This is a genomic window from Streptomyces resistomycificus, from assembly GCF_001514265.1.
Classification (GTDB): domain Bacteria; phylum Actinomycetota; class Actinomycetes; order Streptomycetales; family Streptomycetaceae; genus Streptomyces; species Streptomyces resistomycificus.
This window is the reverse complement of sequence record NZ_KQ948991.1, coordinates 317016-367889: the sequence shown is the minus strand read 5'-3', so window position 1 is coordinate 367889 and position 50874 is coordinate 317016. Positions and strand designations below refer to the sequence as shown.

At 71.9% G+C, this 50874-nt stretch carries 50 protein-coding genes and 1 pseudogene; 26 read left to right on the top strand and 25 right to left on the bottom strand.

From position 1 onward, the window contains the following. The first annotated feature begins 246 nt into the window (after positions 1-246). From AQJ84_RS16165 to AQJ84_RS16145, 5 genes are all read left to right on the top strand, one after another. Positions 247-603, top strand: a complete 357-nt coding sequence (locus tag AQJ84_RS16165) for a MerR family transcriptional regulator (RefSeq protein ID WP_030045893.1) — start codon at positions 247-249, stop codon at positions 601-603. 261 nt (positions 604-864) lie between these two features. Further along, entirely contained in the window at positions 865-1068 is a 204-nt protein-coding gene (locus AQJ84_RS16160; protein WP_010986199.1) for a cold-shock protein, read from the top strand. Between the two features lie 88 nt (positions 1069-1156). Continuing rightward, the gene (locus AQJ84_RS16155; protein WP_030044538.1) at positions 1157-1417 is read left to right on the top strand and encodes an SCO5918 family protein; all 261 of its coding nucleotides are present in this window, start codon (positions 1157-1159) and stop codon (positions 1415-1417) included. A gap of 74 nt (positions 1418-1491) precedes the next feature. Further along, positions 1492-1869: a DinB family protein gene (locus tag AQJ84_RS16150; RefSeq protein ID WP_051870235.1), complete on the top strand. Its 378-nt coding sequence runs from the start codon at positions 1492-1494 to the stop codon at positions 1867-1869. 78 nt (positions 1870-1947) lie between these two features. Further along, the gene (locus tag AQJ84_RS16145) at positions 1948-2559 is read left to right on the top strand and encodes a phosphoribosylanthranilate isomerase (protein WP_037804469.1); all 612 of its coding nucleotides are present in this window, start codon (positions 1948-1950) and stop codon (positions 2557-2559) included. 46 nt (positions 2560-2605) lie between these two features. On the opposite strand, the gene AQJ84_RS16140 is transcribed toward AQJ84_RS16145, so the two are convergent. The 5 genes and pseudogenes from AQJ84_RS16140 to AQJ84_RS16125 form a co-directional block, all read right to left on the bottom strand. Next, the gene (locus AQJ84_RS16140; RefSeq protein WP_030044540.1) at positions 2606-4180 is read right to left on the bottom strand and encodes a DEAD/DEAH box helicase; all 1575 of its coding nucleotides are present in this window, start codon (positions 4178-4180) and stop codon (positions 2606-2608) included. A gap of 213 nt (positions 4181-4393) precedes the next feature. Next, positions 4394-4597, bottom strand: a complete 204-nt coding sequence (locus AQJ84_RS16135; RefSeq protein ID WP_037570240.1) for a cold-shock protein — start codon at positions 4595-4597, stop codon at positions 4394-4396. 227 nt (positions 4598-4824) lie between these two features. After that, on the bottom strand, positions 4825-5874 hold the full coding sequence (locus tag AQJ84_RS44180; protein ID WP_225877445.1) for a glycoside hydrolase family 97 catalytic domain-containing protein: 1050 nt from the start codon (positions 5872-5874) through the stop codon (positions 4825-4827). Next, positions 5872-6633 (bottom strand): annotated as a pseudogene (locus AQJ84_RS44175) (glycoside hydrolase family 97 N-terminal domain-containing protein); the annotation flags it as partial. The pseudogene AQJ84_RS44175 and the gene AQJ84_RS44180, both read right to left, overlap by 3 nt. Before the next feature lie 288 nt (positions 6634-6921). Further along, positions 6922-8463: an alpha/beta hydrolase gene (locus AQJ84_RS16125; RefSeq protein WP_225877446.1), complete on the bottom strand. Its 1542-nt coding sequence runs from the start codon at positions 8461-8463 to the stop codon at positions 6922-6924. A 404-nt stretch (positions 8464-8867) separates the two neighbouring features. On the opposite strand from AQJ84_RS16125, the gene AQJ84_RS16120 reads away from it, so the two are divergent. After that, positions 8868-9341 (top strand): carboxymuconolactone decarboxylase family protein, encoded by a 474-nt coding sequence (locus tag AQJ84_RS16120; RefSeq protein WP_030044543.1) that lies wholly within the window; start codon positions 8868-8870, stop codon positions 9339-9341. A gap of 173 nt (positions 9342-9514) precedes the next feature. On the opposite strand, the gene AQJ84_RS16115 is transcribed toward AQJ84_RS16120, so the two are convergent. Both AQJ84_RS16115 and AQJ84_RS16110 read right to left on the bottom strand, forming a co-directional pair. After that, entirely contained in the window at positions 9515-10594 is a 1080-nt protein-coding gene (locus AQJ84_RS16115; protein ID WP_030044544.1) for an MBL fold metallo-hydrolase, read from the bottom strand. Positions 10595-10677: 83 nt separating this feature from the next. Continuing rightward, positions 10678-11601: a serine hydrolase gene (locus tag AQJ84_RS16110; protein WP_030044545.1), complete on the bottom strand. Its 924-nt coding sequence runs from the start codon at positions 11599-11601 to the stop codon at positions 10678-10680. Positions 11602-11648: 47 nt separating this feature from the next. Between AQJ84_RS16110 and AQJ84_RS16105 the strand changes: the two genes are divergently transcribed. The 4 genes from AQJ84_RS16105 (at position 11649) to AQJ84_RS16090 (ending at position 17047) form a co-directional block, all read left to right on the top strand. Beyond that, positions 11649-12617, top strand: a complete 969-nt coding sequence (locus AQJ84_RS16105; RefSeq protein ID WP_225877440.1) for a LysR family transcriptional regulator — start codon at positions 11649-11651, stop codon at positions 12615-12617. Between the two features lie 405 nt (positions 12618-13022). Then, on the top strand, positions 13023-13787 hold the full coding sequence (locus AQJ84_RS16100; RefSeq protein ID WP_053192876.1) for a hypothetical protein: 765 nt from the start codon (positions 13023-13025) through the stop codon (positions 13785-13787). 246 nt (positions 13788-14033) lie between these two features. After that, entirely contained in the window at positions 14034-15608 is a 1575-nt protein-coding gene (locus tag AQJ84_RS16095; protein ID WP_053192874.1) for a carbohydrate-binding protein, read from the top strand. Positions 15609-15823: 215 nt separating this feature from the next. Beyond that, positions 15824-17047: a TolB family protein gene (locus AQJ84_RS16090; RefSeq protein ID WP_030044549.1), complete on the top strand. Its 1224-nt coding sequence runs from the start codon at positions 15824-15826 to the stop codon at positions 17045-17047. A gap of 337 nt (positions 17048-17384) precedes the next feature. Here the strand turns inward: AQJ84_RS16090 and AQJ84_RS16085 are convergent, their stop codons facing one another. Beyond that, on the bottom strand, positions 17385-18701 hold the full coding sequence (locus AQJ84_RS16085; protein WP_053192872.1) for a transcriptional regulator: 1317 nt from the start codon (positions 18699-18701) through the stop codon (positions 17385-17387). Positions 18702-18913: 212 nt separating this feature from the next. Between AQJ84_RS16085 and AQJ84_RS16080 the strand changes: the two genes are divergently transcribed. Next, the gene (locus AQJ84_RS16080; RefSeq protein ID WP_053192870.1) at positions 18914-19666 is read left to right on the top strand and encodes a DUF4232 domain-containing protein; all 753 of its coding nucleotides are present in this window, start codon (positions 18914-18916) and stop codon (positions 19664-19666) included. Between the two features lie 43 nt (positions 19667-19709). On the opposite strand, the gene AQJ84_RS16075 is transcribed toward AQJ84_RS16080, so the two are convergent. The 3 genes from AQJ84_RS16075 to AQJ84_RS16065 are packed head-to-tail and all read right to left on the bottom strand — an operon-like array spanning position 19710 to position 22906. Continuing rightward, complete coding sequence (locus AQJ84_RS16075; protein WP_030044551.1) at positions 19710-20978, bottom strand: sugar ABC transporter permease; 1269 nt, start codon at positions 20976-20978, stop codon at positions 19710-19712. Continuing rightward, entirely contained in the window at positions 20969-21745 is a 777-nt protein-coding gene (locus AQJ84_RS16070; RefSeq protein ID WP_225877443.1) for an ATP-binding cassette domain-containing protein, read from the bottom strand. Before AQJ84_RS16070 ends, AQJ84_RS16075 begins: the two co-directional genes overlap by 10 nt. Before the next feature lie 42 nt (positions 21746-21787). Next, positions 21788-22906, bottom strand: coding sequence for a sugar ABC transporter substrate-binding protein (locus AQJ84_RS16065; RefSeq protein ID WP_053192868.1), 1119 nt, complete (start codon positions 22904-22906; stop codon positions 21788-21790). Positions 22907-23326: 420 nt separating this feature from the next. Here AQJ84_RS16065 and AQJ84_RS16060 point away from each other — a divergent pair, with 420 nt between their 5' ends. Further along, positions 23327-24388, top strand: coding sequence for a right-handed parallel beta-helix repeat-containing protein (locus AQJ84_RS16060; RefSeq protein WP_030044553.1), 1062 nt, complete (start codon positions 23327-23329; stop codon positions 24386-24388). A gap of 109 nt (positions 24389-24497) precedes the next feature. After that, on the top strand, positions 24498-25493 hold the full coding sequence (locus AQJ84_RS16055; RefSeq protein ID WP_030044554.1) for a methyltransferase: 996 nt from the start codon (positions 24498-24500) through the stop codon (positions 25491-25493). A gap of 89 nt (positions 25494-25582) precedes the next feature. On the opposite strand, the gene AQJ84_RS16050 is transcribed toward AQJ84_RS16055, so the two are convergent. From AQJ84_RS16050 to AQJ84_RS16005, 10 genes are all read right to left on the bottom strand, one after another. Further along, positions 25583-25915 (bottom strand): TcmI family type II polyketide cyclase, encoded by a 333-nt coding sequence (locus AQJ84_RS16050; protein WP_030044555.1) that lies wholly within the window; start codon positions 25913-25915, stop codon positions 25583-25585. 19 nt (positions 25916-25934) lie between these two features. Beyond that, positions 25935-26414, bottom strand: coding sequence for an SRPBCC family protein (locus tag AQJ84_RS16045; protein WP_030044556.1), 480 nt, complete (start codon positions 26412-26414; stop codon positions 25935-25937). Between the two features lies 1 nt (position 26415). After that, entirely contained in the window at positions 26416-26673 is a 258-nt protein-coding gene (locus tag AQJ84_RS16040; RefSeq protein ID WP_030044557.1) for an acyl carrier protein, read from the bottom strand. 41 nt (positions 26674-26714) lie between these two features. Further along, complete coding sequence (locus AQJ84_RS16035) at positions 26715-27965, bottom strand: ketosynthase chain-length factor (RefSeq protein WP_030044558.1); 1251 nt, start codon at positions 27963-27965, stop codon at positions 26715-26717. Further along, positions 27962-29230, bottom strand: a complete 1269-nt coding sequence (locus tag AQJ84_RS16030) for a beta-ketoacyl-[acyl-carrier-protein] synthase family protein (protein WP_030044559.1) — start codon at positions 29228-29230, stop codon at positions 27962-27964. Before AQJ84_RS16030 ends, AQJ84_RS16035 begins: the two co-directional genes overlap by 4 nt. Further along, positions 29227-29688, bottom strand: a complete 462-nt coding sequence (locus AQJ84_RS16025; protein ID WP_030044560.1) for a cupin domain-containing protein — start codon at positions 29686-29688, stop codon at positions 29227-29229. Before AQJ84_RS16025 ends, AQJ84_RS16030 begins: the two co-directional genes overlap by 4 nt. A 67-nt stretch (positions 29689-29755) precedes the next feature. After that, positions 29756-30913 carry a SchA/CurD-like domain-containing protein gene (locus AQJ84_RS16020; RefSeq protein ID WP_030044561.1) on the bottom strand — a complete coding sequence of 386 codons (1158 nt, stop codon included), beginning with the start codon at positions 30911-30913 and terminating at the stop codon, positions 29756-29758. Positions 30914-31068: 155 nt separating this feature from the next. Further along, positions 31069-31761 carry a class F sortase gene (locus AQJ84_RS16015; RefSeq protein ID WP_053192866.1) on the bottom strand — a complete coding sequence of 231 codons (693 nt, stop codon included), beginning with the start codon at positions 31759-31761 and terminating at the stop codon, positions 31069-31071. Positions 31762-31901: 140 nt separating this feature from the next. After that, positions 31902-32384 carry a hypothetical protein gene (locus AQJ84_RS16010; protein ID WP_078632385.1) on the bottom strand — a complete coding sequence of 161 codons (483 nt, stop codon included), beginning with the start codon at positions 32382-32384 and terminating at the stop codon, positions 31902-31904. Positions 32385-32532: 148 nt separating this feature from the next. Next, the gene (locus tag AQJ84_RS16005) at positions 32533-34194 is read right to left on the bottom strand and encodes an FAD-dependent oxidoreductase (protein WP_030044564.1); all 1662 of its coding nucleotides are present in this window, start codon (positions 34192-34194) and stop codon (positions 32533-32535) included. 184 nt (positions 34195-34378) lie between these two features. On the opposite strand from AQJ84_RS16005, the gene AQJ84_RS16000 reads away from it, so the two are divergent. Beyond that, entirely contained in the window at positions 34379-35323 is a 945-nt protein-coding gene (locus AQJ84_RS16000; RefSeq protein WP_030044565.1) for an RNA polymerase sigma-70 factor, read from the top strand. Between the two features lie 119 nt (positions 35324-35442). Then, positions 35443-36663: an NAD(P)/FAD-dependent oxidoreductase gene (locus AQJ84_RS15995; protein WP_030044566.1), complete on the top strand. Its 1221-nt coding sequence runs from the start codon at positions 35443-35445 to the stop codon at positions 36661-36663. A 79-nt stretch (positions 36664-36742) separates the two neighbouring features. Here the strand turns inward: AQJ84_RS15995 and AQJ84_RS15990 are convergent, their stop codons facing one another. Continuing rightward, the gene (locus AQJ84_RS15990) at positions 36743-36967 is read right to left on the bottom strand and encodes a hypervirulence associated TUDOR domain-containing protein (RefSeq protein WP_107082837.1); all 225 of its coding nucleotides are present in this window, start codon (positions 36965-36967) and stop codon (positions 36743-36745) included. 76 nt (positions 36968-37043) lie between these two features. Continuing rightward, on the bottom strand, positions 37044-37745 hold the full coding sequence (locus AQJ84_RS15985; protein ID WP_030044568.1) for an SDR family NAD(P)-dependent oxidoreductase: 702 nt from the start codon (positions 37743-37745) through the stop codon (positions 37044-37046). A gap of 136 nt (positions 37746-37881) precedes the next feature. Between AQJ84_RS15985 and AQJ84_RS15980 the strand changes: the two genes are divergently transcribed. The 5 genes from AQJ84_RS15980 to AQJ84_RS15960 all read left to right on the top strand — a co-directional run bounded on the left by AQJ84_RS15980 (position 37882) and on the right by AQJ84_RS15960 (position 44529). Next, on the top strand, positions 37882-38589 hold the full coding sequence (locus tag AQJ84_RS15980; protein WP_030044569.1) for a TetR/AcrR family transcriptional regulator: 708 nt from the start codon (positions 37882-37884) through the stop codon (positions 38587-38589). Further along, on the top strand, positions 38586-39491 hold the full coding sequence (locus AQJ84_RS15975) for an amidohydrolase family protein (RefSeq protein ID WP_209442787.1): 906 nt from the start codon (positions 38586-38588) through the stop codon (positions 39489-39491). Before AQJ84_RS15980 ends, AQJ84_RS15975 begins: the two co-directional genes overlap by 4 nt. Positions 39492-39609: 118 nt before the next feature. Further along, on the top strand, positions 39610-41127 hold the full coding sequence (locus tag AQJ84_RS15970) for an ABC transporter substrate-binding protein (protein WP_030044571.1): 1518 nt from the start codon (positions 39610-39612) through the stop codon (positions 41125-41127). A 14-nt stretch (positions 41128-41141) separates the two neighbouring features. Next, complete coding sequence (locus AQJ84_RS15965) at positions 41142-42917, top strand: ABC transporter permease subunit (protein WP_030044572.1); 1776 nt, start codon at positions 41142-41144, stop codon at positions 42915-42917. 226 nt (positions 42918-43143) lie between these two features. After that, complete coding sequence (locus tag AQJ84_RS15960; RefSeq protein ID WP_030044573.1) at positions 43144-44529, top strand: phosphatase PAP2 family protein; 1386 nt, start codon at positions 43144-43146, stop codon at positions 44527-44529. 205 nt (positions 44530-44734) lie between these two features. Here AQJ84_RS15960 and AQJ84_RS15955 read toward each other — a convergent pair whose 3' ends face one another. Together AQJ84_RS15955 and AQJ84_RS15950 are read right to left on the bottom strand one after the other, a co-directional pair. Beyond that, the gene (locus AQJ84_RS15955; protein WP_053192864.1) at positions 44735-45187 is read right to left on the bottom strand and encodes a DUF5994 family protein; all 453 of its coding nucleotides are present in this window, start codon (positions 45185-45187) and stop codon (positions 44735-44737) included. A gap of 215 nt (positions 45188-45402) precedes the next feature. After that, positions 45403-45687 (bottom strand): ACT domain-containing protein, encoded by a 285-nt coding sequence (locus AQJ84_RS15950; RefSeq protein ID WP_030044575.1) that lies wholly within the window; start codon positions 45685-45687, stop codon positions 45403-45405. 187 nt (positions 45688-45874) lie between these two features. Here AQJ84_RS15950 and AQJ84_RS15945 point away from each other — a divergent pair, with 187 nt between their 5' ends. The 6 genes from AQJ84_RS15945 to AQJ84_RS15920 form a co-directional block, all read left to right on the top strand. Continuing rightward, positions 45875-46405, top strand: a complete 531-nt coding sequence (locus AQJ84_RS15945; RefSeq protein ID WP_030044576.1) for a DUF5994 family protein — start codon at positions 45875-45877, stop codon at positions 46403-46405. A 298-nt stretch (positions 46406-46703) separates the two neighbouring features. Continuing rightward, a complete protein-coding gene (locus AQJ84_RS15940; protein ID WP_053192862.1) occupies positions 46704-47297 on the top strand; it encodes a DUF5994 family protein in 594 nt (197 codons plus the stop codon). A 5-nt stretch (positions 47298-47302) separates the two neighbouring features. Continuing rightward, entirely contained in the window at positions 47303-47662 is a 360-nt protein-coding gene (locus AQJ84_RS43735; RefSeq protein ID WP_037804477.1) for a hypothetical protein, read from the top strand. 369 nt (positions 47663-48031) lie between these two features. Further along, a complete protein-coding gene (locus tag AQJ84_RS15930) occupies positions 48032-48409 on the top strand; it encodes an STAS domain-containing protein (protein WP_037804480.1) in 378 nt (125 codons plus the stop codon). Then, positions 48406-49131: a hypothetical protein gene (locus AQJ84_RS44165; RefSeq protein WP_225877444.1), complete on the top strand. Its 726-nt coding sequence runs from the start codon at positions 48406-48408 to the stop codon at positions 49129-49131. Before AQJ84_RS15930 ends, AQJ84_RS44165 begins: the two co-directional genes overlap by 4 nt. 615 nt (positions 49132-49746) lie before the next feature. After that, positions 49747-50874 (top strand): ice-binding family protein (locus AQJ84_RS15920; RefSeq protein ID WP_059198830.1); only part of this gene is annotated, 1128 nt, incomplete at its 3' end.

Sequence of the window (50874 nt, the reverse complement as noted above, 5' to 3'; positions counted from 1 at the left end):
GGGCCTCCGGGCCCTGCCGCCCCGCCTCCCCGCCGCCCAGCGCACACCCGACACCCACCGGCTCGCCGAGGCGATCCTGCGCGCCGGCACGGCCCCGTGGGACGCGGACGGAGGACCGGCTCGCCGGAAAGACCGCACATCTGTGTCCGCCGCGACAGGGATTCCACTCGGGCGACTAGAGTTCGGGTGCGGGGACAAGAGGCCCTTGTGGCGGGCCGCGTTCCGAAGACCCGCGGGAAGGCGTCCATGCCCTCGGAAGACCAGTCGCAGGCCGTCGGTCGGCTCGACGACGACAACTACCCGGCGTACACCATGGGCCGCGCCGCCGAGATGATCGGCGCCACGCCCGGCTTCCTCCGGTCCCTCGGCGAGGCGCGGCTGGTCTCCCCGACCCGGTCGGACGGCGGTCACCGCCGCTACTCGCGCCACCAGCTGCGCCTGGCCGCCCGCGCCCGTGAGCTGGTCGACCAGGGGACTCCCATCGAGGCCGCCTGCCGGATCATCGGCCTCGAGGACCAGCTGGAGGAGGCCCTGCGCGACAACGAGGAGCTGCGCCGCCCCGGAGAGGACGCCGCGCCGGGCCCCTACAAGATCGGCGAGTGAATATCTGGCACGGCCGGACAAGAAACCCGAGCCGGTCCGGGAAAAAGATTCTCGAACGGTCCGAGGGATTTCCACACGTCCTTTCCGGGCGTACGGCACGCGGAACTCTTTCCCGTTTCCGCAATTGTTTCCGTGCTACGCTCGACGCCAGTTGCAGTTGTGGTTGCCATTTTGCTGCCGGTTTTTCCGGGCAGGTGATCATCACGGCGATGAGGAGACTCGCGAGGTGCGGGTCCCCAGCACTGCCTCAGGAGATATGACATGGCCACCGGTACCGTGAAGTGGTTCAACGCGGAAAAGGGCTTCGGCTTCATCGAGCAGGACGGCGGCGGCGCCGACGTCTTCGCCCACTACTCGAACATCGCCACCCAGGGCTTCCGCGAGCTGCAGGAAGGCCAGAAGGTGACGTTCGACGTCACCCAGGGCCAGAAGGGCCCGCAGGCGGAGAACATCGTTCCCGCCTAGTCTCGCGCTCGAACGGGGCCCGCACCATGGGTGCGGGCCCTGTTTGTTTCCCTTCGCTCCTCAGATTTCCTACCTCTGGTGAGGCACTATGCGCTGCGTGATCGCCCGTTACCCGTTCGACCTCGAAAAATCCGAGGTCGAGAACAAGATGGCCGGCGTCCGCCCCGAGGACCTCACCGGGGCCTGCGTGACCATCGGCCGCAAGGTCTTCCCGGTCAAGCAGGTCGGCGAGATCATCACCCGCCAGGACCGCCGCGACTTCACCGCGTTCGAGGTGACCAGGGCCCTGACCCGGCTCGGCTTCACCTGCCACGCGACGCCCCCCGGCGCGACGACGCTCTCCTCCTGACCGCTGTCGCGTTTCTTCAACAGCTGTCGCGTCCCTCCTGTCTACCGTGGGTCACACGGGAAGCGGGGAAAGGGATGACCGCGGAACCGGACCGGGCCGAGGCGTATGCCGCCCGGTCGGCCGAGACCGCCGCCGTCCGGAGCGATCCCCGGGCCTGGGACGGCGAGACCACACTGACCGGAAGCCGCCCGACGCCGGCCCGTTTCGTCGGCGGCATCCTGCTGGGCGAGTGGCTGCTGCGCGGCTGGGACCTGGCGGTCGCCACCGGTCAAAAGCCGCGGACGGACGACGAACTCGCCGCCGTCCTGTACGACGACGTCGCCGCCAAGGCGGAGACGGCCAGGCAGTACGGGGTCTTCGGCCCCGAGGTGCCGGTGCCCGCGAGCGCCCCCCTGTTCGGGCGCGTCCTGGGACTGGCGGGCCGCGACCCCTCCTGGAAGCGCGGGGCCTGACCACCGCCGGGCCCAGGCCACGCCGGTACGGTTGTCCCAGCCGAACGCCTCCCGTCGCACGCCCCATGGAGCACCAGCGTGAGCAACTCCCTGTTCGTCAAGATCTGCGGTCTGAAGACCGAGAGGGACGTCGACACGGCCGTGGAGGCGGGAGCGGACGCCATCGGGTTCGTGTTCTCGCACAGCCCGCGCCGTGTCGACGCCGCCACGGCCGCACGACTGTGCCGTCGCGTGCCCGAGAACGTGCTGACGGTCGGCGTCTTCCGCGAGGAACCCCTGCGGGACGTGCGCGCGGTGGCCACCGAGGCGGGCATCCGTGCCGTACAGCTGCACGGGCCGGAGGATCGCGGCTACTACGCCGACCTGGCCACGGGCGGATGGACGCTGATCCGGGCCGCCGCCTTCGGCGACACCGAGCCGCGCTTCGGCGAACTGGGCGAGGACATGCTGCTCCTCGACGCGCCCGTGCCCGGCTCCGGCGTGGCCTGGGACTGGACCCGTGGGCCGCTCGCCGACTCCGGCGAGAAGTGGCTGCTCGCCGGCGGCCTCAGCCCGGACAACGTGCGCGACGCCGTCGCCGCCACCCGCCCGTGGGGCGTCGACGTGTCCAGCGGCGTGGAACAGAGCCGGGGCGTCAAGGACCCGGCCCTGATCACGGCCTTCGTCAAGGCCGCGCGCGCCGGGGCCTGACGGTCACGCCGTCGGGCCGGCCGGCCCGACGGCGGTCGAGGCGTTTCTAGGCGGCCGAGCCGAAGGAGGGCCTGCGGCGCGGTGTCCGGCGACCCGACTCGCCGGCCCCACGGGACTGGCCGCCCTGGCCGCGGCCCTGTCCACCCTGGCCGCCCTGTGCGCTCTGTCCACCCTGGCCGCCACGGCCACGGCGGCCCCGGGACGAGGAGGTCGCGGCGCGGCGGGGGCGTTCGACGACCGGCGCGGTGATGACCACGGGGACACCGGAAGGAGCCTGGGCACCCGTGATGCGGGTCAGCTCCTCCTCGCCCGACCGGACCTGGGTCACCTGCGGGGTGATGCCGGCCGACGTCATCAGCCGGCTCATGTCGCGACGCTGGTCCGGCGTCACCAGGGTGACGACGCTGCCGGACTCGCCGGCCCGGGCCGTACGGCCGCCGCGGTGCAGGTAGTCCTTGGGGTCGGTGGGCGGATCCACGTTCACGACCAGGTCGAGGTTGTCGACGTGGATGCCGCGGGCGGCGACGTTGGTGGCCACCAGGACCGTCACGTCCCCGCTCTTGAACTGGGCCAGGGTCCGGGTGCGCTGCGGCTGGGACTTGCCGCCGTGCAGGCCCGCGGCGCGGACACCGCTGCTCAGCAGGTGCTTGGTCAGCCGGTCCACCGCGTGCTTGGTGTCCAGGAACATGATCACCCGGCCGTCGCGTGCCGCGATCTCGGTGGTGGTCCGCTGCTTGTCCGTGCCGTGGACGTGCAGCACGTGGTGCTCCATGGTGGTGACAGCGCCCGCGGACGGGTCGACCGAGTGGACCACCGGGTCGCTCAGGTAACGGCGGACCAGCAGGTCCACGTTGCGGTCCAGGGTGGCCGAGAAGAGCAGCCGCTGGCCGTCGGCGCGCACCTGCGCGAGCAGGGCGGTGACCTGCGGCATGAAGCCCATGTCCGTCATCTGGTCGGCCTCGTCGAGCACGGTGATCTCGACCTGGTCCAGCCGGCAGTCGCCCCGGTCGATGAGGTCCTTGAGGCGACCGGGCGTCGCGACGACGACCTCCGCTCCGGAGCGCAGCGCGCCGGCCTGCTTGCCGATCGACATCCCGCCGACCACCGTGGCCAGCCGAAGCCGCACGGCGCGGGCGTACGGGGTGAGCGCGTCGGTGACCTGCTGGGCGAGCTCGCGGGTGGGCACCAGGACCAGGGCGAGCGGCTGCCGGGGCTCGGCGACGCGACCCGTCGTACGGGCCAGCAGCGCGAGGCCGAAGGCGAGGGTCTTGCCGGAGCCGGTGCGGCCACGGCCCAGGACGTCACGGCCGGCCAGGGAGTTCGGCAGGGTGGCCGCCTGGATCGGGAACGGCTCGGTCACGCCCTCACGGTGGAGCGCGGTCAACAGCCGGGCCGGCATGTCGAGTTCGGAGAACGACTCGACGGCGGGCAGCGCCGGTGTGACGGTCTTCGGCAGGGCGAACTCGCCCTGTGGCGCGACCGGTCGGCCACTGCGCCCCGCGCTGCCGCGCTTCCTGGCCCCGGAGGAGCCCGAGTAGCCCGCGGAGCCTGAGCCTCCGGAGCGGCTGCGGCCGGTGCGGTCGTTCGGGTTGGAGCGGGTGCGCGTACGTGCGCGGTCCATGCGGAACCTTCCTTGGATGCGGCGCGTACCAAGGAATTCCCGCAGCAGATGAACGGCGCAGAGAATTGCAAGAACGAGCCGGAAAAGAATGACAAGACGAAACTGCCGGGTATCACATCTAGGGATACCGGGCAGGGAAAAGTGCCGGAACGCAGCGAGCTGGGGCCCGCACCGTGGTGCGGGCCCCAGCTGCGAAGCAAGCGCCGGAGAGGATCAGGCGGGAACGATGTTCTCCGCCTGCGGGCCCTTCTGGCCCTGGGTGACGTCGAACGTCACCTTCTGGCCCTCCTGCAGCTCGCGGAAGCCCTGGGTGGCGATGTTCGAGTAGTGGGCGAAGACGTCGGGGCCGCCGCCGTCCTGCTCGATGAAGCCGAAGCCCTTTTCAGAGTTGAACCACTTCACGGTACCGGTAGCCATGTGTATCTCCTTCGGGTTGTGTGATCGGCCCGTCGGAAAAAACCTTCTGGCAACCACAACTGCAACTGAGGTCGACAGTAGCACGGGGCGACCGGTCGTGCACAATAAATGATTCTGGCTGATCTGTCGAATGAGGAAATGCTCATCGCGCGTTGCATCGATTTCTCACCTCACGGTCACAGATATCGCCCCACAGCCCCGGCGCCGGGCGGCCGACCGCCCCCGGGTCAGCTCGGCGTCAGAACGACCGCCTGACCACCCGCGGCGGCCATGGCCACCTCCAGCGTGGTCGCCGAGGTGACGGTCCGGGTGCTGACCACGACCGGCGTCCGGAACGGGCTGGTGCCCGGTGTCCCGTCGGCGTAGACGGTCGCCGTGTAGGTCCCGTCGCCCAGGAACGACAGGGGGAGGGACAGCGTCCGGGCCGTCTCGTCGGTCATCGCCCCGAGGTACCAGGTGGAGCCGTCGCGCCGGGCGACCGCCACGTACTCGCCGATCGACCCGGCCAGCGTCCTGCTCTCGTCCCAGGTCGTGGGGACGGCGTCGAACCAGGGCAGCCCCGGCCAGTTGGCGGTGGCGGCGTACTTGGACGGCTTGTCGTACCAGTAGAGGAAGTTGAGGGGCTGGTAGTACACCGCGGCCATCGCCATCTGGTGCGCGTTGGTCGTCTTGTTGCGCGACTGCCCGTAGCAGATCGTGTAGTCCATCGGGCCGCCGATGTTGCGGGCGAAGGGCAGCGTCACGTTGTGGGTGGCGGTGGGGAACTGCTCGTTGCCCCGCACGCCCTCCAGGCTGATGTAGTTCGGGTACGCGCGCTCGTAGCCGAACGGCCGGACGTCGTCGTGCATGTCGATCAGCAGCTCGTACCGGGCGGCCGTCTCGGCCCAGTCGGTGATCTGGTCGGTCATCGCCTGGGTGCCGTCGTTGATGAAGCCGAGCTTGATGCCCGCGACACCCCAGCTCTTGTAGAGGGCGAACAGCGCGTCCGCGTCGGTCAGCGCGAGCCGGTTGACATAGAGGAAGACACCGATGCCCTGGCCGGTGGCGTGCGCGATGACCGAGGGCAGGTCGATGGCCGCGATCGGGGTCGTGGCGTCCGTGGTGGTGAACTCGGGCCCGTACCAGCCGGCGTCGTACTCGACGTACTGGAGGCCGCGGGCCACCGCGAAGTCGACGCCCGCCAGTCCCGCGGCGGTGCTGAGCTCGCAGCGGAAGACCTTGCCCGGCCTGATCCACGAGGTGTCGGCGAGGGCGCCGGCCGGCGCCAGGTTGAGCACCAGCTCGGCGTTGTCGACCAGCTCGGCGTGCGTGGACCCGATCACGACCGCGCGCCACGGGGTCGCGAACGGCGTGGCGACCGTGGTCCGGGGCGCGACCGGCCCGGAGCCGCGGGCGGTGTGCTCCATCAGGAACGCGGCCAGGGCGCCCGGCTGCCCGGGCACCGAACCGAGCATCAGCCGGGGGAAGTGCAGTCGCGAGGACTCGCAGACGCAGGCGATGAGCCCGTCGGCCAGGGTGGCGGTCAGCGGCAGGTCGGTCAGAGGGCCCTGGTCCGTGCTCGACGTACCACTGGAGGGGATCGCCTCGGGGGCGACGGGGAGGTACGCGTCCTCGTCGCGGGCGCTGTAGACGGTGGTGCCGTCCGGGAAGGCGAACGTCGTCAGCTCGTCGGTGACGGTGGTGGTGCCGGCGCCGGAGGTGTCGTCGCCTTCGAGCAGGACGTAGCGGACGGCGACTCCTGTCCGGTAGGCGCGGACCTGGACGCCGAAGCGCAGCCCCGACGCGGTGTCCCGGAGGGTTCAGCGCTGCTCCTGGTAGTGGTCGGTGACGGTCGCGTTGCGTCCGTACACCGGGGACCACTTGCTGTGGACGGTCCGGCGGCGGCTGCGGATCACCGTCACGTCACTGCCGAGGACGGTCCCGTCGCTCAGGACGAGGCCCAGAGCCGAGGTGTCGATCACCGTTCTGCCGCCCCGGGTGGCGGACCACCGGAGCGCGCCGTCCACCACCGACAGCGTGACGGCCGTGCCGCCCATCCGCGCGGTCGCGCGCAGCGGGGCGGCCGCCGCGTGGGCAGGCCCCGCGGCGCCGAGTCCCGCCACCGCCATGCCGGTGGCGGCGGCGCCCTTGAGCATCCCCCGGCGGGACAGTGGCGCCTCGTGTGAGGTTCTCATCGGTGAAGGCCCTCTCCGTTGACGAGGAAATCAGGTAGTAAACGCTTTCCGTCGGGGGGAAAGTACGTGCCTCCTCAGCAACGGGTCAAGAGGTGAGGCGCCGGTCCCGTCGCGGGGACCGGCGCCTCGGATGGGGCGTGGAGGGGTGGGTCAGCGCAGGGAGCCGAGGCGGTCCAGGCGGTCGCTGACGCCGTTGACGAGTTCGGTGAGCGTCGTGCCGGGCGGGGCCACCTTGGGCGTGGCGGAAGGCGGCTGCGTCTCGTCCGCGCAGGTCGTGCCCCTGGCCGGGACCTTCAGGTCCACCAGGTAGCCCGTCACCGCGTCCGTCGCGCACGCGCTGCGCCCGAAGGCGGTGTGCCCCTCGGCCTTGAACGTGAGCAGACGGCCGTTGTCGAGCTGCCGGGACAGGGCCACCGCGTCCTGGTAGGGGGTGTCGGGGTCACCGGTGTTGCCGACGACGAGGATCGGCGCCGAGCCCTTGGCGCGGAACGAGCCGTCGTAGCGGCTGACCTGCTCGCCGGTCCACTGGGTGCAGGCCGTGGCGTGCTGGTGGTCGTAGGTCGGCGGGCCGTAGGCCAGGGCCGGGCCGAGCAGCGGTGCCAGCCTGGCGTTGGTGGTGACCTCGCGCTTGAGGCGGGCCTTGCCGCCCGGGTAGTCCTTGTCCACGCACTCGACGACCACGTTCGGGTTCAGGAAGTCGTAGCTCGCGGGGGACGGCGGACGCAGCAGGAACGACGTGTTGTCCCGCTGCTGCGCCTTGCGCAGGGCCTCACCGAGCGAGGGCCATATGACCTTGCCCTCGTTGATGTTGAACAGCAGGCGGTAGACCAGGGTGTAGCCGTTGGCCTTGCCGCCGCTCGGGGTGGTGACCGGGTCGGCGTCCAGGTCGGCCTTGAGCTTCTCGAAGGCCGCGCGCGGGTCGCCGTCACCGAACCCGCAGGTGGCCTGGTCGGCCTTGCACCAGTCGAGGAAGCGGCTCATCGCGCCGTCCAGGGCCAGGTACTGGGGCCGGTCGTAGGCGTACGGCTGGTTCGCGTAGTGCTCCGGGTCGTACGCCCCGTCGAGCGCCAGGGCGCGCACCCGCTTCGGGAACAGGGCGGCGTAGACGGTTCCGATGTAGGAGCCGAACGAGCGGCCGTAGTAGGTGAGTTGCTCCTCACCCAGGGCCTGGCGCAGCAGGTCGATGTCGCGGGCGACGTACTCGGTGCCGACGAACGGCAGCAGGTCGCCCGAGTTGGTCTGGCAGGCCTGGTCGAAGTCGGCGGCCTGGCGTACGGCGGGCTCGTAGGCGTCCGGGCCGGGGACGCCCTTGGCCGCGGTGATGGCCTGGGTGTACGTCTGGTCGTCCCAGCACTGGACCTGGGAGCTGCGCGCGACGCCCCGCACGTCGTACCCGAAGACGTCGAACGAGTCGCGCAGGGCCGCGGGCAGGCTCGCGTGGTTGCCGCGTACGAAGTCCACGCCGGAGTTGCCGGGGCCGCCGGGCTGCAGGAAAAGGGTGCCCTTGCGCTTGGTCTGGTCCGCGGCCTTCTTGCGTATCACCGCCAGGGTGATCGTCCTGCCCTGCGGTTCGCGGTAGTCCAGCGGCACCGCGGCGTCCGCGCACTCGAAGCCGCCCTGGCAGTCGGACCAGGTCAGGGACGGCACCGGCGGCGCGCCCACGGAGGCCGTCGAGCCGGTCTGCGCGGCCATCGCCTGCGCTCCGGTGACGGCGCAGGCGAGGGCGACGGTCGCCGCTCCGGCGACCTTCAGTCGGGTGAAGCCCTTGCGGGCGCGGGAACCGGAGCCGCGTCCGAGCAGGCGCGTCGGGCGTCTCTCCCCGCCGGGCGGGGCAAGATCTGGCGTAGTCACGTGTGTGTTTCCCCTCAGGCCGGTGTGCCGCCGAGAAAGCTCCGGTGCGGGCGGGGTTCGGAGATTGTCCAACCGCTCGGAAGGCACAGGGCACGCGGAGGGACGTTGTGGCCGCCCTTGCACGGGATCTCTCCACGACCCGGCGGTAGTCATCGAGATGGTCATGTTGACGGACGTCGTGTCACATCCGGCGGTTGCGATCCGTCGGGGTGGTGTAACCACTCATCACGGCAACGGAGTTCACCATGGATGCTCGCCTGAACCTGTTCGGCAACCCGGACGCGCTCAAGTTCTTCCGGCACATCAACTCGGCCGGCAAGGTGGTGGCGGACTCACCGCTGCCCGCCTCGACGCAGGAGCTGGTCAAGATCCGGGCCAGCCAGATCAACGGCTGCGGTTACTGCACCGACATGCACAGCAAGGACGCCGCACACGCCGGGGAGACCCAGCAGCGCCTCAACCTGGTCGCGGTCTGGCGGGAGGCCACGGTGTTCACCGACGCCGAGCGTGCCGCCCTCGAACTGACGGAGCAGGGCACCCGCATCGCCGACGCGGCCGGCGGGGTCACGGACGAGGCCTGGGAGAACGCCGCCAAGCACTACGACGAGGACCAGCTCGCCGCCCTGGTGTCGCTCATCGCCCTCATCAACGCCTACAACCGCGTCAACGTCCTGGTCCGGCAGCCGGCCGGTGACTACGAGGTCGGGCAGTTCGGATGACGAGGCGCCGGTCCGGCCCGGCTACGGGTCCGGACCGGCGGCGGGTGACCGGATGACCGAGCGCCCCCGGGTCGGGTACCCGGGGGCGCCGCACGGACGGTTCGCGTCCGGCGTGCTCGCGTCCGGGGGTGTTCGCGTCCGGCGTGCTCGCGCCCGGGGTGTTCGCGTCCCGGCTACCGGCCCGCGGCGCGCATCCGGCCGTCGTACACGGTCCGGTAGTCCGGTACGACGATCCGCGTCGCCCCGGACACCTCGCGCACCCGGGTCACGAAGCCGTCGAGGTCCATCGCGGGGTCCCGCTCGGGCGAACCGGCCAGCGGTACCTCGAAGTTGTCCCAGTGCACGGGGACGACGACGCCGGGGGTGTCCAGGGCGCGCAGCAGCCGGGGCACATAGCGGTGGGTGGCGCCGCTCGACGGTACGGCGATCATCGCGAGGTCCGGGCGCAGGCCGCGTACCGCGCGCTCGGAGAAGTCGCTGGCGCCCATGAGGAACGCCGACGGGCCGCCGTCGCCGGCCGTCACCTGGAAGGCGAGGGTGTCGCCCTCGGGCAGGTCCGAGATGGTGCTCGGGGTCGTGGCGGGCGGCGCGTGCAGCGTGCCCGGCGCGAAGTAGGCGCACTTCTTGTTGCGGCTGTGCAGGCTCGGCACGACCTCGACGACGATCCCGCCGAAGTCCAGCACCTCGCCGCCCTTCACCACGGAGATCTGCCCCGCGTCGACCCCGAGGGCCACCAGCAGGTGGTAGGTGGTCTCGGTGCCGACGACCCGGGCGCCGGTGGTTGTGGCGATGTGGGGCACGTCGGCGAGATGGTCCCAGTGGGAGTGGCTGACGAGGATGAGCTCGGGCCGGCCCGCGTGCGCGTCCACGACCGCCGGGTCGCTCTCCAGCCGGGTGCGCGGGTCGAAGACACCGTCGAACAGGCCGGTGCTGAAGCGGGTGAGGTACGGATCGAAGAGGACGGTCCGCCCGCCGACGTCGATACGCCAGCCGGCCGTGCCGAGCCAGCGCAACGACACCGGGGCGGCGGCCGCGTCCTCGTCACCGCCGCGGCCGGTGGTCGTGGGCGAGGCGGCGGTCGTGGGCGGAGCGGTCGTGGTGGGCGGAGCGGTGGTCGGGGCCGCGGTGGCAGCCGTGGCCGTGAGCAGCGGGGCGGCCGCGCCGAGGGCGGCGCCGCGCAGCACAGCACGACGGCCGGGCCCTCGGTCGGAGGGCGGTTTCGGCTGGTGGGTGGCGTGTGTGTCCTGGGGCATGGCGGCAGGAGACCAGCGCGTGAACCGCCTTGTCCAAGACCGGAATCAGGCCCTCTCGATATGCGAACGCATATCCCTCCCGGTCACCGGCCACCGTCGCGGAGGAAACCGACCGCGAATCCGGCCGCCCTGCCGATCGCCGCGTCCACGGTGGGGCGGGAGGCGGTCAGGTCGTGTGTGCGGGCGAAGACGGCGATCGCGTAGCACGCGCCGTCGGGGTGCCGGGCGACGCCCGCCTCCATGTGCAGCCCTGGCAGGGTGCCGGTCTTGGCCGCGACCACGACGTCGTCCGGGAAGCCTGACACCAGCCGGTGCCGGAAGACCTGACGCCCCATCAAGTCACGTACCAGCGCGCACGCTTCGGGCGGTCCGGCGGCGTCGGTCCAGACCAGCCGGAGCAGCCGGGTGATCTCGCGGGGCGTACTGGCCGTGGTGTGGCGGGGATCCAGCACCGCCAGCCGTCTCTTGCGCTCGTCCGGCAGCGCCGGGTAGCGGACGGCGAACTCCCGCTCGTCACGCGCCCCGACCTCCGCGAGCATGGACTCCAGCAGATCGCGCGGCCCGCCCACGATCCGGGTCCGCTCCAGCCCGAGTTCCTTCGCGAGCAGTCGTACGGTGTCCAGGCCGACGCGGGCCAGCAGCAGGTCGGCGGCCGAGTTGTCGCTGACCGACATCGCGAAGTGGGCCAGGTCGCGCAGTGACAGCTCCACGTCGTCCAGACAGCCGGCGGTACCCCAGCCGCCGAGCCGGTCGGCCGCGGTCACCCGCACCCGCTCCCTCGGGTCGAGCTGGCCGGCGGCGACCTGCCGGGCGAACTCCAGGACCAGCAGCACCTTGAAGATCGAGGCGATCACGACGGGATCGTCGGCGCCGACGGCGACCTCGCCGAAATCCGGCTCCGGACCGGCCCCGCCGGCGATGTCCGGCCGCGGGTGAACGGGGATCGCGTGCAGTTGTCCCACGGCGCCCGCCTCGGCGAACACCTCTCGGATCCGTTCCTCGATCACCGCTGACCCAACCCCCTCGCCGTGGCCCTCACGTACGATCCCTGATCGTGGATCTCATACGCCACCTGCGTCTTTTCGTCACCGTAGCCGACGAGTTGCACTTCAGCCGGGCCGCCGAGCGGCTGGGCATGGCGCAGCCCCCGCTCAGCCAGGCGATCCGCAGGCTGGAGAAGGAACTCGGTGCCGAGCTGTTCGACCGCTCGCAGCGCGGGGTCCGGCTGAGCGCCGCCGGTGCGGCCCTGCTGGACGAGGCCCGTGAACTCCTCGCCAGGGAGGAGCGGCTGCGCGCGCTGGCCCGCCGTGCCGCCGACGGCGACCTCGGCACGCTCCGCGCGGGCGTGCCGCCCGACACCACGGCCGCCGTGCTGTCCGCGCTGCTCGCCGCCTGCGCCGAGCACGCTCCCGGGCTCAGCGTCGACCTGCAGGAGGTCACCACCGAGGAACAGCTGCGGCTGCTGTCCTGCGGCGGCCTGGACGTCGGCCTCGTGCACCATCCCGTGGACGCCACCGAGCTGCGGCTCGGCCCCGAGATCCCCCTTGACCTGGGTGTCGTCCTGCCCCGCACCTCGCCGCTGGCCCGGCTCCCGGAGGTGACGCTCGGCGAGCTCTCCGGTCACGACCTGGTGCTGTTCCCGCGGGCCCACGCGCCCGGCTGGTACGACCGGATCCTCGACGTCTGCCGCGCCGCAGGCTTCGTCCCCGGCCGCCTTCGCCACGCGTCCAACCCCGAGTTCCTGCTCGCCCTGGTGACGGCCGGGCACGGCGTCGCCTTCGACCAGGGGCCGATGGCCCGCAAGGAGCCGCGCGTCGCCTGGCGCCCACTGGCCGACCGCCCCCTCACCCTGCGGGCCGGCGGAGCCTGGCCCGCGGGGCGGGGCGCCCACCCGGCGGCCCGGCGCTTCGCGGAGCTCGCGGCTCAGGTGCTGGCCCGCGACCACATCGCGACCTCGCGGCGCGCCGACGCCCCGCGCCCGTCGGACGACTCCCCGCGCCCTTGGTCGGTGGTCTACGGCTGACCGGTCGGCGGGTCGGCGGGTCGGCGGGTCGGCGGGTCGGCAGGTCGGCGGGTCGGCCGGTCGACGGGTCAGCCGGTCGCCCCATCGGCCCGCCTGCTCCTCCGGCCGCGTCACCTGCCCCCTGGCTGCGTCACTTGCCTCCTGGCTGCGTCACTTGCCTCCTGGCTGCGTCACTTGCCTCCTGGCTGCGGCACCTGCCCCCTGGCTGCGTCACTTGCCCCCTGGCCGCGGCACCTGCCCCCCCCAGGCCGAGACACCTGCCCCCCTCGGCTGCGGCACCTGCCCCCGCCGCCACACCTGTTCCCGGTGGGCCACACCGCTCGGCTGCCGCACCGGTGCAACCGTCCACCGGCGCTTGATCGTCCTTGTCACGACATCACCGGTGGTCGCGAGGGAGGCCGAAGCATGGTGACGTTCTTCGCCGTTCCGCTGATCACCGCCGTCCTGCTCGGGGCCGGGTTCGTCCCGTACCGGGTGTGGACGCTCGGCCGCCGTCCGTCCCGGCAGGCCCGCTGGGCGGTGATCGGCGGGTACGTGGCGGCGGTGGGATACGCGGCCTCGACGGCGTACGGGTTCGCCTTCGCCGACCCCGTGGCGGTGTGCGGTCAGCGGACCCTCGACGACGACTTCCCGCTGGTGCACGTGACCGTGGACCCGTTCCCGCCGGACATCGCCTGCCAGTGGACCGACTCGGGGGAGTACGGGGCGTCGCATCCCACGGCCCTGGGGACCTGGCTCATGTGGGCGGGCCTCGCCGTCGCGGTCGGGGCTCTCTCGGTGCTGCTCGTCCGGAGGGAGTCGCGGGCCGCTCCCTGGGCGCGAGCCGGTGCGGTCGGGGCGCCGGTGGTGGCGGCCCTGATCTGGGCGGCCGGAATCGACCCCGTGTGGGAACTCTCGCGCACCGACCTGAACGACAGGTGCCTGCACTTCAAGACGGTCCCTCCGGAGACGAAGCTGGTCCACATCGAGGTGCTGGACATCGAGAAGTCCCTCTTCCCGCCGTCCGTCACCTGCACGTACTCCGACGGCGAGGGCGACCTCATCGCGCACCAGCGGACCGCCCTGCTCGTCAGCCTCGTCGCCTCGGCGGGCTTCGCCGGGGTTGTCCTGACCCAGGTCTCAGCCGCGCGTCGTTCACACACAGGAAAGAATCCCGGCTCCTCTGTGTGAATCCGCGACCAGTCACGGGCCCCTGCTCACGCCCTGAGAGGCCGTCTGAGCAGTCACAGGACCGCCATGCGCAAACCTCTTCCGGCGATCGACAGTCGTCCATGCATGTGAACGGAAATCACGGACAGGTCTCTTGACGTGTTCAAGCCATCGCTCGACACTTCCGGTTGGAAAGCGCTTTCCAGCACTCTGATCCGGCGTCGCTAAGCACCTCTGGCCGACGAACCAACCGTCCTGGAGACCACGATGCATCTGAGATCCGTCCTGGCGTGTGCCGGCCTGGTGGCAGGCGCGCTCGTCACGCTGTCCGGCACCACGGCGCAGGCCGCCACCACCCGTTACGAGGCCGAGAGTTCCCCGGCGGTGTGCACCGGCACCATCGACTCCGACTGGACCGGCTACTCCGGCAGCGGATTCTGCAACGGCGCCAACGCCACCAGCGGCTATGCCCAGTTCACCGTGACCGCACCCGCATCGGGCACGGCGACCCTGGCCGTCCGCTTCGCCAACGGAACCACGGCCGCGCGGCCCGCGAGCGTCACGGTGAACGGGGCGGGTGCCACCACGGCCTCCTTCGAGAGCACCAGCACCTGGGGCGCGTGGACGACCAAGACGCTCACCGTGCCGGTGAGTTCGGGCAGCAACACCGTCCGGCTCAGCCCGACCAGCGCGGCCGGTCTGCCCAACATCGACTATCTCGACGCCGAGGTCCCCGGGTCCACGACGCCGCCGTCGGGCAGCGCGCTGTACGTGGCCCCGAACGGCACCGACGGCGCGGCCGGCACGCAGGCGGCCCCGACGACACTCACCTCGGCGATCAGCCGTGTCACCTCCGGCGGGACGATCTACCTGCGCGGTGGGACGTACCAGCACGCCTCGACGGTCACCGTCCCGGTCGGCAACAACGGCAGCGCGTCCGCCCGGACGACGCTCGCCGCCTACCCGGGCGAGACGCCGGTCCTCAACTTCTCCGCGCAGACCGAGAGTTCCTCGAACCGGGGGCTGCAGCTGAACGGCTCGTACTGGCACGTCAAGGGCCTGGTCGTCGAGCGGGCCGGTGACAACGGCATCTACGTCGGCGGCAGCGACAACGTCATCGAGCGCACGGTGACCCGCTTCAACCGCGACACGGGACTCCAGCTCGGCCGGATCGCCTCCACCACCCCCGCCGCCGACTGGCCCTCCGACAACCTGGTCCTGAGCGCCGAGTCGCACGACAACGCCGACTCCGACGGTGAGGACGCCGACGGGTTCGCCGCCAAGCTCACCACCGGGACGGGGAACGTCTTCCGCCACGCCGTCGCCCACCACAACATCGACGACGGCTGGGACCTCTACACCAAGACCGACACCGGAGCCATCGGCCCGGTGACCGTCGAGGACTCCCTCGCCTACGAGAACGGCACCCTCACCGACGGTTCCCAGGCCGGCAACGGAGACCGCAACGGCTACAAGCTCGGCGGTGACGACATCGCGGTGAACCACGTCGTCCGGCGCAGCATCGCCTACGACAACGGCAAGCACGGTTTCACGTGGAACAGCAACCCCGGCACGATGACGGTGTCGTCCAATCTCAGCATCGACAACGCCGAGCGCAACTACAGCTTCGACGGCGGCACTTCGGTCTTCCGGGACAACACCTCCTGCCGTAGCGGCAGCGGCACCAACGACCGGATCATCGGCAACTCCGACAGCTCCAACCAGTTCTGGTCCGGCACGAACGGCTCCCGCTGCGCCTCCTCCACCGGCGCCCTGAAGTGGTCCTTCGCCACGAACGGCACCCTCGTCGTGACCTTCGGCGGCAACGTCGTGTCGCAGTAGCCGGCCCCGCCCCTTCCGTCACCCACGACGGTGAACCCCGGCTCCATGGCCCGGGGTTCACCGTCCTTTGGCCGGGCACCTCCGACCAAGGCATTGACCCCTGACGGGGAGCGCGCTTTCATCGCGGGGATCCCCGGGAGTCCTCTGCGCAGGGTGGGGGGCACGGGGGACAGGGGGCGGTTCGTGCCGCCCCGGCCGAAGGGGGAGCCCACCTGATGAGACCTTCCTTACGCATCTCCATGACCGCCGCGCTGACGGCCGCCCTCACCTGCCTCGCCTGGCCCGCCGGGGCGGCGAGCGGGGACACGGCACCGCGCACCGAACGGATCAGCGTGGCCCCCGACGGCACCGCCGGCAACAACCACTCGACGGAACCGGTGGTCGACGCGCGCGGACGGGTCGTGGCCTTCACGTCGGCGGCGACCACCCTGGTGCCCGGCACGGACGTCCGCAACAGCGTCTACTACCGCACGGCTCCCGGCGCCCCGCTGCAACGCGTGGTCGTGCCGGGCGAGACGACGTCGACGCCCCAGCTGTCGGAGTCGGGGCGCCACCTGACCTTCACCTCGTACTCCGCCACGACCGGGAAGTCCTCCGTGCACGTCATGGACCTGCGCACCGGGAGCGTCGAACGCCTCGCACCCGCGCTGGACGAGGGCTACCAGGTGTCCTACGGCGTCGCGCCGATCAGTGCGAACGGACGGTACGTGGCCTTCGTGGCCCGGCCCACCGTCGACGAACAGGGCACGCTCGCCTGCCGGGTGATGCTCCTGGACCGCCGCACGCAGCGCGTCGAGCGGGTCAGCCGGCCCTCGGACGGCTCGAAGAGCTCCTACCAGTGCCAGCAGGTGTCGATGAGCGCCGACGGCCGCAAGGTCGCCTATCTGGAGGGCTACTCCGGGCCGGCCGCCACCGACCAGGGCGACATCCTGGTGTACGACCGGGTGAGCGGACGGACCGTGCAGGCCGACGCCACCCACGACGGCGCGCCGGCCGACGTGTCGGCGGTCGGTCCGGTGCTGAGTGCCGACGGTTCCAAGGTCGGCTTCAACTCGCGTGCCACCAACCTGGTCCCCGGAGCCGATCCGAACGACGGCTGGAACGCCTTCGTCCGTGATCTGCGCACCGGCACCCTCCAGCGGTACGACGGGCACGCCCCCACGGATCTCACCCTGGTGTCCGACCTGTCGGTGAACGGCTCAAAGCTGCTCCTGAACACGGCGGACGCGGACCGCAGGACGCTGGGGCTGGTCCTGCGCGACCTGCGCACCGGGGACGAGGACCTGCTGGCCCCGGGGGTGGACGGCAAGCCCGTCACCGTGGGCACAGCGGCGCTGAGTGCGGACGAGTCGACGGTCGTCTTCGACTCCTACCACCCCGGCCTGGTGCCCGAGGACACGAACCTGATCGGGGACGTGTTCGTCCGCACCCTGCGCTGAGCCGACCGAAAGCCTGGTTCCCGGCGGCCGCGGGGGCGTCAACCGCCCCCTGGTCCCGGCCTCGGCTCGCGGCAGGCCGCGGCCCGCGCCGCGGACCAGGGGGCCGACCTCGTCGAACCGCCCGGCCATGACGAGCTGATCGCGTACGGCCCGCTGCTGTCCGGAGCCCGCGCCGTCCTGCCCTCCTCCGACCGGTACGCCGGCGTCGAAATCAGCGCGTTCATGCCCAAAAGCGGTACCGAGCAGCGCACTCGGCCGACAGAGATACCCGGTTGCACTTCGCGTCCGCCGATCGGTGGACCCGGACTTCCGCGCCTGCCCCCCGGCAGGCGGGCGCTCAGCGGGACGGGTCGGGGTTCGGCGACCACTCGGAGTCACCGAGCGGGAAGCTGTACGCGGGCCGTCCCGCCCTCCCACTCGTCCGGAAGGGCCTGCCGTTGTCGTCGATCCGCAGGACTCCGTGCTCGTCACCGCTGGACCACTCCAGCTCCAGGTACCAGCTCACGTTGTGCGCCCGCGCGTCCGCGAAGACATAGAAGACCTCGGGGTCGGACTCGCTCACCTTGTAGGGGAAGTCGCGCTGACCGGCCCTGGGGGAGACCGCGGGCCGCCCGGCGTCGAGGTCCACCGCGAACGCCGTCGTCTGCACACCCCCACCGCATCCGACGCCCATCTCGAAGTCGTTCCAGGCGAGCGGGGCGCTCTTGTCCACCACCCGCACATGCATGTCGTCCAGGACGACGGTGGCCTTTCCGGTGCCCTGCACGTTCAGTGCGAGCATCTGCTGCCCGGAGGCGACCGCGCCGAGCGCGGTGACCCACCCGCGCGCGTCCGTCTCACTCGGCGGCGGAGGCACCTGCTCGGGCTTCTCGTCGACCAGGTAGTGCTGGCTGCACGGGTCTTCCCACCGGTACGGATCGACCGCGACCTTGGGCGCGGTGGCCCCGTCCTCGACACTGCCGCCCTGGGCCGCCCCGGCCCCACCACTCCGGGTCGCTGAGACGGAGGGGGAAGGCGTGGGGCTGCCGCTGCCGCTGCCCCTGCCGGAGGCGGAGGCGGACGGTGAGGCCGACCCGCCCTTCGCGCCGGCCGACCCGGAGGGGGTGCTGGGGCTCTTCCGGACGGCGCGGGAGGCGGCTCCCGCGGACTGCTTCCCGCCCTCGTCCTCGTCGCCCGTCCCGGGCAGGAGGTTCACCACGAGCGCGGCCGACACGAGGGCGGCGGCCACGGAGGCCCCGGCGAGGACGACGGTACGCCGCCGCCTCGCGGGAGCCCGCGTCTCGGGAGCCTGCGTCTCGGCAGGCTCCGCCGCGGGTCGTCGCTCCGTCTCGGCGGGCTCCGTGTCGGCCGGTTCCGTCACGGGCTGTGCCGCCGCCCGCGGTTGTTCCTCCGCGGGAGCCCCGCCCGCCTTCCGTCTCCGTTGGGCGTCCGCGAGAACCCACCGCCGGTGCAGCTCCACCAGTTCCTCGGGCGTCGCCTTGCACACCCGTGCGAACCGTTCCACGGGCGCGTAGTCCGTCGGCACGGCGTCCCCGTTGACGTACCGGTGCAGCGTGGACGTACTCGTGTGCAGCCGCTTCCCGAGCACCCCGTAACTGAGCCCGGAGCGCTCCTTCAACCGGCCCAGCAGTTCCGAGAAGTCGTCCCCCGCCACCCTTGTTCCCTCTCTCGCGTCCCGGATCCCCGTTCCAGGGGGAGGTCGTTCCCCCAGGTCAGAGCTATGGCGAGCGTTCCAGCGTTCCGGATGGCCCGCCAGGCGTGGCAGCTGGGACAGATCGCCGCACAAGCTTGGGCCATCCAAGCACGCCGCTCCCGGCACCCGGTCGAGCGGTCCGTGCCAACTCTCGTACAGACCACGGGGATCACATGTCCACACGCACCCACCGCACCCGCTTCCTCGTCGCCGCCGCGCTCACGGCCGCCACACTGGCGCTGACCGCATGCGACAACGGACAGGGTGTCCAGGACGAGGGCGCGTCGGCCGGCTCGGCGGCCACGGCGTCGCCCACGGAAGGAGGCACACCGTCGCCCGAGGCGAGTGAGGGAGCCTCCACCGGCTCTGGACGGACCGACCAGACGAACGCGTCGTCCGGAGGCTCCGCGGGCGGCTCGAGCGGTACGGCCGGTTCCCAGGGCTCCTCGGGCTCCTCGGGTTCCTCCGGTTCCACGGCCGGCTCGGGTTCCTCCGGCTCCAAGGACTCGGTGCCCGGCTCCACCCGCTGCTCCGGCGCCTCCACCCGGACGACCGCCACGGAGGTCTCCCGCCCGCTGAACCACCTGCTCCTCACCGTCACCAACACCGGCTCGAAGAACTGTGACCTCGTCGACTACCCGGCCGTCAGGTTCGGCGAGGCCCAGTCGGTCCCGCCGGCCATCGAGGACTCCAAGCCGCAGGCGGTGGTCACGCTGGCCCCCGGCGAGTCGGGCTACGCGAGCGTCATTCTCGCGGCGGCCGACGGCAGCGGCTCCCACGGCTACACGGCCAAGTCCCTCACGGTCTACTTCGGTCAGAGCCCCAGTGCCGCCCGCCCGTCCCTCCCCGCGAAGGGCGTGTTCGTCGACGACTCGGTCCGCGTCTCGTACTGGCAGTCGACCATGGCCGACGCCCTGACCTGGTGACGACGGACGGCTGAGGGCCCGGGTCGCCGGCCCGGGCCCCGGCTCAGGCCCGGCCGCGTGACTCCGCGGCGTGGCGGGCCAGCGAGTCGAGGGCCACCGCGGTGAGCAGCACACCGCCGGTGATCATGAACTGGACCGCGGGCTGGACTCCCAGCAGGGCCATGCCCGATGCGATCGACTGGATGATGAGCACGCCCAGCAGCGCGGACCAGGTCGAGCCCCGTCCGCCGAACAGACTGGTGCCGCCGATGACGGCGGCGGCGATGGCGTTGATCAGCAGCATGCCGGAGCCCGGCACCTGGGTCGCCGAGGTGAGCCGGGAGGCGACGAACAGGCCGCCGACCGCGGCCAGCGTCCCCGACACCAGGAACACCGTGATCCGTACGTGTGCCACGTCGACGCCGGCCCGCCGGGCCGCCTCCACGCCGCCGCCCAGGGCGAGGACCTGACGGCCGTAGGGCGTGCGGCGCAGGCAGAGGTCCGAGGCGACGATGACGCCGAGGAAGATCAGGAGCGCCAGCGGCAGGCCCTCGAACCGGCCCAGCACGTACACGGTGGTGAACGCGACCACCGCGAGCAGGACGGCCCGCGCCCAGATCTCGCCCACCGGCCGGTACGGCATCCCGGCGGCGCCTCGACGGCGGCGGTCGCGGAAGGCGACGAGGACGTACCCGGCCGTGCCGAGCACCGCCAGGCCGTAGGTGACGGCGGCGGCGCCGAAGTAGCGGCTGGTCAGCGTGGCGACCAGCCCGTCGTCGCTGAAGCTGATGGAGCCCTCCGGCCCCAGCAGGAAGAGCATCAGGCCGTTCCAGGCCAGCAGGCCCGCCAGGGTGACCACGAACGCGGGCACGCCGATCTTGGTGAAGAAGAACCCGTGGACCGCACCGGTGGCCGCACCGCACGCCACCGCGAGGAGCACGGCGAGCCACTCCGCCATGCCGAGGTTGACGTTCAGCGCCGCGAAAAGGGCCCCCGACAGGCCGGCGAGGGAGCCCACCGACAGGTCGATCTCACCGATCAGCAGGACGAAGACGACGCCGACGGCGACCATGCCGGTCCCGACGATGTCCACGCTGAGCACGGACAGGTTGCGCGGCGAGAGGAAGTTCTCGTTCAGGCCCTGGAAGACCGTCCAGGTCACGGCGAGAGCGAGCAGGGCCGGGGCCGGTCCGAGTTCACCCTCGTGGAGTCTGCGGCGCCCCGCGTCCACGTACGCCCTGAGCCGCCCGCGGCGCCCTCCGCCGCCTCGCCGGCCGGCCGGGGGCTCGGACCCGGAGGTCCCTGCCCCGGCCCGCCTCCCCTTCACGGCCACACCTCCTCGGGGTTCGCCGGGCGGTGGGCGGCGGTGTTGTCCACCGCGCCGGTGATGGAGGAGATGATCTGCTCCTGGGAGGTGGTGCTCACGTTGAAGAGACCGTTGTTACGGCCCAGGCGCAGGACCGCCACCCGGTCGGCGACCGCCTTGATGTCCCCCATGTTGTGGCTGATCAGGAGCACCCCGGCGCCCCGGTCGCGCAGCTCCTCGATCAGGTCCAGGAGCTGGTTGGTCTGCTCGATGCCCAGGGAGGCGGTCGGCTCGTCGAGCAGCAGCAGCCGGGGCGGGTCGAGGAACGAACGGGTGATCGCGACGACCTGCCGCTGACCGCCGGACAGCGTGGCCAGCGGCGCCCGTACGTCCGGGATACGGATGGACAGGGTCTGCAGCAGCTCGCGGGTCCGGCGCTCCATCTCCACCTCGTCGAGAACGCCGAACCGGTGAATCTCCCGGCCCAGGTAGAGATTGGCGACGACGTCGAGGTTTCCGCACATCGCGAGGTCCTGGTAGACGGTCGCGATCCCGAGGGCCTGGGCGTCCTGCGGACTCCTGATCTGGACCGTCCTGCCCTCCCACTCGACGACGCCCCTGTCGGCCGGCCCGACGCCCGAGATCACCTTCACCAGGGTGGACTTGCCGGCGGCGTTGTCGCCGACCAGGGCGACCACCTCCCCGGCCCTGATCTCCAGCTCGACGTCCACCAGCGCCTGGACGGCGGCGAAGCGCTTGGAGACGCCGCGCAACGCCAGCAGGGGCTGAACCACGGGCCACCTCCTACGACCTTCGGGTCGGGCTGGTCGGGCTGGTCAGGTGAGTCCGGCCCGGTCGCAGGCGGGCCGGAGCTTCGGGGTGCAGATCTGGTCGACGGTGTACATACCGTCCTTCACCAGGGTGTCCTCGATGTTGCCTGCCGTCACCGCGACCGACGGGAGCAGGACCGCGGGGATGTCCTCGGTGGTGGGGCTGTCCACGGTGCCGGTGGCGATGGACCGGACCGTCTCGCCGCGCCCCAGGGCGACGGCCATCTCGGCGGCGGCGTCGGCCGCCGGCTTGAACGGCTTGTACACGGTCATGTACTGGTCGCCCGCCACGATGCGCTGTGCGGCCGCGAGGTCGGCGTCCTGGCCGGTGACCGGGGGCAGGCGCTTGACCCCGGTGGCGTGGAAGGCGGAGACCACGGCGCCGGCGAGGCTGTCGTTGGCGGCCAGGACGCCGTCGATGTTGCCCGGGCCCAGCGCGGCGATCGCGCCGGACATGTTGACGTAGGCGTTCTCCGGCCGCCAGCCGACGGTGTCGTACGACTTGCCGATCCTGACCTTGCCCTCGAGGGCGGAGAGCGCGCCCCGCTTGTACCAGTCGGCGTTGGGATCGGTCGTGGCGCCGTTCATCATGACGATCTGGCCGCCGTCCGCCTTCGGGCCCATGGCCTTCACCAGGGCCTCGCCCTGGAGCCTGCCGACCGTCGCGCCGTCGAAGGTGACGTACCCGGAGATGGGGCCCTGTGCGAGCCGGTCGTAGGCGACGACCGGGATGCCGGCGCGGTCCGCGGACTCGACCGACGAACGCAGCGCCTTGGGGTCGACGGCGGCGACGATCAGGACGTCCACACCCTTGGTGATCATGGCCTCGAGCTGCTGTCGCTGGACGGCCGGCTCGGGGGTGGCGGCGACGGTCGCCGCGGGGCAGTCCGGGCACAGCTGCTTCAGCTTCCGCTCGATCAGGGGCCTGTCGAACTGTCCGAAGCGCGAGGCGCCGCCCCCCGGCATCAGTACGCCGACGCTGAGGCTGTCGCCGTCGTCCCCGCCGCCCGTGCCGTCCTCGCCGCAGGCACCGGTCAGGGTCACACCGGCGGCGAGCGCGACCGCGGCACACACGCGACCGGCGGACCTGCGCTTCACGGCCGGAAGGCCGACACCGAGACCCATCTTCGGTTCCTCACGAGACGTGCCTGATCTTGCACCGTAATGAGCGTTTGATGTCAAGCGTATACAAATCTCCGGTTTCATCCCGATTTAGAGCGTCCTCGTCCCCGGCGTTCGTGCCCCGCGCTACCCGTTCGGCCCGGCCCGCGTGCCGGACGCGGCGGGACGGGGGACCCTGGGGGCCCTGGCCGTGGTGTTGATCCGCCGAGCCCGGCGGGCAGGCGTCGCCGAAGGCGAAGCGGCGACGCCTGCGCACCACGGTCGGCAGCCGGCCGCGTCCGGCGGAGGCCGCCGCGGGTCCGGCGTGAGGCCGCCGAGGGTCCGGCGTGAGTTCGTTGCGGGTCATCCGGGGGGTGCGTATGACACGCCACCGGATGGTCTATCCGGCCGGTTTACGGACCTTCAGGTCATAACGTGCGGAATATGACGAAATGCCATATCGCCTACCTGGCGTGTACCGCAGCGATCATCGGGGCGGGGCTCGGGGCCGCCCCGCCGGCGGGTGCCGCCCATATGACCCACGTGGTCTTTCCGGGTGAGTCGATCCAGAAAGTGGTGGACGCCGCCGAACCGGGAGACACCGTCCTCCTGACCACCGGCACGTACCGCGAGAGCGTCACGGTCACCACGCCCGGGATCACCCTGCGCGGCATGGGCCGCGAGACGGTCATCCAACCGAGCACGGAGAAGGCCGCCGACAGATGTGCCGAGGACGGCAACGGCATCTGTGTGGTCGGCACGAAGGACCGCAACGTCGAGGACGTCACCGTCGCCTCCCTGACCGTGACCGGCTTCGCCGGCTCCGGCGTGTTCGCCCTGGCGACCGACGGACTGACCGTGCGGAACGTGACCGCGGTGAAGAACGGCGTGTGGGGCATCGCCCAGGAGCGTTCGGTCCGCGGGGTGTTCAGGAAGAACACCGCCCGCGACAACGGCGACGCGGGCCTGTTCCTCGCCAACGCGATCAAGGCGGAGGAGGGCGCCGCCGACACCGAGGGGACGGTGGTCGCGCGCAACCGCCTGGAGGGCAACCGGATCGGCCTCACCGTCCGGCGCCTGCGCAACCTCACCGTGGCGGACAACCTCATGACCGGAAACTGCGCGGGTGTCTTCGTCGTCGGCGACGAGAACAAGCCGAGGGCGGGCGCCCTGACCGTGCGCGACAACCGCGTCGAGGGCAACAACAAGTCCTGCCCCAAGACCGCCCGCCTGGAGGCCCTGCAGGGCTCCGGCATCGTCCTGACCGGCACCGAGGACACCCTGGTGACGGGCAACCGGGTCACGGACAACGCCGGGAAGTCCTCGCTGTCGGGCGGCATCGTCCTGTTCAAGAGCTTCGTGGGCACCCCCGGCGAGCGCAACCGGATCGCCGACAACCAGCTGAGCGGCAACTCTCCGGCGGACCTCGTCAACACGGACACCGGCGAGAGCAACATCTTCTCGGGCAACTCGTGCGGGGCGTCCAAGCCCGCGGGACTGTGCTGACCGGCATGAACGGCAAGAAGGAGGGCGGCACATGACGACCGCTCGGATCGCATCGACCGACCGCACCCCGCGGACACCCGGGACGGACGGCGGCGCCCCGCCGCCGTCCATGCGGCTCAGGGAGCTCGTGTTCGGGGCGGCCTGCGCGGCCGCCCTGCGCGCGGCGGCCCGGCTGGGGGTCGCCGACGCCCTCGGGGACACCCCGCTGGCCGCAGAGGACCTCGCGGCGGCGGTGAAGACCGAACCCAAGCCGCTGCGACGGCTGTTGCGGGCCCTGACCTGCTACGGCATCTTCGCCGAGCAGCAGGACGGGACGTTCGCGCACACCGACATGTCCCGGCTGCTGCGCGAGGACGACCCGGACAGCCTGCGCGCCATCGCCCTGTGGTGCACCGAACCGTGGACCTGGGACGCGTGGCCGAGGCTGGACGAGGCGGTGCGCTCCGGCCGCAACGTCGTCGAGGACCTCTACGGCAAGGAGTTCTTCGTCTACCTCAACGAGGACGCCCCGGAGTCGGCCGACGTCTTCAACCGGGCCATGACGACCTCCAGCGTGCAGTCCGCGCGGGACGTGGCGCAGTTCCTCGACCTGTCGGGGAGCGCGTCGGTCGCCGACATCGGCGGCGGCCAGGGGCATGTGGTGGCGAGCCTGCTGGAGAAGCATCCGTCGCTGCGGGGCACCCTGCTCGACCTGCCGCGCGTGGTGGAGAACGCCGACCCGCGGCTGCGGCCGGGCGGCGCGCTCGCGGACCGGATGCGCGTCGTGCCCGGTGACTGTCGCGTGGCCATCCCGGTCCAGGCTGATGTGTACATCATCAAGAACATCCTGGAGTGGGACGACGACAGCACCACCCGGACCCTGCGCAACGTCATCGAGGCGGGCGGTCCCGGGGCGCGGGTCGTGGTCATCGAGAACCTCGTCGACGACTCGCCCTCGATGCGGTTCAGCACCGCGATGGACCTGCTGCTGCTCCTCAACGTCGGAGGGGCCAAGCACACCACCGAGAGCATGGTGGGGAGGCTGACGGGCGCGGGCCTGGTCATCGACGACGTGCGGCCGGTCAACCCGTACCTGCACGCGTTCGACTGCACCGTCCCCGGGTGACGACCTCTCCCGAACGGGCAGTGCCAACCGCCGGTCGCCGGACACGCGAGAGTTTGCGTGTCCGGCGACCGGCGGTTGGGCGTCGCGGTTCAGGAGGCGGCGTCCCGCTCCCAGCGGTAGAAGCAGTGCGCCATGGCGTCCTTCGGGGAACGCCAGGTCGCCGGGTCGTACGCGGTGACGTACGCCGTCAGCCGCTCACTGATGTCCCGGAACTGCGGGTGCCCGGCCATCTTCGCGATGGCGGGGCCGGGGTCCTGCTCCGACTCGATGAGGTGCAGGTACACGTCGTCGAACTGGAAGAGGCTGCGCCGGGCGACTCCGATGAGGTGGGGCAGTTCGCCCCGGTCCGACTCGTCGAACACCTTGGCGATGTCCGCGGCCGAACCCGGGGCCATGCGGGCGACGATCAGGGACTGGTGCATCGTCCTGTCTCCGTCCGGGTCAGTCGGACAGCGTCGGCACGGGCCGGCGTTCCGTGGCGGACTGCTCGATACGGTCCCGGATCAGGGCCATCTGGACCTTGGAGTTCCGGTTGATGTTGTCCGTCATCCAGTCGTCGTCGACCGGCGCGTCCGGCTTCATCGCGAAGTCCTGCGTCCACACCATGCGGGTGCCCTCGGGTACCTCCTCGTACTGCCACACGATGTTCATGTAGGCGAAGGGCCCGGTCTCGATGCGGCGGGCCCGCACGGTGAGCGCGTCGCGGTCCGTCTCCCGCTGCGAGACCCAGCTCCACACCTTGCCGTTGTCGTCGGGGTGCATGGTCAGCCGGAACGTGGTCCGGTTGCCCTCCCGGGACGTGATCTCGGCGGAGGCGTACTCGCTGAACAGCTGCGGCCACTTCTCGACGTCGTTGGTCATGTCCCAGACCAGGTCGACCGGGGCGGCGATGACGATCTCGTTCTGCGTGTGTCCGGTCATGTCAGGCTCCCGCGAGAAGCGCGCTGTTGACGAGGTCGAGGAACTGCCGGGGGCTCTTGCTCTTCTCCGCGTCCGGCGGCATCGGCGTGCCGTACCGGTTCTCCAGCTCGCCCACGATGCCGAGCAGACCGAGCGAGTCGATGCCGAGGGCGTCGAACCCGACGTCGTCCCGCCGGCGGAGTTCCTCCGGGGAGACGGTGACCCCGGCGGCCTTCTTCATGAGCTCGGCCAGTTCTTCCACGGTGATTCGGTCACTCATGCGGTTCTCCTTGCTTCGTGATGGGTGCTCGCGACGCCTCGCTACGAGGCGTCGCCGGCGCCGAGCCGCAGCACCAGCGCCGAGTTCGAGCCCATGAGTCCTCGGCTGAGGACCAGCGCCGTGCGCAGTTCGGCGGCACGGGCTCGGGCGGTGACGAGGTCGAGGTCGTGGCAGACGTCGAAGACGTTGGGGGTGGGCGGGATCAGGCCGTGCTCCATGGCGAGCACCGCCGCGGCGACGTCCAGGACGGGCGCCGCTCCGTAGCCCCGGCCGACGCCGGTCTTCGGCGCCGTGACGGGGACGCGTCCGCCGTGGGCGCCCAGGGCGTCCGTGATCGCCAGCGCCTCGGCACGGTCGGCCTCCGGCACTCCGAGGGCGTCGGCGAAGACCACGTCGATCTCCTCGGGTGCGCAGCCGGCCTCGCGCAGGGCGACCCGGATGGCCTCGGCCAGTCCCTCCCGGGACTGCGTCCAGCGGGAGGCGCCGGTGAAGGTCGCCGCGTGTCCCGCCAGGGTGGCCCGCACGGGCGCGCCCCGTTCCCGGGCCGAGCTCTCCGCCTCCACCACGAGCATGGCGCCGCCCTCGGCCGGGACGAACCCGCAGGCCGCGGCGGTGAACGGGCGGTAGGCGCGGGCCGGGTCGTCGACGGTGCTCAGCTCCTCGTAACCGAGCTGGCAGACCATCGAGTAGGGGGCCAGGGGTGCCTCGGTCGCGCCGGCCACCATCACGTCGGTGCCGCGCCGCACGGCCCGCGCCGCGTGCGCCAGGGCGTCCAGGCCGCCGGCCTCGTCGGAGGCGACCACACCACAGGGGCCCTTGAAGCCGCGGCGGATGGAGATCTGGCCGGTGCTCGCGGCGTAGAACCAGGCGATGGACTGGTACGGCCCGACGAAGCGACTGCCCTTGCCCCACAGCTGCTGCAGCTCCCGCTGCCCGAACTCACCGCCGCCGGAACCGGCCGCGGTGACCACGCCCACGGAGAACGGCGCCTCGTCGGTCTCGGCCCGGCTGAGCCGGGCGTCGTCGAGGGCGAGGTCGGCCGCGGCCATCGCGAAGTGCGTGAAGCGGTCGGTCTGGACGAGGTAGCGCTCCTCGACCGCCGACGGCGGATCGAAGTTGCGGACCTCGCCGGCCACCCGCAGCGGCAGGTGCTCACATCCCTCACGGGTGATCCGGTCCAGGACGCTGATGCCCTCCTGGGTGGACTTCCAGAAGGTCTCGGTGCTGGTTCCGTTGGGCGCGACCACGCCGATTCCGGTGACGGCGGCGCGCCGCGGACGCGGCTGGCTCATGGTGTCTTCTCCCTCGGCCGGCTGAGGATCACCGCGGACTGGAAGCCGCCGAACCCGCTGCCCACGGAGAGCACGTTGTTCAGCCGTCGCTCGCGAGCGACGCGCGGGACGTAGTCCAGGTCGCACTCGGGGTCCGGGGTCTCGTAGTTCGCGGTGGGCGGGACGACCTGGTGGGTCAGGGCCAGCGCACAGGCGACGACCTCGATCGCCCCGATCGCGCCCAGGGAATGGCCCACCATGGACTTGATGGAGCTCATGGGCGTGTCGTAGGCGTGCGCGCCGAGGGTCCGCTTGACGGCGGCCGTCTCGTGCCGGTCGTTCTGCTTGGTGCCCGACCCGTGCGCGTTGACGTAGTCGATGGCCGTGCCGTCGAGCCGGGCCTGGCCGAGGGCGTCCTCGATGGCCCGGGCCATCTCCAGGCCCTCGCTGGTCAGACCGGTCATGTGGTACGCGTTGCCGAAGGTGGCGTAGCCGCTGACCTCGCAGTACACGTGCGCGCCGCGGGCCAGCGCGTGGTCCAGCTCCTCCAGGACGAGCACCGCGCCGCCCTCGCCCATGACGAACCCGTTGCGGTCGGCGTCGAAGGGGCGGGACGCGTGGGCGGGGTCGTCGTTGTTGGGGGAGGTGGCCTTGATCGCGTCGAAGCAGGCCATGGTGATCGGGGAGATCGGCGAGTCCGAGGCGCCGGTTATGCACACGTCGGCCCGGCCCTCCTCGATCGTGTGGAAGGCGTACCCGACCGCGTCGAGCCCCGAGGTGCAGCCGGTGGAGACGGTCTGCACCGGCCCGCGCGCCTCGAACCGCTCCGCCACCGTGGAGGCGAGGGTGCTGGGCGCGAACGCCCGGTGCAGGTGCGGACCGGCCTCCCGGTGGTCCACGTCCCAGCGCTCCCCGCCGTGGCTGACCAGCACGTAGTCGTTCTCCAGCCGGGTGGTTCCGCCGACCGCGGTGCCCAGGGAGACACCGACCCGCCAGGGGTTCTCCACGGCGAGGTCGAGGCCGGAGTCCCGTATCGCCTCCTCCCCGGCGACCAGGGCGAACTGGATGTACCGGTCGCACCGCGCGACCTGCTCCGCGTCCAGGCCGTGGGCCCCCGGGTCGAAGTCGCACTCGGCGGCGATCCGCGAACGCAGCCCGGACGGGTCGAAGAACGTGATGCCGCGGGTCGCGGTGCGCCCGTTGGACAGCAGGTCCCAGAACGCCGGTGCACCGATGCCGCCCGGGGCGACGATGCCTATGCCGGTGACCGCCACGCGCCTGGTCATGACCGCACCTGACGTCGCTCCGCCGCCCGGCCCGCACCCGCGTGGGCCGCCTCCACCGGGATGGGCACGCCGTCGGCGTCCTCGGTGTCGACGTGGCCGAGGGGCGGGCTCGGGGCCAGCGGGCCGAGGTGGAAGACCATGCGGGCCTCCACCTTGCCGACGTTGCGGAAGCGGTGCCGGACGTGGGAGGGGATCAGCAGCCCCTGCTCGGGCACCAGCGGGTGGGGCTCGCCGTCCAGGTCCACCTCGAGCTGTCCGCAGACGACGTAGATGAACTCCTCGGAGTACGGGTGGTAGTGCTCGGCGATGCGGTCGCCGGGCTGCACGATGGCCAGCCCCATGAAACCGCTGGTGGAGCCGACCGTGGCGGGGGTGAGCATGGCCCGCAGATCGCCACCGCGCCGAGTGTTGGGCTCGACCTCGCTGACGTCCACGATTCCGGGATGGCGGTTGATCACGACGTTCCTCCGAACATGTGCTGCATCGACATGAGGACGGGGCCGGCACGGCCCGGGGGCTGGCAGATCAGGCGTCGGGCGCGCGGCGGTCGGTGACGAGGTCCATGCGCGAGACCTTGAGGAGGCGGGCGGGAGCACCGTCTCCGAGCGCGGGAGCGTCCAGCCCGAGGGCCTCGCCGTCGAGGAGCGCCGTCAGCTCGGCCGTCTGCCCCTCGTCCGCGAGACCGAGCACGGGGGCGGGGTCGGTGTCGAGTCCGCCGCGCACGTCGACCAGCCGCATCACCACGTCGTCCCGCTGGAAGATCGTGCTGCGCAGCACCGGCCCCCGCGGATCGTCCGCGGCCGCCTCGTCCTGCCGGGCGAGCAGCTCGGCCAGCCGCAGACCGCAGCCCTCCCGGGCCGGGTAGTACAACGCGTGCCGTACGGCGTCCGGGCTCTCCTGGCCCGCCGTCACATGGTGGACGGCCGGCAGCGCCGCGCGGGTGAAGAAGACCCGGGCGGACTCGGGGTCGTCGAGGTCCCGGTCCTGCTCCAGATAGGGGTTGATGGCCTCCTCGACGGCCCGCACCTCGGGCTGCCGGGCCACGTGCCGCAGCGCCGCGAGCAGGTCGCCCCGTACCTCGATGGCCCGGACCACCCGGTTGCCGTGCATGAACAGGGAGGTGCGGCACAGCCGGGTGGTGTCGTCGACCCGCGGCTCCGGCGAGGTGTAGCCGGAGAGGATCTTCGCGACCTTCTCCTCGCTGCCGGGCTTGACCGTGAAGGTGAGCGCGTGACGGATCAGGCCGTCACCGATCCGGGGTGACGTCTGCAGCCGGCGCTTGCCGTGCTCGGCGCCGGTCGCCGGACCGCCGGTCTCCCGGACGATGTGGAAGCGCAGCGACCTGGTGTCCCGGACGCAGCTGTGCAGCGGTTCCACCATCCGCACGTGCTCCTCGCTGTTCACCCAGGTGAGGAAGGGCGGAGCGCTCTCCCACTCGCTCGTGATGAGCCATTGGGAGGGGTTCTCGATGGACTGGCACAGCTGGTCGCTGACATGCCCGGGGACGGACGCGACCTGGTTGCACAGTTGCTCGTACGCCTCGAGGAACTGCTGCTGGGCGCCGTCGTAGACGTCCACCAGCAGGACGACACGGAGCCGGGAGCCGTCGAACACGGACTGCGAGACCCGCTGCGACGCCTGCTGCGTGGGCGGTTCCGAAACACGTTCAGACGTGGTGGTCATGCTGCGCACATCTCCTTCGTGGGAGGGGGCAAAGGCGGGCGAACACGCCCAAGTCGGTGTGACGTCGGCGTGGCTCGATCCTGGGCCCGCCCTCGTGAGCGCGCGACTCGGATGCACTGGGCGGGTGATCGGCCGGACTCGACGGCGGGCCCGGTTCAGGTGAGGTGGGCGAAGACCACCAGGTTGTCCGTGTAGTCCCTGGCGGTCCGGTCGTAGGCACCCGCACAGGTGATGAGCCGGGCCTGGGCCTGGTCCGTGTCGCCGTACACGCGTTCGTTGGGGAAGCGCTCCTTGTCGAACGTCTCCGCGCTGTCGACCACGAAGGACGCGGTACGCCCGTCCGCTCGTTCGACGTGGAAGATGTCCCCGTTCTCCAGCTCGCCGAGACCCGCGAACACGGCCGCCGACGTCTTCGTGTCGACGTGTCCGGCGATGATCGCCGTGCCCCGCTCCCCGGGGGACGAGCCCTTGGCGTGCCAGCCGACGAGGTTGGTGTCGTCGGCGGGAGGAGGCTCCAGCTGACCCGTGGGACCGATGGCGAGGTCCGTGAAGGGGGCGTCGACCGAGATCTTCGGAATGATCAGGCGGACCGGCTTCGACCGGGGCAGGTACCTGCCGGCGGGCTGCCCGGCCGGCGGGGCCGGCGCGGTGGCCGACGGGTACGACGCGGAGGTCTGCGCGGCGGCCGGCGGGCCGGCGGTGTCGGACGAGCCGTCCTTGCCGCCGATCAGGCTCATGGCCAGCACCAGGGCGGCCAGACCGGCCATCACCATCAGGTTGTTGGCACGGGATCCCCGCTCGGCCGGGGGCGGTTCGTTGTCGATCAGGGGGGAGGGGGGAACTGCCATCGGGCACGACCTCAAGGGGGGCGGGGCGGAAACAGGAGGGCGGCGGGGGCCCCGGCAACCGGACGGGGCCCCCGGAAGGCCGGCCGGGCCGCCACGCTGCGCGCGCGTGGCGGCCACAGCGGCTATCGCGTCCGGCATGGCTAGGCCAGGCTTCCGGCCGTCCTCTTACGGCGCGCCGCGTACAGACCGGTCGCGGCGACCGCCACGACGGCCAGCCCGCCCGTGGTCACCGCAGGCGAGGCCAGGCCGCCGCCTCCGGTGTGCATCCCGCCACTGGGCTTCTCCTTGCCGCCCCAGGAGTTCCCGTCCTGCTTCCCGCTCCAGGAGCCCTTGCCCTGCTCGCCGTCCTTGTAGGTCTCCGGGTCGTGCTTGGGGTCACGCGCGGTGGCCCAGTCGTCCTCGTTGACGGCGGTCAGCGCGCCCCCACCGGTGTGCATGCCACCGCGCGGGGAGTCGTGGCCGCCGTCCTTGCCGTGCTCCTTGCCCTGCCCCTTGTCGTGCTCCTTGCTGTAGGAGGAGTCCGTGTGGTCCCAGTCGCCCCCGGCCGCGTAGGCGCCGGGAGCGCCGAGAGCGAGTGCGGCCGAAGCCGCCGCGGTGGCCAGGACCATGCGAGCTGTGCGCATCTGACGTTCCTTCCGCCGAGGGGCAGGGCAGCTGGCACTTCGTCAGCTGAGGTGACCCGCCCCCGACGTGATCCACCGTCAGGCACCCCGCTCCCGACCACCACTCAAGACGTTCACTCGGGTGAAGCGCCCGACGCGGCCGGGGAGGTCAGGCTTTGGCCAGCAGCGTGGTCAGGACGTCGCGCAGGGCCGACTCGGCGTCCGGGACCGGCCCCGGCGACCGCCAGGCCACGAACCCGTCGGGACGCACGAGCACGGCGCCCGTGGGGGCCGTTCCATGGGCGGCCGACCAGTCCGCGTCGCCCTCGGGCGTCAGCTCGGCGCCGGATCCGGCGCCCACCCGGTACGAGGCCAGCGGGACGGACATCGCCTCGGCGAGACGGAGGGCGGCCTCGTGCCAGCCGCTCGCCTCGTCGGCGCCGCTGAGCAGGACGAACGACCGCTCGTAGAGGTCCAGGGTGGAGATCAGCTCTCCTCGTCGCCGTACCGGCAGGTGGGGCGCCCTGCTGCCGGGTGCGCCGGACAGGTCGAGGCCGTCCGGGACGACCGGGGTCGCGGGGTCGGCGCCGACGACGGCGCCCTGCGGATAGCGGTAGCCCAGAGCCACGTTGAGGATGCCGCGCTGCGGGCCACCGCCACCGCCCACGCCCGGAGGCGGGGCGAAGCCGGGGTGGCTGTGCTCGACCGACCGTGCGGCGGCACGGGCGCTGGTCGCCTCCGCCACCGGGCGGCGCTCGGCGTCGTAGGAGTCCAGCAGCCCCTCCCCGGCCCAGCCGTCGAGCACCGCGGCCAGCTTCCAGGCCAGGTTGTGGGCGTCCTGGATACCGGTGTTGGAGCCGAAGGCGCCGGTGGGGGACATCTCGTGGGCCGAGTCGCCGGCCAGGAAGACGCGTCCCGCCCGGTAGCTGCGGGCGACCCGCTGGGCGGCGTGCCAGGGAGCCCTGCCGGTGATCTGCACGTCGAGGTCGGCGACCCCGACCGCGCGGCGGATGTGCGCGACGCACCGCTCGTCGGTGAACTCCTCCAGGGTTTCGCCCTGTTCGGGGTGCCAGGGGGCGTGGAAGACCCAGTTCTCCCGGTTGTCCACGGGCAGCAGCGCGCCGTCGGCGTCCGGGCTGGTCAGGTAGCAGACGATGAAGCGGCGCTCGCCCACGACCTCGGCGAGGTCGCGGGAGCGGAAGGTGATGCTGACGTTGTGGAACAGGTCGCCGGGGCCGCCCTGGGCGATGCCGAGCTGCTCGCGGACGGGGCTGCGGGGGCCGTCGGCGGCGACGAGGTAGTCCGCGCGGATGGTGGTGTGCTCGCCCGTCTGACGGCTCTTCACCACCGCCGTGACGCCGGAGGGGTCACTGTCGAACGACATCAGCTCGGTGCCGTACCGCAGGTCGCCGCCGAGCTGCTTCGCCTGCTCCAACAGCACCGGCTCCAGGTCGTTCTGACTGCACAGGCACCAGGAGCTGGGGCTGAACCGGGCCAGTCCGCCGCCCGCGTCGATCTCCTTGAAGAGCCACTCGCCGGCGTCGCCGACCAGGGTGGGTGCCTGCAGGATTCCGTGGTTGTCGGCCAGCGTGGCGGCGGCCTGCCGGATCCCCGGCTCGACGCCGGCCGCCCGGAACAGCTCCATCGTGCGGACGTTGTTGCCGCGGCCACGGGGGTGGATGGAGGTGCCGGCGTGACGCTCCACCAGGGTGTGCCGTACGCCCAGCCGGCCCAGGAACAGGGAGGTCGACAGGCCGACGAGGGATCCGCCGACGATGAGGACCGGGACCTGATGGGTCGTGGGATGGGCTTGGTCGGTTCTTGGGTTCATCGCTCGCCTCCAGCGCGTCGTGTCCGCCGACTCGGCCGGATACGGCCGGGGGCTTCATCCATGCCCCGCGGTATGGAGACGGGCCCAAGCTTCACCCGCTTAACGCGCCCGGTTCGCCGAGTCGGCGGGCACGTCCCGGAACACCGCGGTGGAGGCCGCCGCCACGGTCGGTAGGATCCGTGCCATGGTGCTGACCGCGAACGACGTCGACCGGTTCGAGGCATCGAGGCCCCGCCTGGAGGCCATCGCCTACCGCCTCCTCGGTTCCGCGAGCGAGGCCGAGGACGCCGTGCAGGAGGCGTTCCTGCGTTGGCAGGCCGCCGACACCGGGCGCATCGAGGTCCCCGAGGCCTGGCTCACGAAGGTCCTCACCAACCTGTGTCTCAACCAGCTGACCTCGGCCCGCGCGCGGCGCGAGACCTACGTCGGCCAGTGGCTGCCCGAACCGCTGCTCGCCGGGGACCCGATGCTCGGCCCGGCCGACACCGTCGAGCAGCGCGAGTCGGTCTCGTACGCGGTCCTCGCCGTGCTCGAACGCCTTTCCCCCAACGAGCGGGCGGTGTACGTGCTGCGGGAGGCCTTCGAATACACGCACCGGGAGATCGCCGAGATCCTCGACGTCACCGAGGCCGCCAGCCAGCAGATCTTCCACCGCGCCAAGAAGCACGTCGCGGACGGCAAGGCCCGCACCGAGATCGACGAGGCCGCCGCCCGGCGGATCATCGACGAGTTCCTCGCGGCCGCCACCAGCGGGCAGACCGAGCCGCTCGTGCGCCTGCTCACCCAGGACGCCGTCGCGATCGGCGACGGCGGCGGGAAGGTCCCGGCCCGCGCCAGGGCGTTCGAAGGCGCCCTCGCCGTCGCGAAGTTCATGCGGGGCCTGTTCAAGCCCGGCGCGGCCAAGCGCGCCCTGGTCGGCGGCTCACCCGCGGTCCACGCCACGACCGCCAACGGCGACCCCGCCCTCGTGGTGGTCCTGGACGGCCGGGTCATCGGCGTCATGTGCCTGGCGGTCACCGACGAGGGCATCGCCGCGTTCCGCAACCAGGTCAACCCCGACAAGCTCGAGCGCGCGACCGAGCGGTGGGCGGCCACGGACCACGGGGAGCCCCTGCTCCACGTCTTCTGACCGCGATGTGACGTGCTTCACATCGCGCTCCTGTCAGGAATCGGCGGGCCGCCCGGTTCAAGTGGCGAACCAGCTCGATCCGCTGGATCCGCTCGATCCGCTCAAGACAGGAGTCAGGCATGCAGCACCGCATCATCGTCCTCGGAGCCGGATACACCGGAGCCACCGCCGCGGGCCGCCTCGCCAGGCGGCTGCGCCGCGAAGACGTCGCCATCACCCTCGTCAACGCCGAGGCCGACTTCGTCGAGCGGGTCCGGATGCACCAGCTGGCGGTCGGCCACCACCTCGAGCCCCGGCCCTTCGGCGAGATGTTCGCGGGCACCGGCGTCGAACTGAAGCTCGCGCAGGTCACCGGCGTCGACGTAGACCGCAAGGCGGTGGCCGTCGTCGGCGCGGACGGCGCCGAGGAGCTGGAGTACGACACCCTCGTGTACGCCCTCGGCAGCGGCTGGAACGACCAGGGCGTCCCCGGCACCGCCGAGCACGCCCACGAGATCTCCGGTCGCCCCGGAGCACTGCGGCTGCGTGAGCGCCTGGCCCGCCTGGACGCCGGGCAGTCCGTGGTCGTGGTCGGCGGCGGACTCACCGGCATCGAGGCCGCGACCGAGATCGCCGAGGCCCGCCCGGACCTCGACGTCGCCCTCGCCTCCCAACGAGGTCTCGGCGACTGGCTCTCGCCCAAGGGCCGCCAGCACCTGCGGAAGGTCTTCGACAAGCTCGGCATCACGGCGCACGAGCACACCGCCGTCACCGGCGTCGAGGCCGACCGTGTCGCCACCGCCGACGGCACGTCCATCCCGGCCGCGGTCACGGTGTGGACCACCGGCTTCGCCGTCCACCCGATCGCGCGGGCCACCACCCTGGAGGTCACCGACACCGGCCGGATCGTGGTGGACGCGACCATGCGCTCGGTCTCACACCCGGACGTGTACGCCGTCGGCGACGCGGCCCTGGCGACCGGCGCCGGCGACAAGCCGCTGCGGATGTCGTGCGCCTCGGGCGTCCCGATGGCATGGCAGGCCGCCGACGCCATCGCGGCGCGCCTGACCGGCGGGAAGCTCCCGAACGTGCCGCTGCGCTACTTCAACCAGTGCATCTCGCTCGGCCGCAGGGAGGGCCTGATCCAGTACGTCACCGCCGACGACCGCGCCGTGCGGGCCGCCCTGACCGGACGGTTCGCCGCCGTCTACAAGGAGCTGATCTGCAAGGGTGCGGCCTGGGGCGTCGCCCACCCGCTGCTCACACCGGCCCGGCGCCGCCGCGTCGTACGGGACGCGGCCCCGGCGGCCCCGGCGGCCCCGGCGGGCTCGACGGGTTCGGCGGTCAGGGCGTCGGCCTGACCGCACGGCGAAGGGGCGCCCTCGACACGAGGGCGCCCCTTCGCCGTGCGGTCCGGGCGGGTTCGTCAGTGCCTGGCCGTCACTTGTCCTTCTTCCTGTGGAGCGCCTGCGGTGTGTGCACGGCCCTGCGCCCGGACTTGTCGCTGCGGACCTGGTACTGCGGGTCCTGCTCCGAGGCGTCGACGGTCCGGCCGGCCGCCTCGGTCCGCTCGGTGATCTTCTTCTCCACCCTGCCCGTGACGTCGGTTCCGTGGCTCTTCCACGACACCCGCTCGCCCTCGCGCGGTCGCTGCCGGTCGGACACGGGACACCTCCCTTCGCTCAGCTCGCGAGTGCCCACCGAACCCGGCCGATAACGGGCGTACCGGCCCCCGGGGGTGTCAGGCGCGGGGGAAGCCCTCGCCGTCGAGGCGGAAGACGAGCTCGGCCTCGTCGCGCCTGGTGGTGTGCAGCTCCCAGTAGAGGGGAGCGATCTGCTCGGGCCGGGCCGCCTCCAGGCCGGGGATGACGGAGACGCCGATCGACGCGTCGATGCCGATGTGGGCGGCCTGGACGCCGGAGCCGGCCAGTTCCCCGTGCAGGTTCATCGCCCAGTTGCGCAGCGCGGCCGCGGCGGCGTTGACGTTGGCGACCCGCGGGTCGGGCCGGATCGAGCCGGCGCCGGTGGTGTAGAGCAGGGTGCCCGCGCCGGCCTCGCGCATCGCGGGCAGCACCGCCTTCGTGGCGGCGATGGCCCCGTAGAGCTGGAAGTTCATCTCGAACTCCACGTGCGACGGATCGGTCTCGGCCGGAGCGGTCAGCGCGGTGCCGCCGAACGTCCCCACCGGGGAGTACTCCAGGACGTCGATGCCGCCGAACCGCGCGGCGGCGTCCTTGAGCGCCCCGGTGAGCGCTTCGCGGTCCAGTACGTCCGCGGGGAACGCGGCGGCGGTGACGCCCTCGGCGCCGAGCGTGCCGACGAGACCGTCGAGCTTGTCGCGGTCGCGGGAGACCAGGGCGACGTCGAAGCCCTGGGAGCCGAAGGTGCGCGCGATGGCCAGGCCCATTTGGGGGCCGGCTCCGACGATGGCGATGGTGGTCACAGCGATCCTTCCGTAAAACGTCGATCGATATGGACAGGCCTATCCACTTCGATATCCGGATAGGCCTTTCCGGTTCACCGGAAGTCACCGTACCACCAAAAATGGATAGGGTGTTCCGATTGTTAGACTCACCGCTATGACCCTTGGCGCCCAGCACCCCGACGACCCCGCCGCCCCGCCTCTGCGCAGTGACGCCGAGCGCAACCGGGAGCGGATCATCGCCGCCGCGCGCCGGGTGTTCGCGCGGGACGGTCTGAACGCCTCCATGGCCTCCGTGGCCCGCGAGGCGGGGGTGGGGATCGCCACCATCTTCCGCCGCTTCCCCAGCAAGGAAGAGCTGGTCGCCGCCGTCTTCGCCGACCGTATGGACGCCTACGCCGACGCGGTCGCCGCCGCGCTCGACGACCCCGACCCGTGGCACGGCTTCACCGGCTACATCGAGGCCGCCTGCGCGATGCAGGCCGCCGACCACGGCTTCGCCGACGTCCTGACCATGACCTTCCCCGGCGCCAAGGCGATGGAGCAGCGCCGTGGCGAGGCATACGAGGGCATGGTGGAGCTCATCGGCCGCGCCAAGGCCGCGGGGCGGCTGCGCGAGGACTTCGACCCCTCCGACCTGGTGCTCATCCACATGGCCAACGCCGGGGTCGTCAACGCCACCGGCGACGCCGCACCCGACGCCTGGCGACGCGTCGTCGCCCTGATGATCCAGTCCCTCGCGGCGCCCGCCCGCGGCCCGCTGCCCGACCCGCCCGGGCACGAGGCCCTCTACCAGGCCATGCTCCGCGCCGGCGCGGCGACCGGTCCGGCGTCCGCCGTCCCGTCCGGCGGGGAGAAGCCGTGACGGGTGACATATCCGTGGGCGCGGAGGCCGCCGAGGTCCGCCGGTTCTGGGCGGGGCTCGGCCTCCCCGGGCTCATCGACGTCCACACGCACTTCATGCCCGAGCGGGTCCTGCGCAAGGTGTGGGGCTACTTCGACGCGCTCGGACCGCTGACCGGTGGGCTCGAGTGGCCGATCACCTACCGGCAGGAGGAGGCGGAACGGGCGGCCCTGCTCCGGGAGTTCGGCGTACGGGCCTTCACGGCGATGCTCTACCCGCACAAGCCGGGCATGGCCCGGTGGCTCAACGGCTGGGCCGCCGACTTCGCCCACCGCACCCCCGACTGTCTGCACACCGCCACCCTCTATCCCGAGCCGGGCGTCGATACCTACGTCCGGGAGGCGATCGAGGCGGGCGCGCGCGTCTTCAAGGCGCATGTGCAGGTGGGGGCGTACGACCCGGCCGACGAACTCCTCCAGCCGGCATGGGGGTTGCTGGCCGAGGCGGGTGTCCCCACGGTGATCCACTGCGGCTCCGGCCCCGCGCCCGGCAAGCACACCGGCCCCGAGCCGATCAAGCGGGTGCTGGCGCGACATCCCCGACTGAGCCTGATCGTCGCGCACATGGGGATGCCGGAGTACGAGGAGTTCCTGGATCTCGCCGAGCGGTACGCGGAAGTGCGGCTGGACACGACGATGGCGTTCACCGACTTCAGCGAGGGGCTCATGCCGTTCCCCCGCCGTGTCCTGCCCCGGCTGGCCGACCTCGGCGACCGCGTTCTCCTCGGCACCGACTTCCCCAACATCCCGTACCCGTACGTGCACCAGCTCGACGCCCTGGAGCGGCTGGGCCTCGGAGAGCCGTGGCTGCGGGCGGTGTGCCACGACAACGCGGCGGAGCTGTTCGGGGATCTCAATGGTTGAGATTTCACCCAATGGGGTTAAAGTTCGGTAAGCCTTACCTCATATGCTTGCCTGGCCTTGTCGCCGCGTGCCATGCGCCGCCGAGGCGTGACTCCTCCCCCGCACGACAGGACCTGCCATGCGCACCACCTCCCGTGGCGTCTTCGCGACGCTCGCCCTCGGCCCGTTGCTCGTCGGCTGTTTCGCGTCGGGCGAGGACGGCACCGACGCGAAGGCGGGGGCGGGCGGTCGCCTCCGCGTCGCCCTCGCGGTACCGCCGGTGCAGGCCCTGTCGCCGTACAGCAACGACGCCACGGTGCTGAGCAAGCTCTCGGTGGCCGAGGGGCTCACGGCGCTGGACAAGGACGGCGCCGCCGCGCCCGCGCTGGCGAAGTCCTGGACCCGGGTGAACGCCACCACCTGGAGGTTCGAGCTGCGCGACGCCACGTTCCAGGACGGCACCGAGGTCACCGCCGCGTCCGTCGTCAACGCCCTCGACCAGGCCAACGAGGCCGAGACCAAGCCCCGCGTCCTCAGCGACGTGACGCTCACCGCCAAGGCCCAGGACACCGACACCGTCACGATCGGCACGAAGACCGCCGACCCGGTGCTCCCGCTGCGGCTGGCCAGCCCCGCGCTCGGCATCCTCTCCCCGAAGGCGTACGCGAAGGACGGCACCGTCAGCCCGGTCGGCACCGGCACGGGCCCCTTCGAGATCACGAAGCTCACCGGCAAGACCAAGGTCGCGCTGGACCGCTTCGACGCGTACTGGGGCGGCAAGGCGAAGACACCCGGCATCGACGTGTCGTGGATCGCCGACGGCACCGCGCGCGCCAACGCCCTGCGCGGCGGTGACGTCGACATCGCCGAGTGGATCCCCACCGCCCAGGCCGCGCTCCTCGACGCGGACACCCGCCACGAGGTGCCCTCCGTACGGACCGACAGCCTGGTCCTCAACACCGGCTCCGGCGTCTTCACCGACGAGACGCTGCGCGCGGCCGCTCGCGAGGCCGTGGACGGCACCGCTCTCGTCGACTCGGTCTTCGGCGGGTACGCCGACCCGGCGCAAGGCCTGCTGGGGCCCGCCGTCCCCTGGGCGGACGACGACCGTGTCGAGGTGACCGGCCGCGCCGAGGCCGCCACCACCGCACAGGTCAAGGCGAGGACCAAGGGCAAAACCCTGCGCCTGGCCACCTACACCAACCGCGCCGAGCTGCCCGAGGCCGCCACCGTCCTGCAGCAGCAGCTGGAGAAGGCCGGGTTCACGGTGAAGCAGGACGTCCGCGAGTACACGCAGATGGAGGCCGACCTCCTCGCGGGCCGGTACGACGCCCTCGTGTTCTCCCGGGTGACGCTCCTCGACACCGGCGACGCGGTCGCCTACCTCGCCAGCGACTTCACCGGCGACGGCGTCTACAACATCGCCGGACTGAAGGACTCCAAGGTCGACCAGGCCGTCAAGTCCGCGGCCGAGGAGGGCGACACGGCACAGCGGCAGCGGAAGATCATGCGGGCCGAAGCCGAGATCCTGCGCACCGACGCCGTCGTGCCGCTGGTCCACGAGAAGGTCGTGCAGGGCATAGCCACCGATGTCGAGGGCGTGTCGCTCGACCCGCGCGAGCGCTCCCTGGTCGACGTAGACACCCGTGTGAAGTAGCGAAGTAGCAGCGTATGAGCGTCATGTCAGCCGGTGCCGACGTCCGCCCGGGCCGGTGGCGTGCGGGGGCCGGCCGGGTCGTCGCCGGGGCCGCGCTGCTCACGGCCGTCGCCCTGCTGCCCTGGCTGTCCGGGAACGACCCCGCGCTGACGGTTCTGCGCGCCCGCTCCGCCGACGCGGATCCCACCCCGGGCCAGCTGGCCGCCGTACGCGAGCAACTGGGCCTGGACCAGGGGCCCTTCCCGCACCTGGCGCACTGGCTGGGCGGACTGCCGCGCGGTGACGCGGGTACCTCGTGGGTGTCGGGCGAACCCGTCCTGCCGCAGGTGACGACCGCCTTCGCGGTCTCCCTGACGCTGATGCTCGGCGCACTCGTGGTCACCGTCGTGGTGGCCGCGCTGGTCTGCGCCCGGACCCTGCACCTCGGTTCCCGGCGACGGCTGAGCCGGGGCGGGGCCGGCGCCGGGGCGGCCGTCCTCGCCGCGCTGCCCAAGTTCCTGCTGGCCTCCCTGCTCGCCACCGTGTGCGGGGTGTGGCTGGGCTGGTTCCCGTCCAGTGGCTGGGAGGGGCCGCGGTCGATGGTGCTGCCCGCGCTCGCCCTCGGCGTGCCGTCCGGGGCGATGATCGGCGGTCTGCTCGACCAGTCGCTGCCCGCCGCCTTCCGCGAGCCGTGGGCGCGGACCTGGCACGCCTACGGGTTCGGCCCCGGCCACGTGGCCCGGCACGCGCTGCGACGCACGCTGGCCGGTGTGCTGCCCCAACTGCTGCCGACCGTCGTGGCCCTGGTCGGCGGGGCGGTCGCGGTGGAGAAGATCTTCAACATCCCGGGCCTCGGCCGACTCGCCCTGGACGCCGCCGTGGCCCAGGACCTCCCGCCGTTGCAGACCGCGACGCTGGTCCTGGTCCTGCTCGGCGTGGTGGCCGGCCTTCTCATCCAGGCCCTGCGCCGCGCTCTCCTCGGCCCCGCCCTGCGCGACGGAGCCCTGCCCGCCCTGCACCCGCCCGCCCTCACCCGGTCGCGCTCACTGCCCTGGGTCGTCGGATGCTGCGCCGCCACCCTGATCGCCCTGGTCGTGACCGGGCTGCTGCGTGATCCCCTCCAGGTGGACACGGCGGCCCGGCTGCTGCCGCCCTCGGCCGCGCACCCTCTGGGCACGGACGCGCTCGGCCGTGATCTGCTGGCCCGGCTGGGCCACGGAGCGCTGCGCACGGCGGGCGTGGCCCTCGTGGTGACGACGGTCAGCGTCGTCACCGGGCTGCTGCTCGGCATGGCGACCCACGTGGGCGCGGGCCTGACCGAGGTGGTGTCGACGCTGCCGGCCGTCCTCGCCGGACTGCTGACCACCGCGGTGACCGGCCCGTCGGTGTGGGGTGCCGCGTGCGCGGTGTGCGTGGTCGGCTGGAGCCCCTACGCCGCTCAGGCCGCGGCGCTGCTCGAACAGGAACGGGCGAGCGGCCACATGCTCGCGTCGATCTCGTTCGGTGCCGGACCGTCGTACCTGCTGCGCCACCACCTGCTGCCCGCGGTGCTCCCCGCGGTGGCGCGCAACGCCCTGCTGCGGCTGCCCACCACGGTCCTCGTCCTGGCCTCGCTCGGCTTCCTCGGCCTGGGCGAGCAGCCGCCCACCCCGGAGTGGGGCCGCCTGCTGTCGGAGAACCAGCCGTACGTGGAGCTGGCCCCCTGGACGGTACTCGGCCCGGCCTGTGCTCTCGTCCTGCTCTCCGTCCTCGCCGTTTCCGGTTCGGCGCTGGGGCGCGGCGGGGCGAGGACCCGCAACCGACCGAGCTGACCGGCCGCCGACGGCACCTTTTCGGCCCCGTCATGCGTCTTCCCAACCGGCGGCCGCACCGAAATGCATTTCGGTGAAACCGCCGCATCACTCCGATAACATGTTCGAGCTCGCGACGAACAGCCCTATCGCCCGCGCTAAATGAACCATTCGGTCCACGCCTACCAAACCGGTCAAAAAGTTGATATCTAAACCGTCGCGGGTGTTTTCGCGAACAGAGTCCACGATCACGTCCTCAGGGTGGCGCCGGCCACGAGTGCTGCTGGGGACCGCCGCGGGCGTGGTGGCCCTCGGGTTCCTCGTCGTGCTGGAACTCGTCGCGCGACGGTACGGCCTGCAGGGGCCGCTCACCTGCCAGGTGCGAGAGCTGGTGCTCCCGCCCAAATCAGGCCCCCTGCTGTACGCCGGTATGGCGTTGATGCTGGTGGTGTGCACCTGGCGGCAACGGTTCATCGCGGTCGGCGTCGCGATCGGCCTCGACGTCGCCTTCCTGCTGGCGCGGTGGGCGTTCGGCGTCGAGACGACCGGCGGGCACCCCTTCGGCAACGGCGCGCTGTGGGTGATCCTCGGCTGTGGGGTCATCGCCGTGACGCGTCGCACCGGCCCGGAACGCGTGCTGCTGCTGAAGGGCGTCGGGCTGGGCCTGCTGCTGGTGGCCGGCCGCAAGGCCGGAGACACCTGGCTGCTCATCACGTCGGAGACCCGGCCCGTCGTGCTCGACCAGTACGTGGCGACCGCCGACCACGCGCTGGGCAACCCGTCGTGGCTGGTGGGCCGGATCGTCACGGCCACCGGCTCGTTCGGCTTCAACTTCCTCGACTTCGTCTACGGCCAGCTCGCGGTGGCCGCGGTCGTCGTCGCGCTGTACCAACTGCGCAACGTCGCTGCCGAGCGCCGCTTCCCGGCCCATCACCTGGTGCGTACCTTCCTGGTGATCGGTCTCTTCGGCCCCGGCATCTACATGATCTTCCCGGTGGTCGGACCGATCTTCGCCTACGGCGACGGCACCGAGTACTGGGCGGGGGTCACCCTGTGGTCGGAAACGCACTCCACCGGGCACTGGGCGGTGGCCGACCTGTGGCCCGCGACGCTGCCGCCGGTCAACACCCCGCACCCGATGCCCTTCGACGGGATCACCCCGCGCAACTGCATGCCGAGCCTGCACACGGCGTGGGCCACCGCGATCTTCATCCACTCCCGGAAGGGCCCGAGAACCCTGCGGTTCGCCGGCACGTTCTGGCTGATCGCCACGCTCACCGCGACACTGGGGTTCGGCTACCACTACGGCGTGGACCTCATCGCCGGCGTGGTGTTCACGCTCACCATCGAGGCGGCCCTGCGCGCGCACGACCGTGGCTGGGAGCGATCAGGGATCCAGCTGGTCGCCTACGGCACGACGGTCTTCGCCGGGCTCCTGCTGTCGTACCGCTATCTGCCGCTGGAGATGGCCGGCCACCCGTGGGTCTACGGCCCCCTTCTCCTGCTGGCGATGGCCTCGGTGATCTACGGCTACGTACGGACCACCCGGCCGTGGGAACCGAAGGCCACACCACCCCACCGACCGGAAGCCCGGCCCGAACCGGTTCCGGTGACCGACGGTCCCCCCACTTGAACGGTGGCCATGGCCGGTTCGTCGGTGGCCGTGTCCACGTGGACCGCTTCGAGCATGCCGATCCTGCGCTGCTTCGCGTCGACCACGTCGTGGTGGCGCCACTCGCGGATCTCGGCTGAACGGATCATGTCCTGCTCCTGTCTGCCACGTCCCCGGCGGAGCGCCGCGGCAGCCCTCCGACGGTCGAAGCGGTACTCACGGGTCGTCACCTGCCCACCGGGCAAAGCTGATCGCGGCCCGGCGAGGGGCAAGCGTCTCGGCCTCCGACGTTCCGGTCCCTGCCGGACTCCCGGCTTCCGCTGCGGGCCCGTTCCGCCGCCATGAGCGCCGTCGCGGTAGTCGGCCGGCCGGTGTCCGCGCTGGCGGCGGTCATCAGCCGGGCGGCCGAGGCGGCGGCGGTCTCCGGGGGGATCACGAGGAGGTTCCAGCGGCCCGCGGTGTGGGACAGCAGCAGGATCGCGTGCGGATCAGGCTCCGAGGTGGACCAACCGACCTTCACCTGATGCCCGTTGACGAGGATCGTGGGCGGGAGCGTCGGCCGGTGGCGGGCGTCGACCGCGATACGGGAGATCCTTCCCCACAGCGGATCCAGCACGTCCGCCAGCGCGGAGAGCTCGCTCGGCAGGTCACGTGAGCGGGGCCACCAGGCGCCGTCCAACCCAGGCCCCGCGGAAGGGCTCTCGGGCTTCAGCGCGAGCCGCGCGGTCGGGGTCCGGAAGGGCGGGGGCCGTGGAGGGGAGTGAGGGGTGGTCGCGGACATCGCGCAAAACCCGTCTCCGGACCCTGCGCGAGGGCAGCCGCCCGGTGTCGGCGCTCACCGGGAACGGCACCGGCATCGGAGCCGGTGTGCGAAGTGCTCCCGGTGACTGCACGCTACTCCCCGAGGGGGCCCGGCGGGCCGTTCCCGGACCCGGTCTCGCTTCCCGGCCGGTCGTCCTGCGTCAGGCGGCTGGTCTCCAGCCACGAACGGGCGGGTTCTGCCGGGCGGCTCGTGTCCACGGTGAGGTCGAGGCGGGTCCCGCCGTCGGGGCCCGCGGGAAAGCTGCGCTGCTCCGTCGCGTCGAAGCAACGGCGGAGAACCTCCGCGACCCGACGGGCGACCTCGGGTGAGGCGGCGACGACGCGGACCTCGGCGTGTCCGTCCGAGGGTGTTTCCATGGACTGCACGGCGACCTTCGGGGTTCGACGTCCCCGTACGAGACGGGCCGGATCCCTCACTCTACGCCGGGAGCACCTGCGGCCCCCGCAGGTGACCATCGGGGCCCCGTCCGCTGCCGGCCGGGGAGTACCGTGAAAACCGAGGAACCCGCTCGGTCCCCTCATTTCAGGCAGGCAGGCGAGTGCGATGGCCGACTCCGACTCCCCGCGTGTGACCAGGCTCCCTCCCGCCGCCGTGCGCCAGGCCGTGCGGCCCGGAACGGCTGTCGTGCGGCTGGAGACGACCGATGACCGGCAGGGCGTGCTCGACGGGGTGTGGTGGCCTCGGTCCCGCGACATCGCCGCCGAACTCCCCAGCCTGATCACCGCACTGACCCAGCTGCTCGGGCCGGTCACGCGCGTCGGCCTGGACACGGGCGCCTGGGAAGAGCTGCCGACACGGATGACCATCGACGACCGCGTCGTCCACATCGACTCCTTCCCGGTCGGCGACGACACCGTCCTCGTCACCCGGGGCGGGCAGGATCTCCTCTCCCTCCTCGTGGTCCCGCCGCACGCGACGCCCGAAGCCGCCCGCGCCGCCATGGCCGAGGCCGTCCGCGCCGGCAGCGGAAGGCAGGCCGAACAGATCCTCATCGACACCGGCACCGAGCGAGCTCACCCGGGCGAACGGGCCCGGGCGAGCGCCACTGAGGACCCGGGGGCCGTCGGCGAATAGGCCGGCTCCGGCGCGGCGACCGTCCCTTCCGATCCGGGAGGGAGCGGGCGCCTCTCGGAGTCGTGTGCCCCGTGGGGTCGTGCCCCGCTCCTGTGCCGGGACTGTTGCCCCAGGGACAGCGGTCTCGGGCAGGGGCACACGGGAACGCTTTTCCGTCGGCCGTGCGGCTCTTTGGGTCTGTCCGAGGAGTACGCTCGAGTTACCGAGGATATTTCGCGCACCGGCTTCCAGGCCGTGTCGTTTTCGGCGATCCAATATGCCGGGCCGGTCGTAGCCGGCCCGGGGCAGGGTTCGCGTCATGACCGCGACCATTTCCCACTCGCCGACAGCCGAAGCCGATGACCGGCTCTCCTCGACCTCTCTCCGCCTGTCGCTGGCCCCCGTCGGTCCCGCACCGGCTCTGCTGGACGGCGCCTGGTGGCCCCGCTCCCGCGACCTCCGGGCGGAACTCCCCTCCCTGACCGCCGTACTGGACCCGTTGTGGGGGCGGATCACCCGGGTCACGGTGAACCCCGCTCACTGGCCCATCGTTCCGCGCAAGGTGCCCGTCGCCGGGCACGTGGTGAAGGTGGGCTGGTTCCTGCCCGAGCAGGACGCTCACGAACTGCTGTTGCTCTCCTACCACGTGGGCCGGTGGAACCTCCTGGTGATCCCGCCGCAGACCCCGGCCGTCTCGGCCGCCTGGCTGATGGCCGCCGCGAGCGACCCACGGGGCACGTCGACCGCGAGCCGTCTGATGCAGGAGTCGACGCGCCTGCGGTCGGCGTACGAGGCCGACGCCGTGGAGGCGGTCTGGGAGTCCGAAGGAGGACATGACGTCCGCGATCCGGCCGCGCGTGGGCGGATCCCGACCGTGGCCGCCGCGATGCCGCGGCAGCCGACGGGAAGGTGAGAACCATGGGGATCTTCGTGACCCTGGTCGTGGTCATCGCGGTGATCGCGTTCGGTGTGCTTCTCATCCACCTGCTCAACTCGCAGCACGGTGACCAGGGCGCCGCCTTCCACTACGGCCGCTCCGGGATGCCTCTCGCAGGACCGGCCCCGCGGAAGACCGCGGGGCCGGCCGCACCCGCCGAGCAGCGGGGTGAGCCCCGTGGTTCCGGCCGGCTCTCCCGGCCCGCCACGGAAGCGACCGGACGGGCCGAACCGACCGGATGGGCCGAAGCGACCGGACGGGCCGAAGCGACCGGACGGGCCGAAGCGACCGGACCGACCGAACTCACCGGACGGCCCTCAGGCCCGGGGCGCCCGCAGTAGCACGCACCTGCCAGGCCGGATGGTCCGTCTCCCGGTTCCCGTGCCTCCGAGCCCGGGACACCGGGGTTCGGCGAAGGCCCGAGCCACCAAGGCCGGTGAGCCGGCCCGCTCAGCCGACCAGGCTTCCGACAGCGCCGTCCGGGATCCGGGCGGCACCCCTCCGGGGCACGACGCCCGCCGGACGTGAATCTTCCGTCCGGTTGCCCGGCGTGTCCCCGGACGACCGATCCGTCGCAGTGCTCGCCAACGCGGCCTGCCGGACCGGTCGTTCACCGTCACGCGCACCCTCCCCGTATCGGAGGCACACCGCGAGGGCCGGACCAGTCCCGCCACGCGGCACTCCCCACGGGCACCGTGAACCGAGGAGCCATGGCCCTTCCACAACTGAACGTCTACCGGCACGACCACACCACCCGCGCGCTGGTGACCCTCGCAGGAGAGATCGACCTGGCCACCGCCCCGCTCGTGCACGCCGCTCTGACAGGATGCCTGCGCGACGGCATCCGGACCGTCGACGTCGATCTCACGGCCGTGACCTTCTGCGACGCCAGCGGGCTCAACACGTTCCTCACGGCATCCTGGCTCGCCACCGATGCCGGAAAGACCCTCCGGCTGCACCATCCGCCCCCGGCCATGGCCCGCATCATCGAGATGACCGGCTCCGCCTTCCTCCTCCACGAACCCCGGCCCCACGCCGTCGGACCACCCTCGCACCGGCTTCCCGCCGTCGCGGGCGGTGCCCTGTGACGGCCCCGCTCCGCCGGGAGCCGACACACGGTCAGGGAGCCACGCCGACCCCCGCCTCCGCGGTACCCGTCCCCGCGGCACCCGCCCCCGCGGTACGCGACCACGCGGTACGGCTGCGCCGGCTGAACCGCTGGCAGGCCGAAACCCTGCGGGAGGACCTGGCCGATCTGTACGTGGAGTCGTCCCGCGTGCGGGCAGGCCACGAGTACCGGGGCCGGGAGGCGTTTCTGCGGCGGCTCACCGGCGACATCCGGCGGGCCGGATTCGCCCTGCTGATCGCGGAGGACACGGCCTTCGCCGGGTGTGCCTACGGATTCCCCGTACCGCGCGAGGGGACCTGGTGGAGGGGGTTCGACGGCCCTCTTCCGCAGAGCGTCGAACAACTCACCGCGTCCGGACATGTCTTCGCGATCACCGAGATCATGGTGCATCCCCATACGGACGACCAGGGTCTCGCCCGCAGGCTCCAGGAACGGCTGCTCGCCGACCACCACGCCTCGTTGGGGGCGACGCTGGTCGACCAGGCCGACGCCGCGGCCTACGACGCGTTCCTGTCGTGGGGCTGGCAGGACATCGGGGCGATCGGCCGACCGTCGGATCCCGCGGTCCTCAGGCCGCCGTCCCCCGTGCCGCTGAGGGCTATGGTCCTGGCCCTGGGCCCCCACAAGGCCGCCCACCCGGACGGCCTCGCTCACGAGAACCGCACCCAACGGCCCGACTGAGGACCTGTGTGCGACGCCGCCGACAACGACTCCGGCGCAGACACGCCGGAGTCGCCCTTCCGGGCGGTTGCACGTGAGAGTGAACCAACCCGCAGACAATATTACTGCGGACAGTGCGGCTCGGAGATGTCCCGAGGGGTGCTTCGAAGCCACTCCTCCCGCGGCCCGTCCCGCGCCGAATGCTGTGGGGTGCCGGTTGGCCGTGCCGCGTGGGCCGTGCCCGCGACATGACGACCGCGACCAGCCCTCACCCATCGGATAAGCGCAGGCGACGGGCCTGATCCGCGTCGCGGATATCAAGATCATAAATCACTTCGCCGCGGGTGATGTCGAGGGAACGAGCCGCCCTCTCCGGGCCGGGCGCGATCTGCCGTACGGTGCACTCCCCTTCCGCCGACTTGCCGGATGGTCACCTCCGGCGATGGTCCCGATTTCGGAACCACCCGGCCCATTAAGTATTCCTATGTATTTCGCGGTCGATTCGACGATTCCGGAGAACCCGCTCTCGTAAATCCTCTACGGGCACACTCCTCAGTAATATGCCAACGCCAGAAGCGGGCGATTCCGTGTGACGGGAACCGCCAAGAACATCCGCATAAGGGAGTTGGCCCCTCGATGACGCTGCATATCTCTGACGCGCCGGTACGGCGCACCATGTCGGTGTGGGTCGCGGCGGTAACGGCCGTGGTGATCGCCGCTGTCGTCCTCGCGATGACGCCGACACGAGCGAACGCCATTGCCACCCCGGTGCCGCTGGGAACGGCGGGAAGCTTCGCGGTACTGGCCGGCTCGGCGGTCACCAACACCGGTCCCTCCCAGATCACCGGGGACCTCGGGGTGAGTCCGGGAACGGCCATCTCAGGGTTCCCGCCGGGCGTCGTGTTCGGCGCCCAGCACTCCGCGGACGCCGTGGCGCTCCAAGCCAAGCAGGACCTGGTCACCGCGTACAACAACGCTGCCGGTCAGCCGGCGGACGTCACGTATCCCGCCGCTCCCGATCCCGTGGAGCTCGGTGGCAGGACGCTGGACCCGGGCGTCTACAGGGCACCCATCTCCGCGGCCATCACCGGCACGCTGACGCTCGACGCGCACGGTGACCCCAATGCCGTTTGGGTGTTCCAGATCGGTTCGACCCTGACGACGGCGTCCGCCAGCGCGGTCTCACTCATCAACGGCGCCTCGCCGTGCAACGTCTACTGGCAGATCGGCAGCTCGGCCACCCTCGGTACCAACTCCTCCTTCGTGGGCACCATCATGGCCCTGACCTCGATCAGTGCCACCACCGGAGCGACCATCCAGGGCCGCGCGCTGGCCCGCAACGGCGCGGTGACGCTGGACACCAACACGATCAACCGGGGTACGTGTGCCAGCGCCACCACGGGTGGTACGACCGGTGGTCTGATCACCGGCGGTGTGATCGCCGGCGCCACGACCGGTGGCACCACGGCGGGTACCACGGGCAGCACCACGGTCGGCGCCATCGGCGGCGTACCGACGGGCGGCGGCACCAGCGGTGTTCTGGGCGGCCTTCTCGGTGGCGTCCTGACGACGGGTGGCACCACCGGCGGCATCGTCGCGGGCGCCACCACGGGCGGCACCGCCGCCGGTGGCGCGACAGGCGGGGTGAACGGCGGCGTCAACGGCGGCGTCAACGGTGGCGTCCACGGTGGCGTCCACGGTGGCGTCAACGGTGGCGCGAACGGTGGAAACGGCCACGACCACGGCGAGAAGCCCGGCGACCAC

Bases quoted from the DNA above. Each gene is read 5' to 3' on its own strand.
- AQJ84_RS16060 (WP_030044553.1), top strand. From the start codon at position 23,327: ATGACGAAATGCCATATCGCCTACCTGGCGTGTACCGCAGCGATCATC.
- AQJ84_RS16040 (WP_030044557.1), bottom strand. From the start codon at position 26,673: ATGAGTGACCGAATCACCGTGGAAGAACTGGCCGAGCTCATGAAGAAG.
- AQJ84_RS16005 (WP_030044564.1), bottom strand. From the start codon at position 34,194: ATGAACCCAAGAACCGACCAAGCCCATCCCACGACCCATCAGGTCCCG.
- AQJ84_RS16095 (WP_053192874.1), top strand. From the start codon at position 14,034: ATGCATCTGAGATCCGTCCTGGCGTGTGCCGGCCTGGTGGCAGGCGCG.
- AQJ84_RS16035 (WP_030044558.1), bottom strand. From the start codon at position 27,965: ATGAGCCAGCCGCGTCCGCGGCGCGCCGCCGTCACCGGAATCGGCGTG.
- AQJ84_RS16115 (WP_030044544.1), bottom strand. From the start codon at position 10,594: ATGCCCCAGGACACACACGCCACCCACCAGCCGAAACCGCCCTCCGAC.
- AQJ84_RS15995 (WP_030044566.1), top strand. From the start codon at position 35,443: ATGCAGCACCGCATCATCGTCCTCGGAGCCGGATACACCGGAGCCACC.
- AQJ84_RS16020 (WP_030044561.1), bottom strand. From the start codon at position 30,913: ATGACCACCACGTCTGAACGTGTTTCGGAACCGCCCACGCAGCAGGCG.
- AQJ84_RS16065 (WP_053192868.1), bottom strand. From the start codon at position 22,906: ATGGGTCTCGGTGTCGGCCTTCCGGCCGTGAAGCGCAGGTCCGCCGGT.
- AQJ84_RS16140 (WP_030044540.1), bottom strand. From the start codon at position 4,180: ATGGACCGCGCACGTACGCGCACCCGCTCCAACCCGAACGACCGCACC.
- AQJ84_RS16120 (WP_030044543.1), top strand. From the start codon at position 8,868: ATGGATGCTCGCCTGAACCTGTTCGGCAACCCGGACGCGCTCAAGTTC.
- AQJ84_RS16125 (WP_225877446.1), bottom strand. From the start codon at position 8,463: ATGGCCGCGCAGACCGGCTCGACGGCCTCCGTGGGCGCGCCGCCGGTG.
- AQJ84_RS16080 (WP_053192870.1), top strand. From the start codon at position 18,914: ATGTCCACACGCACCCACCGCACCCGCTTCCTCGTCGCCGCCGCGCTC.
- AQJ84_RS15930 (WP_037804480.1), top strand. From the start codon at position 48,032: ATGGCCCTTCCACAACTGAACGTCTACCGGCACGACCACACCACCCGC.
- AQJ84_RS15965 (WP_030044572.1), top strand. From the start codon at position 41,142: ATGAGCGTCATGTCAGCCGGTGCCGACGTCCGCCCGGGCCGGTGGCGT.
- AQJ84_RS16155 (WP_030044538.1), top strand. From the start codon at position 1,157: ATGCGCTGCGTGATCGCCCGTTACCCGTTCGACCTCGAAAAATCCGAG.
- AQJ84_RS16160 (WP_010986199.1), top strand. From the start codon at position 865: ATGGCCACCGGTACCGTGAAGTGGTTCAACGCGGAAAAGGGCTTCGGC.
- AQJ84_RS16010 (WP_078632385.1), bottom strand. From the start codon at position 32,384: ATGCGCACAGCTCGCATGGTCCTGGCCACCGCGGCGGCTTCGGCCGCA.
- AQJ84_RS16100 (WP_053192876.1), top strand. From the start codon at position 13,023: ATGGTGACGTTCTTCGCCGTTCCGCTGATCACCGCCGTCCTGCTCGGG.
- AQJ84_RS15940 (WP_053192862.1), top strand. From the start codon at position 46,704: ATGACCGCGACCATTTCCCACTCGCCGACAGCCGAAGCCGATGACCGG.
- AQJ84_RS16045 (WP_030044556.1), bottom strand. From the start codon at position 26,414: ATGACCGGACACACGCAGAACGAGATCGTCATCGCCGCCCCGGTCGAC.
- AQJ84_RS16050 (WP_030044555.1), bottom strand. From the start codon at position 25,915: ATGCACCAGTCCCTGATCGTCGCCCGCATGGCCCCGGGTTCGGCCGCG.
- AQJ84_RS16030 (WP_030044559.1), bottom strand. From the start codon at position 29,230: ATGACCAGGCGCGTGGCGGTCACCGGCATAGGCATCGTCGCCCCGGGC.
- AQJ84_RS15945 (WP_030044576.1), top strand. From the start codon at position 45,875: ATGGCCGACTCCGACTCCCCGCGTGTGACCAGGCTCCCTCCCGCCGCC.
- AQJ84_RS16015 (WP_053192866.1), bottom strand. From the start codon at position 31,761: ATGGCAGTTCCCCCCTCCCCCCTGATCGACAACGAACCGCCCCCGGCC.
- AQJ84_RS16150 (WP_051870235.1), top strand. From the start codon at position 1,492: ATGACCGCGGAACCGGACCGGGCCGAGGCGTATGCCGCCCGGTCGGCC.
- AQJ84_RS15970 (WP_030044571.1), top strand. From the start codon at position 39,610: ATGCGCACCACCTCCCGTGGCGTCTTCGCGACGCTCGCCCTCGGCCCG.
- AQJ84_RS43735 (WP_037804477.1), top strand. From the start codon at position 47,303: ATGGGGATCTTCGTGACCCTGGTCGTGGTCATCGCGGTGATCGCGTTC.
- AQJ84_RS16055 (WP_030044554.1), top strand. From the start codon at position 24,498: ATGCGGCTCAGGGAGCTCGTGTTCGGGGCGGCCTGCGCGGCCGCCCTG.
- AQJ84_RS16165 (WP_030045893.1), top strand. From the start codon at position 247: ATGCCCTCGGAAGACCAGTCGCAGGCCGTCGGTCGGCTCGACGACGAC.
- AQJ84_RS15980 (WP_030044569.1), top strand. From the start codon at position 37,882: ATGACCCTTGGCGCCCAGCACCCCGACGACCCCGCCGCCCCGCCTCTG.
- AQJ84_RS16090 (WP_030044549.1), top strand. From the start codon at position 15,824: ATGAGACCTTCCTTACGCATCTCCATGACCGCCGCGCTGACGGCCGCC.
- AQJ84_RS16135 (WP_037570240.1), bottom strand. From the start codon at position 4,597: ATGGCTACCGGTACCGTGAAGTGGTTCAACTCTGAAAAGGGCTTCGGC.
- AQJ84_RS15950 (WP_030044575.1), bottom strand. From the start codon at position 45,687: ATGGAAACACCCTCGGACGGACACGCCGAGGTCCGCGTCGTCGCCGCC.
- AQJ84_RS16000 (WP_030044565.1), top strand. From the start codon at position 34,379: ATGGTGCTGACCGCGAACGACGTCGACCGGTTCGAGGCATCGAGGCCC.